The organism is Nonomuraea sp. NPDC049028 (assembly GCF_043197735.1).
GTDB lineage: Bacteria > Actinomycetota > Actinomycetes > Streptosporangiales > Streptosporangiaceae > Nonomuraea.
The window spans coordinates 53,297-108,508 of sequence record NZ_JBICTR010000016.1 but is presented as its reverse complement, the minus strand read 5'-3'; the positions used below and the strand labels follow the sequence as shown (position 1 = coordinate 108,508).

The following is a 55,212-nucleotide window of genomic DNA, read 5'->3' as shown; positions in this document are numbered from 1 at the left end:
GCTTGCCGGACTCGATCTCCTGCAGGGCGGGGGCGAGCACGTCGCTGCTGATCACGGACATGTTCTTGACCCGGTTGCCGAACACGGGCACGCCGTGGTCGCGCGCGAAGTCGACGACCGCGGTCCTGAACTCCGGCGGGTGCTGGTCGTTCTTGATCCAGGAGTCGATGGACGCCTGGTCCTCGTAGTACTTCTTCTCCTGCGGCATCCACAGGCCCTGCTTGTACAGGTCGACGTAGCGCGGGTCGTTGTGGAAGGCGAACAGCTCGACGGCCTCCTCCACGTGCTTGGTCCCGGCGAATACCGCCGACGCGCCCGCCACCTGGGTGGCGGTGAACGGTTCCGCGTATTTGGGCAGCACACCGAGGCCGAAGTCGGTCTTGCTCTCGTTCATGTCGAGCAGCGACCAGTGGCCGTCGACCACCATGGCCACGCGCTTGGTCTTGAGGAGAATGTTCGTGCCGGGCACGTCGTCGCCGGTGGCCGCGAGCTGGCCGGGACCGGGCATGACCCGGTGCTTGTAGATGAGGTCCTGGAGGTTCTGGAACACCTTGATCGCCTCGGGTGAGTCGAGCAGGCATCGCTTGCCGGCCTCGTCGGCGAAGTCGCCGCCGTTGCTGCGCAGGAAGCCGTACCAGGCCGCGCCGTAGGTGATGCTGCTGGAGATGCCGAACTGCTTGATCTGCTTGGGGTCGAAGCCTGACTCGTCGGGATGCTTGCCGTTCTGGTCGATGGTGAGTTTGTAGGCGTTCTGCACCATCTGGTCCCACGTCCAGGCGGAGGCGGCGTCGGCCGGTGGGGGAGCGATGCCGGCATCGGCGATGGCCTGTTTGCTGTACCAGAGCAGCTCGACCTCGTTGGCCGTGGCCACGCCGTGTAGCTTGTCCTGGCCGTACCAGAGGTAGGCATCCGGCAGATAGCCAGCCAGCTGCGGATATTTCTTCAAATAGGGGAACAGGTCGACCAGCTTGCCCTGCTCGGCCAAGCGGAAGGACATGGCCATCGGCACGTAGCCGACGTCCGGCACCCGGCCGCTGGCCACCAGGGTGTTGAGCTTGACGTCGTACTCGTCGGGGGTGAACAGCGCCTTGACCTTGACGCCCGGCTTCTTCTGCTCGAACTGCCTGAGCATCTTCTCCACGGCCTTCTGCTCGAAGGTGGAGCCCCAGTACATGAACTGCAGCTGCTTGGCGCCGCTCGAGCTGCTGCCGCCGCCGTTCCCGCACGCGGCCGCCGCCGCGCCGAGCGCCGCGAGGCCGCCGATCTTGAAGAGATCACGTCTATTCATGGGGTGATTCCTTTACGCGAGGGGGATCCAGACCCGCATCCCGCGGCCGTCGCGGTTGTCCCACTGGTAGTAGGGGATCGCCGTGGCGGTCACGCGGGAGCCGGTCGAGAGCTCCCCGGGGGGTGTGGTGGTGTACGGCAGGCCGCCCACCGGCTGGGAAACGACTTGGGCGTCGGCCTCGATCAGGACGGTGCGCCCGACGCCGTCGAGGTCGTCCTTGTCCAGGACGCGCAGTTCGGCGCCCGCGGGCAGCGCCAGATCAGGAAGGTCCACGCCTTCGGCCTGGTCGGCCTGCTCGAAGCAGTAGACGAGCGGCCCGCGCTCCACGGCGACGCATCCCCTGACGGCGTCGACGCGGCGGTGCGGGTGGACGAGCCGGGGCGCCATGTCCAGCTCCAGCTCGACGGTGTCGCCCGCCCGCCACTCGCGGGTCAGCACGACGTAGCCGCGCTCGTCCGGTACGGCCGCCGCCGACTCGCCGCCGACCGTCACCGTGGTGGAGGCGCTCCACGCGGGCACCCGCAGCGCCAGCGACCACGGGGTTCCGGGGGCGCGCTCCACGGTGAACGTGACGCGGCCGTCCCAGGGGTAGTCGGTGGCGACGGCCAGCGCGAGCGCGCCGTCGGTGACGGTCCCCGGCATGTACTGGTGGACGAGCAGGGTGTTCTCGGCGGAGGTCGCGACGTGGCCGCCGAGGGAGGAGACGAGCCGCATGATGTTCGGCGGGCAGCAGGCGCAGGCGAACCACTCGCGCCGCCGACCGGCGTAGGCTCCTTCGACGTGGTCGTCCCTGCGCTGGAGCGGGTTGACATAGAAGAAGCGGATGCCGTCCGCCGACGTCGAGGCGGCGAAGGCGTTGTAGAGCGTGCGCTCGATCAGGTCGGCGTAGCGGCCGTGGCCGGTGGCCAGGAGCAGCCGCCAGTTCCAGTGGATGCTGGCGATGGCCGCGCAGCTCTCGTTGTAGGCGCGGTCCGGCGGCAGCTCCCAGCGGTCGCCGAACGCCTCGTCGGAGTGGCGGCTGCCCATGCCCCCGGTCAGGTGGGTCTTGGTGGCGACCAGGTCCTCCCAGCGCCGGATCGAGCACTCCAGCAGCGACTCGTCGCCGGTCTCCAGGTAGACGTCGACGATGCCCGCCTCCAGGTACAGCTGGCGCACCGCGTGGCCGACCGCCGTGTCCGCCTCCCTGACCGGCAGGTGGTCCTGGGCGTACAGGATGCCGAGCCCACTGTCGCGGATGAGCCCCTTGCCCCTGTTGTCGATCAGCTTCGCGGCCAGGTCCAGGTAGGAACGCTCGCCGGTGACCCGGTAGAGCTCCACCAGCGCGGTCTCGACCTCGGCGTGCCCGTCGATGCCGTCGTTGCCGCCGCGCAGGAAGACCTCCGCCAGGTGGTCGGCGAACTTCCGGGCGACCTCCAGGAGCTCCGCCCCGGTGCCCGCGCGGGTGGCGGCGACGGCGGCCTGGAACAGGTGGCCCGCGCAGTACATCTCGTGGCTGTACTCGAGCTCGGCGTAGATCTTGTCCGGCTTGACGACCTGATAGTGGGAGTTGAGATAGCCGTCGGGCCGCTGAGCGCGCTTGAGCACCTCGGCCGCCTGCTCCACGAACTCCGGGTACTCCGCCGACGGGCGCCTGGCGTGCTCCCAGGCGACGGCCTCGAGCTGCTTGTACAGGTCGGAGTCCTGGAAGCGGTAGCCCCGGAACTCGCCCTCGCCCGCTCCTCCGGCTCCGGCCAGTCGCAGGTTGGGCAGGCTGCCCGCCTCTTCCATCTGCTCCAGCCCGAGCGGGATGCTCGCCGCGCGGTTGACGCTCTGCCACCGCCCGAACGGACCACCGGTGATCACGACGTCGTGGATGCCCAGCGGCCGCTGCACGGCCTTAGATTCCGCGGTCGGTACGGCAGGGCCGCAGGCCTGGTCCATCGAACTCCTCGCACATGGGGAATAGGCTTTCCTTGGCGAACAGTAAGGTGTTACACATCACTGGTCAACCCTCTGGGTAGTTGGACCGTGACCAGGATGTCGAGGGAGGGAAACCGGTTGTCTGAATTTTCCCAGCGCGCAGTGACCATCCGTGAGGTCGCCGCGGCCGCCGGAGTGTCGATCGGCACGGCGTCCAAGGCGCTCAACGGCCAGGGCCGGCTGCGCGAGGAGACCAGGGCGCGGGTGATCGCCGCCGCCGAGCGTCTGGAGTTCCGGCCGAACACGCTCGCCCGGGGCCTGCTGCACGGCCGTACCTTCACCGTCGGCCTGGTGACGTGCGACAGCTTCGGGCGCTTCAGCATCCCGGTCATGCTCGGCGCCGAGGACGCGCTGGGCGCCGGTCAGATCTCGGTGTTCATGTGCGACACGCGCGACGACCCGATCAGGGAGCAGCACTACGTCGAGCGTCTTCTGGCCAGGCGGGTAGAGGGCATCATCGTCACCGGCCGGCGTACCGAGCCCCGGCCCAGCATCGGCACCGGCCTGCCCGTCCCGGTCGTCTACGCCATGACCCAGTCGACCGAACCCACCGACTTCTCGGTGATCCCCGACGATCTGGGCGGGAGCCTCCTGGCCGTACGGCATCTGCTGGCCACCGGGCGGCGCCGGATCGGCCACATCACCGGGCCGCAGCGCTTCCTGGCGGCGCGGACGCGCGCGGCGGGGTTCGCCGACGCCCTTGCGGAGGCGGGGGCGACGGCGGCGGGCGAGACGCTGTTCGGGGAGTGGTCGGAGGAGTGGGGGCGGCAGGGAGCCGACATCCTGCTCCGCACCCAGCCGGACGTGGACGCGGTGTTCTGCGGCAGCGACCAGATCGCCAGGGGGGTCGCCGAGACGCTCAGGGATCGGGGCCGGCGCATTCCCGACGACGTGGCGCTCGTGGGCTTCGACAACTGGGCGCCGATGGCGCTCGGCTCACGGCCGCCGCTCACCACGGTCGACATGAACCTCGGTGAGATCGGGCGGGCGGCCGCCACGCATCTGCTGGACGTGATCGGCGGTGTGCCGCATCAGGGCGGGGTACGGCGGATGCCGTGCAGCCTGGTGCTGCGGGAGTCGACCCGCGCCTGAGGGGGTTGCCTGAGGGGTCGTCTGGGGGGGTTGTCGACCCGCGCCTGAGGAGCTTTGATCAAGCGGCCTAGCGGTCAGGAGGTCGGACATTCGGAGCGAATCTGGAGTGTCTGGGCAACGTCGGCTGACGGCTGCGCCACCGGTCCCCTCGCCTGGACCGGCGGGCCGTACGGCCTTAAAGGCAGCCGGCCGACTCTGATCGCCATCCTCCCGCCGCGCACCCGCCGTCGCGGCGGCCAAAGGCCGATGGGCGGGCGCATTTCGAATTCAGGAGGTGCCGGTCATTATCGCCGCGGTGATTGCCGGAGCGGCAATCTCAGTGAGCCGCCTCGTACTGCTCCACGATGGTCGCGGCGATACGTCCGCGCTCGCTCACGGGTAGTCCCGCCTGCTTCGCCCACTGGCGAATTTCGGTGGACTTGTCGCGGCTGACCGAGCGTGCCGAGCCGACTCCGCGACGGACCTTACCACCGCGCTCCTTGCGGACCTGACGCGCCTTGACCAGGAACGGGGCAAGGGCTTTGCGCAACTTCTCCTCGTTCTTATCCGACAGGTCGATCTCGTAGGCAAAGCCGTCGAGGCCGAACCTGATTGTGTTCTCGGACGACAAGGCGGATCCGTCGAGGTCGTCAAGGAAGATCTCTTGAATTTGCTTGGCCATGCTGGTGCTCCGAATTCAGAGGCGAGAAGACAATGAGTACTGTAGCGTATGGTGCCGTTGTCCGGCGCACCCCTGGGGCGGTGGATAGCCAGGACAAAGAAAGCTCGCCTAATTGCATAGCGAGCTATTTCATTCCCGCTATCCGGGGCGGTCGCGGCGTCAGTGCGTCGCGGGTCCACGAGCCCAGCACCAACAGCGTTTTGGTGCCCGTGACGTTCCCGGCGCGGCGCAGGTGATCGATGACCTGCTGGAGATGACCGAGGTCGCGGACCCGTACGTGGATCAGCGCGTCGGGGTCGCCGGCGATGGTGAAAACGGCCTGAACCTCCGCCACGTCGGTCGCCGTGCGGACGATCTCGCTCACCGGCGTCGTGCCCGCGTAACGCAGTTCGGTGAACGCCTCGATGCCCCATCCGAGCTTGGCGTAGTCGATCTGCACACTGAAACCGGTGATGACACCGAGCTCTTTGAGCCGGTCCACCCGGCGCTTGACCGCGGCCACGGAAAGGCCGATCGTGCCCGCCATGTCGGAGAAGGTGCGGCGCCCGTCCTCGCGCAGCAGGCGCAACACCCGATGATCAATGTCATCTATTTCTGGCATGTGGGCACTCCTCGGTTTTTGATGGAAAGAACCATAGCGAAAGAGGCCGAGGCCGCAAAGGTTTTGCGTCTTTGTCGTGTCTTCTTGGCCGATACTTGCGCGATGCCCGCCCGCGTTGCTGTGCTGGGGTCTCCACGAACCCCAGGGAGGCCCGCATGAGCGTCACCCTCGACGACAAGTACACGGCCGCGGACGGTCGCGTGCTCATGTCGGGCCTGCAGGCCCTCGTCCGGCTGACGCTCGAACAGCGCCGCCTGGACCAGGAGCGCGGGCTGGACACGCGCGTGTTCGTCTCCGGCTACCCGGGCTCGCCGCTGGCCGGCGTCGACCTGGAGATGGGCCGGGCCGCCCGGCTGCTCGACCCAGCGGGCGTGGTCGTCCGTCCGGCCCTCAACGAGGAGCTGGCCGCCACCGCCGTGGCGGGGACCCAGCTCCTGGAGCGCCTGCCGGGCCGGCGGCACGACGGCGTGACCGGCTTCTGGTACGGCAAGAGCCCCGGCCTCGACCGGGCCGCCGACGCCATCCGCCACGGCAACCTGGCCGGCACCGCCGCGCTCGGCGGCGCGGTGGCCTGGATCGGCGACGACCCCGGCAGCAAGTCCTCGACCGTGCCCAGCACATGCGAGCCGATGTGCCAGAGCCTGTGCGTGCCGCTGCTCGCGCCCGGCTCGGTGGCGGAGATCATCGAGTTCGGGCTGCACGCGGTCGCCCTCTCGCGCGCCAGCGGCCTGTGGACCGGCCTGAAGATCGTCGCCGACCTGGCGGACGCGTCGGCCACCGTCGACCTCGGCTCGCTGCGTGACGGCATCCCGGCCCCGGACCACCCGAGCCGCCCAACGCCGGCCGCCCTGGTCGGCCCGGCCGCGCTGGACGCCGAGCACGACATGCTGACCCGGCGGCTCGACCTGGCCCGCGACTACGCCCGCGCGCACGGCCTGAACCGGGTGGTGGCCGGCTCGTCGCACGCCCGCCTGGGCATCGTCGCCTCCGGCGCGTCCTTCGCGGTGGTACGCCGGGCGCTGGCCGACCTCGGGCTGGACGAGGCCGCGATCGAGGACCTGGGGCTGCGGCTGATCCGGCTCGGCATGCCGTACCCGCTGGCGCCCGCCGACCTGGCCGCCATGACCGCGGACCTCGACCGGGTGCTCGTGGTGGAGGACAAGGTGCCGTTCCTGGAGGGGCAGCTGAAGCAGGCGCTGTACGACGCCGCGCGCACCCCCGCCGCCGGTAGCGACCTGCTCGCCGCCCGTGGGGCCCCCGCTGTGGTCGGGCGCGAGTTGCTCACCCCCCGCGGCACGCTCGGCGCGGAGGACGTGGCCAAGGCGCTGGCCTCCTTCGCCGACACGCTGCCGCGGACCACCGTCCACCTGACTCCCGCCCGGAAGCCGCAGCCGCGCCGCCTGCTGCCGATGGTCGCCGCGCGCACGCCGTACTTCTGCTCGGGCTGCCCGCACAACACCTCCACCCGTACGTCGGACAGCACGCTGGTCGGCGTCGGGATCGGCTGCCACGCCATGATCGCCCTGGACGGCGCCGGCCGCGGCAACCAGGTCGGCCTCACCCAGATGGGCGGCGAGGGCGCCCAGTGGATCGGCCTGGCCCCCTTCACCGACGACCGGCACTTCGTGCAGAACCTCGGCGACGGCACCTTCCACCACTCCGGCTCGCTGGCCGTCCGGGCCGCCGTCGCGGCCGGGGTGCGGATCACGTACAAGCTGCTCTACAACGACGCGGTCGCCATGACCGGCGGGCAGCGCGCGGAAGGCCGGCTCGACGTGCCCGCGCTGACGCGGTCGCTGGCCGCAGAGGGGGTCCGCCGGATCGTGATCACCACGCCCGAACCGGAGACCTACCGGGGTGTCCGGCTCGCGCCGATCGCCACGGTACGGCACCGCGACGGGCTGGCGGCGGCCGAGAAGGAGCTGGCCGAGCTCGACGGGGTGAGCGTGCTCATCCACGACGACCGATGCGCGGCCGACGAACGCCGGCTGCGCAAGCGCGGCAAACTGCCCGTACCCGTGGAGAAGGTCGTGGTCAACGAGCGGGTCTGCGAGGGGTGCGGCGACTGCGGCGAGGTGTCGACCTGCCTGTCCGTGCAGCCCGTGGAGACCGTGTACGGCCGCAAGACCCGGATCCACCAGCCGTCCTGCAACTCCGACCTGAGCTGCCTCAAGGGCGACTGCCCGTCGTTCCTGCTGGTCAAGCCGGGCAAGGCACGGCCAGCCCCGGAGCTTTCGGCGGATCGTGGACCACGGCCGATCCAAGCACTCGGTGCACGGCCGGTTCTGGAGCTTCCGGTGGAGCTGACCGAGCCGATCACCCGATTCCCCGGCCGTGAGGTGCTGCTGCGGATGCCCGGCATCGGCGGCACGGGCGTCGTGACGGTCTCGCAGATCCTGCAGATGGCGGCCCACCTCGACGGCCTGCACGCGGCCGGCCTCGAACAGACCGGCCTGGCGCAGAAGGGCGGCCCGGTCGTCAGCGACGTCCGCATCTCCCCGCACCCGATCGCCGGCTCCCCGAAGGCGTCGCGCGGCACCGCCGACGTACTGATCGGCTTCGACCTGCTCGGCGCGGCGGCCGACACGAACCTGGCGGTCGCCGCGCCGGACCGTACCGTCGCCGTGGTCAGCAGCGCCGTCGTGCCGACCGCCGCCATGGTGACCGGCCGCGTCACCGTACCGGACTCGCCCGCCGACGCGATCACCCGCGTCGAGTCGGCCACCCGGAGCGCCGACAACCTCTACCTCGACGCTCACGGGCTCGCCGAGGCGCTGTTCGGCGACCACATGCCCGCCAACATGCTGCTCGTCGGCGCCGCGTACCAGCACGGCTGCCTGCCGGTGTCCGCCGAGGCCGTCGAACGGGCCATCCGGCTCAACGGGGCCGCGGCCGAGCAGAACCTCGCGGCGTTCCGCTGGGGCCGGGCCGCCGTCGCCGACCGCCAGGCGGTGCTGGCGGCCGTGGAGACTCCCGCTCCGCAGGCCGAGACGTTCGAGCAGGCCCTGGCCACGCGGATCGCCGACCTGACCGGCTACCGCGACGCGGCCTACGCCGCCCGGTACGCCGAGGACGTGCGCCGCGTGGCCGCGCTCGCCGCCGACCGCGCGGGGGAGGAGGCCGCCGCGCCGATCGCCCTCGCCTACGCCAAGGGGCTGCACAAGCTCATGGCCTACAAGGACGAGTACGAGGTCGCCCGGCTGCACCTGGACCCGGCCGAGCGAGCCAGACGGGAGCGGGAGTTCGGCGCTGACGCCGTCGTGTCGGTGCTGCTGCACCCGCCGCTGCTGCGCGCGCTGGGCATGAAGCGCAAGATCAGGTTGCGCCGCTCGGCGAACGTCGTCTTCCGCGTGCTGCGCGCCGCCAGGTTCCTGCGGGGTACGCCGTTCGACGTGTTCGGGTACGCAGGAGTACGCCGCGTCGAGCGGGCGATCATCACCGAGTACCGTGACCTGATGCGTGACGCTCTCGCCCGGCTGAGCCCGGCGACCGCCGACGCCGTGGCCGCGATCGCGGCGCTGCCGGAGGCGGTTCGCGGGTATGAGGACATCAAGCTCGCGCGGGTCGCGGAGTTCCGCGATCGCGCCAGGACCGCCCTCGCGCAGCTGAGCGAGCCCACCGGACCCCGCTCTCTGGAGAGAACGTGACCGTCGACCGCTTGCTGCCCAGCCCTCTGGAGAGAACGTGACCGTCGACCGCCTGCTGCCCACCCAGGACGCCGAGGACCTCATCGCCCTCACCCGGGACATCGCCGACAAAGAGCTGGCGAGCCGGGTCGATGAGCATGAGCGCGCCGAGACCTATCCGGAGGGCCTGTTCGCCACGCTCGGCGCCGCCGGACTGCTCGGCCTGCCGTACCCGGAGGAGTTCGGCGGCGGCGGCCAGCCGTTCGAGGTCTACCTGCAGGTGCTGGAGGAGCTGGCGGCCCGCTGGGCCGCCGTCGCGGTGGCCACCAGCGTGCACACCCTCGCCTGCTTCCCCGTGGCCACCTACGGCACACCCGAGCAGCGCGAACGCTGGCTGCCCGACATGCTGGCGGGCCGGCTCGTCGGCGGCTACAGCCTGTCCGAACCCCAGGCCGGATCCGACGCCGCCGCCCTGACCTGCAAGGCGGAGAAGGTCGAGAACGGCTACCGGATCACCGGCAACAAGGCGTGGATCACCCACGGCGGCAAGGCCGACTTCTACGCCCTGTTCGCCCGCACGGGACAGGGCAGCCGGGGCGTCTCCTGCTTCCTGGCCCCCGGCGCGGCCGACGGCCTGACCTTCGGCCGCCCGGAGGAGAAGATGGGCCTGCACGCCATCCCCACCACCAGCGCGCACTGGGACGGCGCCGTCATCGAGGCCGACCGCCTGCTCGGCGAGGAGGGCCAGGGCCTGCCCATCGCCTTCAGCGCCCTCGACTCCGGCCGCCTCGGCATCGCGGCGTGCGCGACCGGCCTCGCCCAGGCCGCACTGGACGCCTCGGTCGCCTACGCAAAGGAACGCCAGACATTCGGCCGCAAGATCATCGACCACCAGGGTCTGGGCTTCCTGCTCGCGGACATGGCGGCGGCCGTGGACAGCGCCCGCGCCACGTACCTGGACGCGGCCCGCCGCCGCGACGCCGGCCGTCCGTACGGACGACAGGCCAGCGTCGCCAAGCTGGTGGCCACGGACGCCGCGATGAAGGTGACGACGGACGCGGTGCAGGTGTTCGGGGGGTATGGGTACACGCGCGAGTTTCGGGTGGAGCGGTACATGCGCGAGGCCAAAATCATGCAAATCTTCGAGGGCACAAACCAGATCCAAAGGCTGGTGATCAGCCGCGACCTGGCCCGCTGACCCTGACCTGTCTCGCGCCCACCCGTTACCCGATTCGGTGGTTGCCCGTCTGATGCCCGCCCCGCCAAAAAGGGCCTCCGCTTCGCTCCGGGCGCTCTTTCGGGGGCGCCTTCGGCGCACAGCGGGCTTCGCTGGTGGGCGCTTCGCGCCTTCAGGGCTCAGGCGCTGCTTCCAGTCGGGCCAAAGCCCCGACCCCTGAAGGACCTCGCTGCGCTCGGACGCCCCTTCCAGGCAGGCTTCGCCTGCATGGCCCTTGTTGACCGTGGCCGACCCGAGACGGATAGCAGGTGCGAAACTCGCGATTGTATGCAGTCCGCGGTCGTCCTCTCCAAGGAGCGTCGTAGAGCCAGACGCTGCCCAGATCCCAGACCTTGGACGTTCGTAGCTTTGCCACCCGCCGCAGCGGTGTTTTCCAGGCACCCACTCGGTCTGCCAGTTCCCGCAGCTCAGTCGACGCGGGATCCTGCATCGACAACAGATCCGACGCGAGTTGCCGCACGATCTGATCTGTTCCGGAGCGATGGCCTCATCCTCAAGGAGCTGGGCCACCGCCTCATCAACCTGACGACGCTGCGCATGCGCGCGAGCCAGATCAACGGCCAGCCGCGCCCGCCGCTCTGCCGACAGCGTCGAGGCGTTTACTGCGGCTCCGACGCGCAGCGCGTGACCGGCCTCGCCCACTTCCACCGCCACGGCCACCTCATGCAGCGCGACGTTGGCCGGTCCGAACTCGGTGTTGTCATCATTGCGCCCTTCGCCAACCCGCGCCGCCATCTCACGGGCTCGCGACAGGTGCTCTTAGGCGACGTCGGCTTGATTCAGTCGGGAGGCGGAGGCGGGGATGAGGGCTCTGGCCCGCGCTAAGAGGGCTTGTCACGGCCAGGATCCCTCGCGTCGCCGCACAGCTGACGGAAATCCGCGCAACGGAACTCGGCCGGAAGCAACAGAGAAGAGACACAGAAGCCCCGGCTGCGAGGCTCTCTGTGCAATCGAGAAAGGATGAGTGACTTCAGGATGTGGAACAAGGTGAGGAATGTGGCGGTCGCGGTGTCGGCAGCGGCCGCCGTCGGCGCGTTCGTACCGGCTCCGGCCAGCGCCGACGTCTGGGAATACGTCGCGGCCTATCCGCTCACCACTGCGGGCTACAACAAGTGCATGGTCGAGGGCAAGCAGTGGCAGGGGAGTTGGCGGTGCCGCAAAATGACGGGTGAGCACTGGTCGCACAAGAAGTCGGACTACCATCTCGAGATCCTCAAGTAGCGTCTCGCGCTACGGCTTCCTGGCCACGCCGGAGCGGGAGTTCCTCCCCGGGGGCGAGGGGCCAGGGATGCGCTCGTCCGGGTGCCATTCGGGGGAGTGCACCACGCTGGGCTTCCTCAACCAGGTGGCCGTATCGCCGGCGCCGTGGGCGAGACCGAGACTGTGCGGGCCGTGCGCCGTCGTAACGATGCCAACTCGGTTGCTCACCGTAGGCGGGGCGGCTGGACGATCGGCTGCCGAGGCCGCCCACGCGGACGCCTCACCAGTGGAGATCGGTGACACACGTCATCGCATGGCGCAGTGCTCGAGAACCGGCACGTGAGGAAATAGTCCCTGCGCCCCAGGTCTCACCATGGGCGCTGCCAGCCACCTCAACACGAGCAAACTGTACCGGTTGGCCGGTATAGTTTCCTTTGTGCCACGTCTCAGTTCGAAAGAGCGACTGCTCGACGCCGCGGCCGAGGTGCTGCTGTCCAAGGGGGCCGAGGCCTTGACGCTGGAAGCGGTGGCCCGGCAGGCAGGCGTGTCCAAGGGCGGCTTGTTCTACCACTTCCCCACCAAGCAGGCACTGGTCGCCGCCATGGTCGACCGCCTGATCAAGGCCTTCGACCAGGCACTGGCCGAGGTGGGCGCCGAGCCGGGCGACTTCCTGCGCGCTTACCTGAACGCGACGATCCCCGAACACCACACCGCGACCAACGCTTCGGCCGACCGGGTGACCGCAGCACTGCTGGCCGCGGTGCTCGTGGACCCGGCAGGCTTGGCGCCGCTGAGAGAGCGGTTCGCTGCTTGGCAGGCCAGACTGACCGACGACGGCATCGATCCGGCTGCGGCGACGGCGGTACGGCTGGCCATCGACGGCTGGTGGGCGGCCAGGCTTCTCGGCCTCGGCGAACCAGACGCAGCACTGCACGAACACACCAGGCGCTACCTGATGGAGGCGATCGACCGTGCTACGCGCCACTAAAGCGTTGATGCTGCTCACGGATCTGGCATTCGTCGTCTACTTCATCATCACCGGGCTGGGTGCGATCCCGCCCGAATGGGCGTTCGCCGACTACACCAACCCGGTAATGGCCGACTGGAACTGGTCGTTTCTCTGGATCGACCTGCTGGCCAGCGCCACCGGCCTGGCCAGCCTGTACCTCCTGCGCCGAGCGTCGCGGTCGGGTCCAGGCCTGATGCTGGTCTCGCTCGTGCTCACCATGGCGTCCGGCTTGATGGCGATCGCGTTCTGGACCCTGCGCGGCGACTTCTCACTGGCCTGGTGGCTGCCGAACCTCTACCTCATGCTCTTCCCGATCCCCGCGATCGTCTGCCTGACGCAGCCACGACCACACTTCACCGCCTCATAGAGCTACAGGCCTCAGCCGACGCGGCCTTCCGGTGCCCGCGCAGGCGAAGCGCGCACGCCGCCGACCCACCACCGTTACGGCTGGGCGGTCCGGTCTTCTCCGGGATCGTGCAGGTGATACCGCTCCTGCGCAAGTAGGCGCGGCGGGAACGGGAGCCGTACGCCTTATCGGCACGGACCCTGCCGGGACCCGTGCGCGGGCGTCCCGGTCCGAGCCGGGCACACTGAGTGAGCAGAACGCGGCGATCGACGGTCGGCACAACACCCGCGCCCAACCGAATGTCAACGGCCAAGTGCTCCGGTTCTGGCTAATTTCCGGGATTCCTGCCAGACCCAGGATTCACCCGTCGTCGGCACATGAGTTCGGGAATGATGTCGTTTCCGGCGACTCCATGCACTTGGATCAGCTGATGCCTCGGCTACCACAGATCAGAGGCTGCTATCGAATCGTTGAGACATGAGAGGGGCACTTGGTCGTTTTCGCATGCGCGGGGTGTGGTGCCGTTTTGACCGCGAAGGTGTCGCGGGTCGCGCTTCCCGACCACGCCGATCAGAAGTACGGCCACGACTTGCTCCCCGCACTTCTGGAGCCCGGAACGTACGCGGTGCATTCCCAAGCCTCCGACCCGCCATGGCGGGTCTGGGAGGAGGCGGCAGCCGGTGGCGTGTACCTACAGGTGTATTCCCTGCCGTATGGACCCTCGGGGATCATCGGGATCGCGCCCGGCGATGTCCGACGAACCGTCCTCATCCGAGAGCGCTGTGATGGCTGCTGCTGTGGCCTGGACGGCCGGAACGGCGCCAACCTCGCGTGTGTGGAGTGCGGGCGTGCGGTGGCGACCCGCATTGATGACTGCGGGTTCTGGCAGGTGGTGTGGCTGGATCCGAGTGCCGTACGACCCGTCTGCGTCGATGGCCCCGCGTGCACGGTGGTCGGCTGGGAGGCGCTGCGGACGGCCTATCCGGCCACACCGCCCGTTGAGCAGCCCGGATGGTGGAGCCCACGGTGGGAAGCAGCGGTCGCGGTGGCGTTGGCACACCTGTTGGCGTTGTCAGGCGGCCAGCGGATTGCCGTCCCTGACGGACCGGTCGCCGAGGCTTTTCGCAAGGCGCTCGACACGCTGCTCCCTGCAGGCCCGTCGGCACGGAACCTCGTCTTGGCCGGGCCTGGCCTGTCCGGCGTGACCGCGGATATCGCCCTGGTGCCGCGGCATCCGCAAAGCGGCGAGGTGTGGCCGTGCGGCGCGGGAGCGGTGGTGCCGCTGGCGGCTGACGTGTGGACGTACATGGCCTTCAATGACGATCGGCGTCTTACCCTCGCGGCGGCAGGGATGCCCGACATTGTCCGCCGCGACGATCCGCCGCCACGGCTGCCATGGAGGCCCTTCAGACCTGATGTAGGCGTGTTCCTCCACACGCTGGCGCGGCTACCGGCGGCTCGTGAGCCGTGGTTGCGCGCTATCTACGACCATGTGGAAGACCGCCGATACAGCTTGCCATGCTTCTAGGAGCCAGCGGGGCTCCAGGCGCAGGAGTATGTGCCCTTGCGGTATCTCGGCCTCCGCTTCGTCCCGTGCGGCCGTTTCTCGTTGTGGAACTGGATGGAACGCCCTTGCAGTGAGTACGGCGACACACCGGCCCGGGATCGAGGGCCGGTTCCATAGAATCGAGGAAGATCCACGATGTTCATGACTCGACCGTCACGTCGTCGCACAGCCCTCGCTGCGGTGGCCGCCTGCGGGGCGGCTGCGGCGATCACGACATTCGCGCTGAGCCGACCGGCCGCCGCCCTTCCCCTCAGCCAGGCGATGTGCGATCCCCGCGGTTTCCCGCTTACCGCGAGTTCGGCCGTGTACGTGGGCCTCCTCGATAACCCGGTCTTCGTCGACGTTCCGGCTACGACGACAGTAAAGGTGGAGGTCACCGCGGACGTCTCCGTTGAGGCGGGTGCCGAGATGCGACTCACTTACAGTTTGAACGACTCCCTTAAGTCGGAAGGGGCGTTCGGACCCGCCAACTTCGCCAATCATCAGGAGTTCGCCGAGACTCGATCGACCTTCGCCTTGATCACCGTGGGCCCTGGAAGGACCAACATCAGGCCGGTGATCAGGATCAACGGTCCCGCCGGCAAGACGGGCTTCGTGCTGCACCGATGCGTCTCGGTGGAGGCCTCGACCAGCTGAGTGCCGATCCGCGGCGCCGACCAGCCGGTGAGACATGGCCTCGCCGCGCTTCTCCGGCTGGAGCCGGCCCAACGCGGCCAGCCGGAGGAGATCCGCGACAACCTGACCGCCCGCATCGCTGAGGCCGAGCAAGAAGTGTGCGTCAAATGCCCTTCAGAACACGATCAAGTGCCGCCCGGCCCGCAGGTCCCCAGTGCGGCTTGCCGCCGGGAAGGCCCCGATCTCCGTTCTGCCCCATGAGCATCAGGAAGAGGCTCTTCATAGCGGCCAGCCCGCGGGCGCGCCGGATCGCCGCCTCGTCCGCATGCCCGTACATGTCGAAGAACCGTGCGGCCGTGCCCGCAGGTAGCAGCACCCAGGCGGCGGCGAGGTCCCACGCCGGATCGCCGGCGAACAGGTCACCGAAGTCGATGATGCCCGAGAGCGTTCCGTCCGAGACGACGACGTTCGCGGGATGGAGATCGCCGTGCACCCACACCGGCGGGCCCTCCCACGCCGGGGCCGCAGCGGCGTCGTCCCAGACATCCCGGACGTCGGCAACGATGTCGTCCAGGGCAACGGCCTGGAGGGACTTCTCGAAGCCGACCGTGCAGTTCCTGGGATGGGCACCGCGGTCCGTAGCGATCGGCGCCTCGGCGGGCGCCTCCACATGGAGGGCCTGGAGGAAACCCGCCAGCGTGTCGGCCGCGTGGGCGCCGCGGCTGATCGAGCCGTGGTCCAGCGGCTCGCCGGGAACCCACGTCATCACGGTCCAGTGCTTGGGGAAGCGCTCGGACGGTTCGCCGAACCGCACCGGGGTCGGCACCGGGAGCGGCAGGCGCGGGGCCAGCACGGGTAGCCACCGCCGCTCCTTGAGCTGGTGCTCCGGGGTGGGGTTCATGCGCTGCATGCGCACGGCCAACTCGTCCCCGAGGCGCCACATCTGGTTGCCCCAACCGCCCACCACCTCACGGATGGCCAGCCCCGCAAGGTCTGGATGTTGCTCCTGCAGCAGGTCGCGGACCAGGTCTGCGGTGATCTCGATCTCGGTCATGCGAAGTCACAGTACTGAGGCGGCAGGCGGAGCGGGAGGTGAAACCTGCCCAGCTCGACAACCTCATTGCCCGGCGCTCGGCGGCGGTCCACCTGGGTATACCGACTCTTGCCGACAGCGCGATCCGCACCACCACGTCGACGGGCCGCAGCACCCAGTCCTGAATATCCGTGGTCGTCGCAAACCCGCACAGCCTACGCTCCTCCCCATGCGCACTGTGTTCGTCTTCCCTGCCGGTGAGCGAGCTGAGACCGTCGCCTCACTTGATCAGCTCCTGCCTCAACAGAGCGGACCGTGGACGCTGAACGGCAAGGTCTACATCGACATCGACGATGAGCAGACCGGTTACCGAAGGTCCGCAGAAAGCCTTGGCCTTCAGGCTGGGGATGAATGCGGTCCCCCCTTTGGGGGATGGCCCGCCGTAGGCGGGGCATCCCGGAGCGGTGAGTGCGGATTTGGAGCCTCAGGTGGGGTGGCGTTGCTGTTCGATGTACGTCTTGATGATCGATAGGGGCGCTCCGCCGCAGGAGGCGGCGAGGTAGCTGGGTGACCAGAAAGGGCCGTGCATGATGGCGGGGTTGATGCGGCCGGTGAACTCCTTGCGCAGGTAGTGCGAGGAGACTCCCTTCAACGAGTTGACGAGTTTGCTGATCGCGACCTTGGGCGGGTAGTGGACGAGCAGGTGGACGTGGTCGTGTTCGCCGTTGAACTCGCGGAGTTCGGCCTCGAAACTGTCGCACACCTCGATCATGATGTCTTCGCAGCGGCGCAGTATCGCGTCGTCGAAGGCGTTTCTGCGATATTTGGTGACAAAGACCAGATGGGCGTGCATCGCGGAAACCACGTGTCTGCCTCGTCGATATTCCACTTCCTGACTCATAGACCAGACGATATTGTTTTCGAGTCGGTGAGACGTGAGCGTCCTGTGGGAGAGGGGGTGTTGCGCATGTTGGCGGGCCGGAAGTATCGCCTGGAGTTCGACTTCGGGCAGCGGGCGTTCGCCGAAAGGCTGGGTGGGATCTGCCGGGCCGTGTGGAACACCGGCCTCGAACAACGGCGGGATTACCGGCGGCGCGGGCAGTGGATCACCTATGCCGAGCAGTGCGGGCAGCTCGCCGAGGCGAAGAAGGACCCGTACTGCGACTGGCTCGCCGATGCCCCCGCCCAGGTGATCCAGCAGACCCTCAAAGACCTGGACCAGGCGTGCCGCAAGCATGGCACGTGGACAGTGCACTGGAAGTCGAAGGCGAAGTGGCGGCCCTCGTTTCGCTTCCCCACCGCCAAGCACCTGCCGGTGGAGCGGATCGCCCGCAAGTGGGGACGGGTCTTCCTGCCCAAGTTCGGGTGGGCGCGGTTTCGGATGTCGCGCCCACTCGGGGGAAGCGTCAAGTCCGCGACCGTGTCCCGGGACGGCAAGCACTGGTTCATCAGCTTCCTGCTCGAGGATGGGATCGCCGAGCGTGAGGAACACGCCCGCCCTGGATGGGTGGGCGTGGACCGGGGGGTGGTCACCGCCGCCGTGACCTCGGACGGGGAGTTCTTCGACCGCCGCCACGCCCGAACCGGCGGTGTCTCCTCCCTGCAGCTGCCACGGGAGACGAAACAAGACCGGCAGGGCGACCTCGGGTATCTCACGCCCGGCCAGGCGGAACGGTATCTACGGCTGCAACGCCGACTCGCCCGCACGCAGAAGGGATCGAAGCGGCGCAAGAGGGTCAGGGCCGCGATGAGTGAGATCATGCGGCGAGTGCGGTGGCGGCGCGCTGACTTCAACGCCCAAGCCGCGCACCGGCTCACCCGCGCCTACGGGCACGTGGTCATCGAAGACCTGAACACCAAGGGCATGAGCACGGCCGTCAAGCCCAAGCCCGACCCCGACCGGCCGGGCAGGTTCCTGCGCAACGGCGCGGCAGCGAAATCCGGACTCAACAAGGCGATTCTCGACAAGGGCTGGTACGGGCTGGAAGTCGCTCTCCGCTCCAAGGCCCGCTACACCGGCAGCGTCATCCATAAGATCAACCCCGCGTACACGTCCCAGACGTGCCCGGAACCTGCGTGCGGGAAGGTGGACGAGAAGAGCCGCAAGAGCCAAGCGATCTTCTCCTGCACTTCTTGCGGGCACACCGAGCACGCCGACATCGTCGGGGCGAGGAACATCAAGAGCAAAGGACAGGCGGCCTGGCTGGTCGTCTCAGGGCGTGGAGACCCACCCGGGTCCGCGAAACGTCAAGCACCCCGTTCCACAGCACGGGCCGCGCAAGCGGCACGAGCTGCCGCATAGCGGCACGGGAATCCCCGCCCCTTCAGAACGGGGAGCAGGTCAACTCTTCCCGAGGACGTGGCGGTCCTCGAAGCGGCGGTCGGACACCACCCCACCTGGGCAGTGCAGATCGACATCTCCGGACGGATCGACGGCACCGCAGAGGTTCACCAAATGGTCGCGCTGCTGCTTGAGCACGGAGGCGTGGCAACAGATGACTACTCCGTCCACCCCTGGACCCTGCAGGAAATCAAGTCTGAAACAGTGATCGCCTACCACGAACTCAATCGCGAGCATTGATACTCCGGAATCGATCAGCATTCAAAGCGTAAGTTCAAAGAAGCGTGTGTCCGCTGTCCGATGCTGCGGATCGACCTGGCCCAGGGTCCCCGTCTGCCGCAGAGCGAAGACGACACCCGCGAACGCCTGGGCGAAGCCAAACGCATGCGGTGGCTCGGCGAGCTGGTCTTCACCAACGAGGTTTTACAGCGCTTCGAGGCCGAGCCGGCGGCCATGAACAAGGCGGATAGCAGCGTGCTGAGGCCGAACCCCTTGCCAGACGGCATCCGGTCGACCGGCCTCCGAGGAGGCCGGCGCGGCCCGGAGCCGACAGGCTCGATCAGCCGATCGGTGGTGCGAGGTATTCCAGCGCATAACCGTCGCCGGAGGGGGTTACGCGGGCGATGCCGGGTGAGTCGAGGTGGGCGCCGGCTACGAAGTGGTGTGGTCGGGTCAGTTGTTCGAGGAGGGCCGCTCGCGCGGCGCGGGCCTGCGACTGGTTGCCGTCGAGCTCCCAGGACACGTTCGGCTGATCGAATTGGAGCGTGGGAACGTGAACGGTGTCGCCCCAGGCGAGAAGGTGGCCGGTGCCGCTCCTGACGTCGTAGACGGTGTGACCGGGTGTGTGGCCTGGGGTCGGGATCGCGGTGATCCAGTCGTTGATCGCGACCCTCTCCGACACGGGTACGACCCGGTCGCGGATCGGCTCGAGCCGCCCCGTGAACACCGAGGTGTCGCCCGCGCCGATCCACACGCGCTCGAGTTTGGTGAACGCCTCTGAACCGTCCGGCGCGATCAGGCCGCTCACGTGGTCTTCGTGTTTGTGGGTGATGGCCACATCGGTGACATGCGCGCGGTCGATTCCCGCTTCGTCGAGCGCGTCGTAGATCAATCCCATGGTGGGGTCGTGCCAGGCGTTGGACGCGCCGGTGTCGATGAGAACCGACCGTGTGCCGTCGGTGACGAAGAAGGCGTTGACCGACAGCCGCAAGTTGTCGCCGGCCAGCGGAACGGCGGCTGGCAGCTCATCGAGCGTGCGCCCATCCTCGTCGCGAAGCCGTGTCGGCGGCATGTCGATGTACCCGTCTCGCAACGAGATCACCTGCAGATCGCCGAATGCGAACGTGGCATGGAGCTGGCCACTCGAGATCAAACGCATGGAGCCTCCGTCGTGTTGGGCGCACATCGCGCCTCTCCGATAGAAGATCTTATCTTCTTTAGGAGAAACCCTACACTGTGGGCAGCGAGGTACCCAACGATCAAGGAGCACGGTGGTCGAGCAAGACGGAAACGCGCCCGAATCACAGCACGGTGACGACCTGGCCGGCGCGTTCGGCGGTAACGTGCGGCGACGCCGCGAGGAAGCGGGCCTGACGCTGGAACAGCTGTCCACACAGTCGTCGGTCAGCCGGGCGATGCTGTCCAAGGTCGAACGCGGTGAGAAGAGCCCGACGATCGGCGTCGCGTCCAGGATCGCCCACGCGCTCGACGCGTCGCTCTCGGACCTGATCGGTGCGCCGGCTGCTGCCGCGTCTGGTGTGGCCATTGTCATGCGTAAGAACGATCGCCCCGTTTTCCGTGACCCGGAAACCGGCTTCGAGCGGCACATGGTGTCAGCGGCCCCGGGCGCGGGAGGAGCCGAGATGGTCGTCCACTACCTCCCCGCGCAGGTCTCTACCGGGCTGCTGCCCGCATATCCGCCGGGTACGGAGAAACAACTCGTGGTGCTCGAAGGCATCCTCACCGTCGCGATCGGCGGGATCAGCGAGACTCTGAACACAGGCGACTCCCTGTTCTTCCAGGCCGACGCGGACCACGGCTTCGCCAACCGAACGAACGCTCCCTGCGAATACATCATGGTCATCTCGCGCAGAACCTGATCGGCCGCAGCTTGCGGGCCTGGACAAAGCCGGCTAGGGCATCGCCGCACTCACGGCATTCTCCGGAAAAGCCGACTCGCGAGCAGCTCCGCGACGTGTCGGTACCCATGCGGCTGACCGTCGGCGGCCAGGCACCGACTGGCCCGGCGCTGCTCGCCAACTGGCTGCCTTCTAGCCGACGCGTTCAGGCTCTCTACTGCGTCAAAGCCGCGGACCAGGACCGTACCTGCTGGGCGAGAGCGGCCACATGCTCGGGAGGTGTGGTCTTGACGATTCCGTGTCCGAGATTGAACACGAACGGGCCACCACTGAGCGCGTTCAGGATGCGGTCTGTTTCCGCGTGGAGTGCGGGCCCGCCCGCGACCAGGAGTTGAGGGTCGAGGTTGCCCTGCACGCACCGGCCGAGTTCTTGCTGCACCTTCCGCGCGGCCCACTCCACAGGCACTGCCGAGTCGAGCCCGACGCAGTCCACGCCGGTCGCCTCGGCGAAGCCGTTGTAGGCAAGCCCCGCGCCGCGCGGAAAGGCGATGATGGGAACACTCGGATGCTTCGCCTTCAGCGCCGCGACGATGGCGGCGACCGGCGTGACGCACCAACGCTGGAATAGCGGGTCGGGGAGTATTCCGGCCCAGCTCTCGAAGAGTTGGATCGCTTCGGCACCCGCCTGAATCTGACGGTCCAAGAACTCGATGGTGGCCGCCGTGAGCAGGTCGATCAGGGGTTGGAACCCCTCCGGATCGCTCAGCGCCCACTGCTTGACGATGGAGTGCTCTGAGCTGCCACCGCCGCGCCCTTCGACCATGTAAGTCGCGACCGTCCACGGCGCACCGGCATAGCCGATCAACGTGATCTCGTCAGGCAACGCGCGAGTGAGTCGTCTGACGGTCTCGTAGATCGGGGCCAGTTCTTCGTGCAAGCGGGAGGCGCTCAAGAACTCGGTGATGTCCGAAGTCGAACGGATCGGGGGCGTGAGGACGGGGCCGTCACCGACCCGGTACTCCAAGGTCTGCCCCAACGCCGCCGCGATCTGGGGAAGATCCGCGAACAGGATCGCGGCGTCGAGCGTGAAGCGGCGGAGCGGTTGCAAGGTGACCTCGACCGCATGCTCGGGCGAATTGCACAGCCCCACCATTCCGCCCGCAGCCTCGCGGACGTCGTGGTACTCCGGCAGATAGCGTCCGGCCTGCCGCATGAGCCAGATCGGTGGTCGCTCGGTGCGCTCGCCCGCGAGCGCGCGCAACAGCAGCTTCTTCGGTCTCGCCTCGCCCGCCACGTGATCGACGTCCGACTCTTCCCGCATATCGACGCTCACGCGCCTCCGTCCTGCCCAGATACGCGAGCCCCGACCGGCCCGATCAGCACACGCGCCCCTACAAGTGAAGGTGTGCGCTACCACCCTATCTACGCCCACTACCTAGATCGACAGACTGGTGACGGCCGGGCTGCTGTAGGAGACGTTCTTGCCTCCCACGAACGGCAGCAGGCGCTTCGTCTCCTGTTCCAAGGCCGCCTGATCGATCGCGGACAGCGGGCGGAACGGCGTGAGGAGCAGGGTGTCACCTTGGAGGGACCAGGTTCCGTGCACGTGGCCGTCCACCAGGAAGGTGGGCTGTACTCGTGCCTGACCAGGCATCACGCGCTTTCGGTTCTCGTGGCTGATGATGCGGGTCCGGTCGGCGTGGCCGAGCAGGGCGTTGTCGAAGGCGGGCAGCAGTCGTACGGGGGCGGGCGTGTCGGGGTCGGGCAGTTCCGCGTCGGCGACGTCGATCAGTTCCCTGCCGTCGGGGTCGCGGTAGTGGCGCAGTTCGGCGCGCATGCCGGAGACGATCTCGCCGAGGCGGGTCAGCCCGGACCAGGCCTGTACGTCCATGATCCCGGCTGGGCCGAATGCTGCCAGATAGCGGCGGATGAGGTCCTTGGCGGTCGCCGGGGCCATGGGCCGGCCGAGCCAGGTCTCGGCGGGCGTGACGGAGACGGCCGATCGGGTGCCCCAGGACCCCCATGTGCCGGCGGCCGGGTTGTGGATGAGGGGGGTTCTGAGCTCGATTTCCCCGGCGAGGACGCGCCCGTCGCGGCCTGGGTGGCGTTCGGCCAGCCGCCGGGCCAGTTCCTTTCGCGGTGTCGTCTCGCCCGCCAGCAGCTCAAGCCCGGTGGCGACCAGTGAGGCGGTGTCCAGGCCCGCGTTGTCGCGGGCGAAGTACGCCGAGCGGGCGGTGCGGTCGAGGACGGGCTGCAGCAGCGGCCGCAGCCGGCGGAAGTCGTCGGCCGCGGCGAGGTGCTGGGTGCTGCGGAGCAGACCGGAGCGGACCACCTTGCGGTCCTGCAGCAGTGTGGTGAGCTGGGCGTGGGTGAAGCCGCAGATCCTGCTCCACAGCCCGACGTAGGGCCAGTTCGGCTCTTGCGCCTGCAGCGCGACCAGGCGTCCGATCACCTCCAGCGGGGTGTGATCGGTGCGGGCCAGCAGGAACTGGCGGCCCAGCAGGGCCCGGTTCAGGGCCCTGCTCGAGAGAGTTCTCATGACAGCCGCACCGAGACATTGCCCCGGTAGGAGCCCTGGAGCAGGGACAAGAACGCCTGCGGCACGTCTTCGACCCCGCCCTTGATGACCGTCTGCGGATAGACGAAGCGGCCCTCGCCCAGCCAGGCGCTGAAGTGCTCCCGCCAGGCGGCGATCTGGTCGGGGGTGTGGTGGCAGGAGAACGGCAGCAGCTGAATGCCGCTGGCCTGGGCCGCGGCATGGTCGGGCGCGGGGAAGCGTTCGGCCGCGTCGCCGAGCTGGCTGGACAGCGAGCCGCACAGCGCGAAACGGGCGCCGGGCCTGGCCGCCTGCAGCGCGGCCTGGTACTGCTCGCCCCCCACGACGTCGAAGAACACCGAAATGCCCTCAGGCGCGAGCTCCCGTAGCCGCTCGACCGGCGAGCCGTCGTGATAGTCGAACGCGGCGTCGTAGCCGAGCTCGTTCACCAGATAGTCGACCTTGGCCGGGCTGCCGGCGCTGCCGATCACCCGCGCCGCGCCGAGGCACTTGGCGATCTGCCCGGCCAGTGAGCCGACCCCGCCCGCCGCGCCGGAGACGAACACCACGTCGCCCTCGCCGACGCCCGCCACGTCGGCCATCCCGTAGTAGGCCGTCGGCCCCTGACCGAGGTAGTAGCCGGGGTCCGCGACGGGATCAAGCTTCATGTACTGGGCGGCCGGGCCCGCCGAGTACTCGCTCCAGCCGGTCATCGACTGGACCAGGTCGCCAACCGCGAGCTCGGAACTGTCGGAGTGGACCACGGTGCCGATGGTCGCCACGCCCACCCGCTGCCCCGGCTGCCAGGCCGGGACCGGGATGGTGCAGTCGGCCCGCATCAGCTCCAGATAGGTCGCGGCGAGCCCGATCTGGTCGGTGCGCACCAGGACCTCGCCGTCCACCTCCGTCTTGGCGACGGTGAAATGGCCGAGCGTGGGGGCGCCGGTGATCTGGGCGGTCAGCTGGATCTCACGGGTGATCATTCGTCTGTCCTTACCTCGGGCGTTGCCGTTGAGATCGACTCTAGAAAGACTTCCGGCCACTTTTTGACCGGAAGTCGGGCAAGGATGGGGGTATGGCGAACACCAGCTCACGGACCCTCCGACTGCTCTCGCTGCTGCAGAGCCACCGGCACTGGCCCGGTCTGGAACTGGCCGACCGGCTCGGTGTCTCCGAGCGGACCCTTCGCCGCGACGTGGACCGGCTGCGCGAGCTCGGCTACCCGGTCGGCGCGGCCCGGGGCACCGACGGCGGCTACCAGCTGGCGCCCGGCGCCGTGCTGCCGCCGCTGCTGCTCGACGATGAGGAGGCGGTGGCGCTGGCGGTGGGCATCGGCGACGCGGCGCAGAGCGGAATCGCCGGTATGCAGGAGGCGTCGCTGCGCGCACTCACCAAGGTGGTACGGGTCCTGCCGCCCCGGCTGCGGGCCAGGGTGGACGCCCTGCGGGCGATGACCCTGGCCGTCGCCGCCTCCGGGCCGATCGTCGCGGCGGAGGTGCTCACCGCGGTCGCCCAGGCCTGCCGGGACGAGGAGCGGCTGCGCTTCGGCTACACGGCCAGGGGCTCGGCACCCACTGAGCGCGAGGTCGAGCCGCACCGCGTGGTCGCACTCGGCGGACGCTGGTACCTGGTGGCCTACGACCTGGGCCGGCACGACTGGCGCAGTTTCCGCCTCGACCGGCTGACCGAGCCGGCCGCGACCGGCACCCGCTTCCGTCCACGCCCGCTCCCGGCCGAGGACGCCGCGGCCTTCGTCCAGGCGGCCGGCGGAGCCCCGGCGCCGTACACGGTCCAGGCGCTCGTCCACGCCCCCGCGGCCCGGGTACGGCAGGCGGTCGGTCAATGGGGCACCATCGAACCGCTCGATCAGGACCGCTGCCGGATCACCATGACCTCGACCTCCCTCGACTGGCCGACCCAGGCCCTGGGCAACGTGGGCGCCGAGTTCGAGGTGCTGGGACCGCCGGAATTCGCCGCGCACGTCCAGGAATGGGGCGCCCGCTTCATCCGGGCCACCCGCTCGGGCCAAAGCCCCGACCTCTGAAGGGCCTCACTCCGCTCGGACGCCCCACCCAGGCAGGCTCCGCCTGCACGGCGCTTGTTGAGCTTGGCCGGCCCGGCATGGATGGCAGGTGCGACCTCACGATTGTGGGGCGTCGCCATTTCCAGACAGGGGGCGCGGATCAGGGGCGGTGGTTGTCGCTGAGGTCGCGGGTGAGGCGGCGCAGGAGCGGCCCGTACTCGGGGTGTGCCAGGGCGGAGGCGAACTGGGCGGTGAGGTAGTCCGCTGGGTTGCCGGTGTCGTACCACCGGCCGGAGATGACCTGCCCGTATACGACGTGGCTGCCGGCGCAGGCGTTGATGGCATCGGTCAGGTAGACCTCGCCGATGCGGTGCTCGTACCAGCGCTTGGTCTGCTCGCGCAGTTCGTCGATGATGGCGGGCGTGACGATGTAGCCGCCGATGGCGGCGTAGGCGGAGGGGGCGTCGGCGGGTTTGGGCTTCTCGACCAGGCCGGTGATCCGCAGCAGGCCGCGCTCGAGGTTCTCCTGGACGACGGGCACGCCGTACCGTGCGGAGTCCTGCCGGTCGATCGGCATCAGGGCCAGCACCGGGCACCTGGTCGCCTCATAGGCGCGAATCAGCTGCTGGGCGCGGGGCACCTCGGCCACGAATACATCGTCGGGCCACAGGACGAGCATCGGCTCGTCGCCGATGCCGTGCGCGGCGTTCAGGACCGGGGTTCCGTTGCCGTACGGGCCGTGCTGGTCGAGGTAGGTGATGTGGCCTTGCCGGGAAAGCTCGGCGACCTCCTCCACAGCGTCGGCGTAGGCGCCCTTGCCGTCGGCGCGCAGCTGCTGCACCAGGGCGGGGTTGGGCCGGAAGTGGTCCTGGATCAGAGACTTCCCGCCGGAGACGACGATGGTGATGTCCGTGATGCCGGACGCGATCAGCTCACGGACGGTGTGCTCGATCACCGGCTTGTCGCCGACCGGCAGCATCTCCTTGGGGATGGCCTTGGTCAGCGGCAGGAGACGGGAGCCGAGTCCGGCAGCGGGGATCACCGCCCTGCGGATCGTCGGTCGCATCAAGTCTCTTTCCGTTGAGCGGGTACACCGCGCTGGCCAGCACGACACGGTCCGACACTAGCAACGCTCTCCAGCTCGTAGTCGTCCACGTCGTCCAGCGTGGTCCGGTCAAGTCCGAACATGTCCCGGGCGGCGATCTGGACGGCCAGGGATCTGGGTGAGGCGTAGTTCTGCTCTCGCTCCCATCTTTTTTCTGTGGATTCCTACGGCAATGGCCCAGGACGACAATGCCCGGCGGATGTCCGGCGGATGTCCTGGCTGTGTTCACCCTGGCGAGGCAGCATCGAACGCATAGGTACCAAGAACCTGCCGCAACGCAAGATCGAGGGGAGAGAAATGATCCGCAAGGCGCTTGTCACGATGTTCCTCATGACGTTACTGGCATTTTTTGCTGGCACGTTCCCCGCCAGTGCCGGCGTCGGCGAGTCGGCCTTCGCCAGTTCTTCTCAGGTAACGAGCGCTCCGCAGAACGCTCTGCTCGCCAGTTGTTCTCCGACGCCGCCGCCATGGTGGTACAACTACAGCACGGCATTCACTGGCACCAACAACTGCAACAAGTGCATCGAGATGGGAAAGGTCTGGAACGCTAGCGGCTACCAGGCATATTGCTGGGAAGTCTCGGATTACCGGGTCGAGCTCTGGCTCTACCATCCATAGAAACCCACCCGGGAGAGCCGCAACCCCTGTCCGGACTGCGGCAGCGCCCGGCCGTTGTGAAACTCCAGCGGTCGGCACGCTTGCACGGAGCGCGATGCCGTGCCGATCGTCGCCGTGGCGTTCCGGCGGGACTGGCCCACGGTCACGGCATAGTAGACGCCTTCGATGTACCCCTCGACGACGCGGTCCACGGCTCATGCTTCTTTCTGGCCGGCGGCCGTGTCGTCGTTGGGGATGCGTCAACGTAGGTGGCGATCGTGCTGTGCGCACCACCGCGCGCCAGGTCGGCCGACGCCGGATCCCGCATCTACCGCAGATCCGACGCGAGTTGCCGCACGGCCCGATGGATACGGATCCGCTCAGGCGTGATGCTCTCCGCCTCCAGCAACTAAACCACCGCCTGATCCACCTGACGACGCTGCGCATGCGCTCGCGCGAGATCCACCGCCAGCCGCGCCCGCCACTGGCCGAGGAGTGATGGCTGGTCGCCGAAGTTCGCCCCGGTCGACTACCGCGAGCGGCACGCTGTGAAATGCGGCATCAACTGCCTCAAGAGGCATCGCGCGTGGCCAGCTACGAGGCGACCGTCCTCGTAACGGACCGCCAACGAGCGGCTAGGACCCACCGCTCTCAATCAGCAGGTCCACGTTCCACTTCTCGGGCAGTTCACTGCCGCAGAAGACACAGACGAAGTCGCTCTCACGCACGATGTTGTGCTCCTGGCACCCAGGACAGCGTCGGAACACCACTTCGTGCGTGAAACCGGACGGACGTGCGAGCCCTACACAATCGAGAGCCTGGGCGACCGACGGCCAAGAGTTAACGTCCGGGCAGTACCCGGTTGAATGGTTGCTGACATCGCCCACGACCCATCTGCCTGCCTCGCGGGTGAAGCTGATCTCGCCGGCGCTCAGGACCGATCGTCCGCCTGCACAGGCCACATGCTCGCTTCGTCGCGGCGCCAGCCGAAGCACGCCGTCCGCGCCGACCACGAAGGTGAACGGCTCAACCAGCTCCGCCGCGGAACGCTCGGCGACCCAGCTGTCGAAATCAGCCGCAGAGCCGATCCGGCAGCCGCCGCTGCCAGGCCGGATCGCGGCCTTAAGATCGGCCGGTCCCACGTACCGATAGTTCCACCCCCGCATGCTCACCTGAGCCAACCTAGAACACTTCCGATACCACGCCCTAGGCGTAGCGGCGTTACCGCGGGTGGATTCTCTCGCGCACCAACCCTGTCCTCATCCACCGTCGGCTCTGCCGCATATCGGTCGTGACGAGATTGGGGAACGGAGATTGACGAAGACGAGAAGACGATAAATGCCACCGACCTCGCCGGGGCAGGGCGGCAGTCCACCCGGCCGCCTTGCTGCGCCCGTACGGATGGGTTTTACGCAATTGTCGTCCTGCAGGTGATCAGCGTTGTTGCGGGTCCGGCCACGCCGCATTGCGACCGGCTGGCATGGAACGATCCACGCGAGAGCGACCGTTGGCTCATCGGTAGCTCCGCGCGTGGCGGCGAGGGCGTGCTCCACGCTGGGGTACCAGTGCAGGTGCCGCCAGGCGTGGCGAGTTCCAGCAGGCGAGCGTGTGGCGAGAGGTGGTGCTGGCATGGCGGTGCAACGTCACCGACCTGACGGCCGCGGTGATCCCAGGAGTGCTGGCGTCCGCCGCCGCGTGGCGCGCGCACGCGCTGCCCCTGGCGGAACTGCCGTGGGTGCTGGCCAAGGCCTTGGTCTACTTCTGGCTGTTTTTGTGCGTTCACACGCTGTCCAACCAGGCCAGCGGGGTTGCCGAAGACCAGGTCAACAAGCCCTGGAGGCCGATTCCCGCCGGGTTGATGACCGCGCGGGGTGCCTGGGTGCGCTGGGGGTTGGCGGTCGCGGCGTTCCTGCTCGCCGGGGCGCTGATGGGAATCCTGGCCTGGACGGTGTTGTGGCTCGCGATGGTGGGTCTGCGAACCTACCGAGGGCTGATGCGCCATTGGTATGTGAAGAATCCGGCGATCGTGGTCGGTGCGTGGGCGTTGCTGGCAGCCGGCTGGCAGATCGCCGGGCCCCTTACCCCGCGCGCCTGGCCGTGGGTCGCCGCGGGGACGGCGTACTGGCTGGTGGGGTTCGTGGAGGACCTGCGAGACGTGCCCGGCGACCGGCGTTGCGGGCGGCGGACGCTGCCGATGGCGGTGGGGCAGTGGCCGGTGCGGCTAGTGGCCGCCTGCGCGTTGGCGGCCCTGCCGGTGGCGGCCGCGTGGCTGACCCGCGATGTCGCCGCGGCCGGATGGTGGGCGTGGGCAGCAGTCCTGGCCGGGGGCTGCTGGTGGGTCGCCCTGCGGCTGACGGTCCTGCGCACGGCACGGCAGGACGCCGCCACCTATCAGCTGTACGCCTGACCTGGTGCTGGTTGGTCAGCGGACCGCTGGTTCTGGGATGACCCGTCCCCCGTGGGAGCGGCTGCGAGGAAGGCCCACATATGGAAGGTGCGTCTCGTCATGGTCCGGTACTGGTGACCGGGGCGTCCGGCGGCATCGGCCGGGCGACCGCCCTGCTGCTGGCCCGGCGGCTGTCGTAGCTGCCGCGCTCGGCCGGGTTGGAGAGGGTGGTGCCGGGCAGTTCGTGCACCATCTGCATCATCGCGCCGATCAGCCGCTCGATGATGCCGCCGAAGTGCGGCATGCCCTTCGGCCGGTACGTCAGCGGGATGCCGTGCTGCGCGCAGCCCCGGCGCAGCGCCTCGCTGCGGAACTCGGCGGCGTTGTCCACGTAGATCTCGTCCGGCTTGCCGCTCATGGGCCAGGCCACCCCCTCCAGGCCGGGCCGCTCCAGCCACGGCCGCTTGTCGCACACCATGCGTGCCAGGCACAGCCCGGCCGACAGCGCCGAGGGCGCCTCCAGCGTGACCATCAGGCCGATCACGCAGCGGCTGCCCACATCGATCGCGCCGCCGCCGTGTCCGCGGCCGCTAACCCCGGCCGCGGCTGATCGGCCGGCGGGCCGATCACCTCCGCCTGGCGGACCGCCACGTCCCATGCCTCATCCGGGGCGGTCAGCACACCCCGTTCGATTTAGGAGCGACTGTCGGTGGCCGGGGTGAAACATGAAGGCCGGTCAGCCCTCGCAAGGTGGCGGGCCTGATCGGATGCCGGTCAGGTGGGGTTCATGGGTGGGGCGCCACGCATGGCCTCCTGCGTGGTCGTGATCAGAGCGTCCAGGGTCTGCCGGGTGCGGGCGAGCTCGTCCGACTGGGCGTCGATGCGGTCGCGCTCCGCGGTGAGCTGGCGTAGTACCGCCGGAGGGCAGCGCTCCCCGGAGTCCTTGACGTGCGGCAGCAGCGCGGCGATGACCTTGCCGGTCATTCCGACGGCGAAGAACTGTTTGATCAAGAGCACGCGGCACACAGCGTCCTCGTCGTAGTGGCGCTGCCCGCTCGCACTGCGCCGGCTGGCGAGCATGCCCTGCTCCTCGTAGTAGCGCAGGGAGCGCACGCTGGCCCCGGTCCGCTGTGCGAGATCACCGATCCGCACGGCCACCTCCATCCCGGATTGCCTCTCACATCGATGTCAGGTTTAGCGTAGCGGCGTGCCCCACGAGCCCCTGGAGGTGGTTTCACGTTGCCCGCATGACCCGGCGGCTTCGCCACGGCGCGCCAGACAGGAGGCCTTGGTGTGAGCTTTAGAAGGTGCGTTCGGCGACCCTCACCCGCTGGCTCGCCTGCAACGCGGCGCGAAGCTTGTCGGCCGGCAGCGGCGCGGCGGGGGCCTGGAGTATGCGCTCGACCGGTACGTCGGGGTCGGCGAGGTAGATCTGGGTGTAGGCGCCGGACTCGGGCTCGAAACGCCAGCTCTCGCTCAGAGTTCCGGCGTCGACGGTGTCGAAGCCGAGCCGCTCGATCAGCTGCGCTGCCCGAGCCTTCGCGCCGGGGTCGTCGCCGGCGATGGGCAGGGCGCTGCGGTCCGGGGCTCCGGTGGGCCGGGCGAGCTGCGGGATGTGGTGGGCCAGGATGTTGTTGAACGCCTTGACCAGCAGGGCACCGGGCAAGAGCTGCTGGGCCAGCTCGGTCGTGGTCACCTTCTCGGCGTCGAGTTCGGCGATCCGGCCGTCGCGGAAGGGGTAGTAGTTGCCGGTGTCCAGCACGGTCCGCCCCTGCAGCAGCTCGGCGGGCACGGAACCGTAGGCGGTCAGCGGGATGCTGAGCAAGGTCGCCTCGCCAGCGCGGGCAGCTTGCTCCACGGTGCCTGCTGTGGCTCGCGGCCCCAGTTCCTCGACCAGCGCAGCCAGGCTCTGCGGGCCACGCGAGTTGGCGATCACCACGTCGATGTCCGCCGCCACCGCCAGCCGCGCGACCGCCGAGCCGATCTTTCCGCTTCCGATGATTCCCAGAGTCGACATCGCCGATTCCTCCCTCTACGTCGTGGCCTCCTCCGAGCCCATACACCCGTGAACGTATCGGCCACCCTGGGCCACGTTAAGACCTCACATCAATGTCAGAGGCAAATCAGCGGTGCGCGATGGAGCGGCGCGGTCGATGATCCTTTCCGGGCCGATGGCGGAAAGGCGGATGCGCTGTGCGCGGCGCTTCTGGGGGTCCTTGGCTTCGCTCCGGCGGCGACCGGCCGGCATGAACGTCGCACCACACGCCGCCATCCCCGCGGCGATAAGCACAAAATATCCGTACTGAACGTCCTCGACGCCCAGACCGGCCGTCTGCCGCAGCGGTCTGCTGCCGCGGCGCATATTCTCGATCGTGCCGCCCGGAGTGGTGACCACCCAACTCTTGTCAGTCCGGTACGCGCGCACGCGGCCCGGCTGATCCAGCCCGCAGGAAGGCATCAGCCGTGTTGCTCACCCAGCTAACTGCCCGCAGCCTTCCACCAGGTTGGGCCGCGACGCTGCCGCCTGTTCGCCACCTGGCGGAACGAGGTCTCGAGCTCGCCGCCCCTGTGGCCTTCATCGTCGGGGAGAACGGCTCCGGAAAGTCCACCATCATGGAAGCGGTCGCCGATGTTTGCGGCCTCAACTCGGAAGGCGGCAAGGCCGGTACCAAGTACGCCAGCACCGGACCCGCCACCCCCTTGGGAGAGGTCCTTGACGCAGACCTCACCGCAAGGGGGCTGCGACTGCTTCACGGTCCCCGCCTCAAGCGGCGGGCGTTCTTCTTCCGCGCCGAAACACTCTTCAACCTGGGGCAGAACGTGTCTGGCCGGTATGGATTCTGGGAGAACGACCTGACGGAGCAATCCCATGGGGAAGGGTTCTTCACCGTTCTTGAGCGGATGGTGTCGGGGCCGGGGCTCTACCTCATGGACGAACCCGAAGCCGCCCTGTCGTTCCAGTCATGCGTGCGCCTGGTAGCCCTCATGAACCGCGTCGCCGGCGAAGGCGGACAGATCATCTGCGCCACCCACTCGCCGATTCTCACCAGCCTTCCGGGGGCGCAGGTCATCGAACTCGGTGACCACGGTATCCGCACCACCGACTGGGAAAAGCTCCAGTTGGTGGACCACTGGCGACGATTCCTCGCCAAACCCGATTTCTATCTGAGGTACGCCCTGGATCAGGACTGAGACGCTTAACCTCGCTGTTGGCTGACTCCGCCCCAGCCGAAACGGCGAGGTCAGCGGACGGCCGCTTTCAGCGCCGCCTCGATCGCGTTGGTCAGCGTTTCCAGATACTCATCGTCGCTGCGGCCCTGTATGACCAGTACGCGGAATGCGAGCGGTGCGATCAGCAGGTCGGTGCCGAGGTCCAGATCCAGCCCTTGGGGGAGTTCGCCGCGATCAATCGCGCCCTGCAGTATCGCGCGCGCCGCCGCCCGCCGCGGTGCGGTCACTCCGGTGTAGAGCCCTTCCGCCAGGGCGTCGTCGTACCTGGCCTCGGCGAGCAGTCCGGCCGCGATCCGGGCGAGTAGCGGATTGGCCAGTTGGCCGCGGAAGGTGGCGAGCAGCTCGCGCAGGTCCGTACGCAGGGCACCCGTGGCCGGTGTGGGCGGGATCGCGTCGGTGACCTTGCTACGGATTAACTCGGTGACCATCGCCTGCTTCGAGGGCCAGCGCCGGTAGAGCGCGGCTTTGCCCACGCCGGCGCGCCGGGCCACCGACTCCATCGACATTCGCGCGTACCCGGTCTCGGCGAGTTCGGCGAGGGCTGCCTCGGTGATCGCCTCGGTCACCCGCTGCCGCAGGACCGCCCCGCCGGTCGCCGGCTGGCCCTTCTTCTGCTGCTGCACTGTCATGCTCTCGAGCATAGCGAACGGAACGGTGTCGTTCCATATGTTACCTTATCGGCATAATGGAACGCTGCCGTTCCGTTCCGTTTTCGGAAAGAGCCGACGATGAAATTCCTCTACGACAACGAGTCCTTCTCCTTCGAGGCGCTGCGCGCCGCGGGCTACGCCGCCTATAGCGGCGCCGACCTCGGCGAGGTCCTGGTCACCTGCCGGCAGATCCCGGAAGGTGACGAGGAGGCCTGGTCGGCCCAGTGGGCCGCGACGGCGGCGCGCATCGAGCGCATCGGTCGGGACGCGCTGGCCGCCGGTCACCGAGTCAGCGCCCGGGAGGCGCTGCTGCGCGCGTCCAACTACTACCGGACCGCCGACTTCTACCGCCGCGAGAATCCCGCCGCCGACGCCGAGTCGGCGCGGCTCGCCAAGGCCTCCCAGCAGACGTTCGCCGACGCGGCCGCCCTGCTCGACACTCCGGCCCGCGCCCTGCGCATCCCGTACGAGGACACCACGCTTCCCGGCTACCTGTTCCTCACCGACGATTCGGGCACCCCGCGCCCGACCCTGCTCTACCACGGCGGGTACGACTCCACTCTCGAGGAGGACTACCTGGCACTGGCCGCGGGCGCGCTGCGGCGCGGCTACAACGTCATCGCCTTTGACGGCCCCGGCCAGGGCAGCACCGTCCGCGAACAGGGCCTGCACTTCCGGCCGGACTGGGAGGCCGTGGTCACCCCCGCCGTCGACTTCGCGCTCACCGTGCCCGAGGTGGACGCCGAGCGACTCGTGCTTGTCGGTACGAGCCTGGGCGGCTACCTCGCCGCGAGGGCCGCCGCCTTCGAGCACCGCGTCGCCGCGTGCGTGCTGCACGACGGCGTCTACGACTTCCACGCGGTCATCGCGGCGACCGCCGGCCGTGCCGCTTCGATGCCCGGCGGCATGGAGGCGTTGATGGCGCAGAACACCATGGTGCGATGGGTGGTCCGCAACGGCCGGTGGACCTTCGGTGTCTCCGACATCGACGAACTGGTCAAGGCAAGCGAGGCGTACACCATGGCGGGTATCGCCGACCAGATCACCTGCCCGACACTCGTCCTCGACGCCGAGAACGACCAGTTCTTCAAGGGGCAGCCGCAGCGCCTGCTCGACGAGCTGACCTGCCAGAAGGAGCTGATCTCCTTCCGCGAGGACGAAGGCGCGGGCGAGCACTGCCACGAGGGCGCGCTCTCCCTGTTCCACCAGCGCACCTTCGACTGGCTCGACACCCTGCTCGCCGACTGACCTCGCAGGCCGGCCCGCAGTCGCTTTCATGAGGCCGGGACCGTCAGGGCCGGTGGCATGACCGTAGGTCACCCTTAGTGTCCGGCGTCATTCGCACGATCGCCATCGTGATCGCTTACGCTTCGTACCGGGCGTCAGTACGATCCGCGGACGCGTCAGAGGCATCGGCTGTCGCTTCGAAGGACTCCGCCAAGGAGGCCACTAACGAGAGCCATGCCCGTGGGTCTGGGGCATGGCTCTCGTGACGCTGTGTGAGGGGTGGGCCGGAATATGCCAGAAACCTGCCGCGAGGGTCAGTCTCCAGCACCGTGGCCAGGGCAGATGATCCGATAACGCTGCCGCGAGAACGGGGTTTGTGACGGACCTTGTGAGCCATCGCCGCATTTCAGAGGCACACCCGCGCTGTTCTGCCAGCGGTGAACTCTGCCAGCGGTGAACACCGGCCCGACCGGTGTTCGACGATCACTACAGTCCAGTCTCATGACGACAGTGACAACCCGCACGGTCGAGTACCCGGCCGACGGCCTGACGATGATCGGGCACCTTGCGCTGCCCTCCGGCACCGGGCGCCGCCCCGCGGTGCTGCTCGGACCAGAGGGCCCAGGGCTCAGCGACGTCGAGCGCCGCCGAGCCGATGCGCTCGCCGAGCTGGGATACGTGGCGCTGGCCTTCGACCTCCACGGCGGGCGCTTGCTCACCGACCCCGAGGAGATGCTGGCCCGTTGCATGCCGCTGCTCGCCGACCCCGACCGGATGCGGGGCATCGGCCACGCGGCGCTCGACGTGCTGCGCGCCGAACCGCGGACCGACCCCGACCGGATCGCCGCCGTCGGCTACGGCACCGGGGGCGCCATCGGGCTGGAACTCGGGCGCGACGGCGTCGACCTCCGCGCCATCGGGACAGTCAACGCACTGACCACGGGCCGACCGGGCGAGGCGGCGCGCATTCGCTGCCCGGTGTGGGCCGGGGTCGGGTCGGAAGACCCGATCATGCCGCCCGCGCAACGGGACGCGTTCACCGCCGAGATGCAGGCCGCGGGCGTCGACTGGCGCCTCGTGGTCTACGGCGGCGCCTTGCACGCCTTCCACCATCCGACGGTCGACCACACCGTGGTCCCCGGCGTCGGCTACCACCCACGGCACGCGCAGCGAGCCTGGCGCGACGTCGTCGACCTGCTCGCCGAGTGCCTGCCCGTGACGGAGTGATCTGGTCAGTCCAAGCTCGGCCACCCGCTGACCAGCGCTTACCGGTCACCACGGCAGGTTTCTGGCGTATTGGGGTCCCACCCCTGTGAGTGTGGTCAGCCGGCTTGTTCGGCTCTGGCTCGGGTTTGGGCAAGGCGGTAGGAGTCAGTGCCGGTCTCGATGATGTTGCCAGCGAAGGTGAGCCGGTCGACGATCGCGGCGCAGAGGCGCGGGTCGGTGAAGGTGCGGGTCCAGCCGGAGAAGGGCTCGTTGCTGGCGATGGCGACGCTGTTCTTCTCTTCGCGTTCGGTGAGGACCTGGAAGAGGAGTTCGGCGCCGTGCCGGTCGAGTTCCATGTAGCCGAGTTCGTCAATGCAGAGCAGGTCGACGCGTCCGTAGCGGGCGACGGTCTTGGCGAGAACCTTGTCGTCGGCGGCCTCGACGAGTTCGTTCACGAGCTTGGTGGCGAGGGTGTAGCGGACCCGGTAGCCCTTCATTGCGGCCTCGGTCCCGAGGGCGATGAGCAGGCGGGACTTGCCGGTGCCGGAGTCGCCGATCAGGCAGAGGGGCTAACCCCTTTTCACCCATTCGCAAGTGGCGAGCGTATGGATGGTGGCGGGATCGATGTTGGGGTTGGCGTGGAAGTCTAAGGCGCGCAGGGACTTGTCGCGGGGAAACTGGGCGGCCTTGATGCGGCGTTCAGAGCGGCGGCGAGCGCGGTCGTCGCCTTCGGTTAGTGGGAGTTCGGTGAGGAATCCCAGGTAGGACATCTGCTCGCGGGTCGCCTGCTCTGCCAATTCGGGAAAGGCGGTGCGGAGCTGGGCAGGCGGAGCATCCGGCAGGCCTGATCGATGGAGGCCGGGCGGCCTGTTCGGTCATGCCGCGGTGGGGGACGCTTATGGTGTTCCTCCTTGGGCTGGGCGCTCGTCGGGCGGCCGGGCGCGTTGAGGAGCTGGTCATAGGCCGTCACCGAGGGCAGCGGCCGGGTGTCGCGGGGAAGCCGGGCCAGGCGCCGTTCGGTCAGGAACGTCACCGTTGCCTCGTGGTTGTCGTGCTGGGCGGGCTCGGGAGCGGCTTGTTCATCTTCCTCAGCGGCTTTGCGGGCCTCCAGTGCGACCGCGTCCGCGGTGAGGGCGCCGGCCCGCAGCGCGGCGGCCAGGCCGGTGACCAGATGCTCGGTAGGGATGTGACGGGTCAGGAGCAGCACTTCGATCAGCGCGCGGGTGCCGTCGCGGTCGCCATGGGCCTTGCAAGCCGCCGCATTCTGGCCACCGATGGGCGTTGACGAGAACAATCCGTGGTCAGGTGCTTGCGGTCGGCCCACAGGAGAGGACACAGAGCGGCCGGGTCATTGGGGGATTCGCATCCCGGTTGAACGACCGAAGCGCCCGCGGGTCCGCATCCCTTCCCCCATAACCAGCAAGCGCTAGATGTAGAAAGAGTGTCATGCTGCGTCGCGCTCAGATCGTGCTCTCGGTCCTCTTCATCGCGATGCTCGGCGTGGCGACCAATGTCGCCACCGGGATTCTGCCAGCAGCATGGGAGAGCAGACTATGGGTGGCGTGGCCGCTGATGCTCGTGATCGTGATCGCCACGGCAGTGCTGGAAGTCGTGCAGAAGGACGAGCGGCCTGCAGACGTTCCTTCGGCGCAAGCGCGGACCGAGTTGATCCGCCGTGTACGGCGATTCTGGGTCACCGGCGTATTGGAGAAGTCGCTCTATAACGAGGCGCGGATCCAGCTGGACCTGGTGGTCCGCGAGACGACCGACCGGCCATGGGGTATAGCCGTCACCTGGACTAACGGGACCCGGGAGTCGCTGCCGCCGGGTACGGACATGGCGGATGTGAAGTGCTGAAAGTCTCATGCCCATCGGAAGGACACAAGGATGTCGCTGGCATCCGATTGGATGAGCTCATGACTGCTCACGATGTGGCCCGGCTGCTGCCTGATATCCCGGTGCTTCGCGATCTGTGCCGGTCCATGGCGGTGTTGGAGGCCATCTTGAGTCCGGAATGGTCCAGTCGCTACCACTCCTTCGACGCGGGTTGGAGCCCTGGGGAGGAGATGGCCTCGATGCGCAACGGTTCGGGAGATGAGTACTCCATCGTCTTCTCCGCGGCGGGTGCGTACATCCGCGGCTCCGCCCACGAGTCGGCGATGAGCCCGTACGGCAACGATGGGCCGTGGCCGGGGGTGCTCGACTACGTTCCCGAGGTCTTCCGCCCTTGTGCGGAGGAGCCGGCGTTCTGCGATGAGGACGGAATGCCGGTCGTGACCGCTTGCCTATGGCGTGAGGTCGGTGATGGTCATTGGCGGGTGGGTGAGATTGACTACCCGGACGGTGTGAGCGATCCCGATGGGGCGGTGTACTTGTTCGCACGGCTCGTCGATCCGTCTCCGGAGGCGTTCCGGCGGTTCGCGGAGGACTACTACGAGGTGCCCGTGGATCTCGATGCGGTGCGGCACGTCTATGCCCTCCGTCCGCTGACGCGGGGGGTGGTCACCGCGCTGAACGCTGATCTTGCCGTGAAGGATCTCGCCGACGACCTTGCGGCAGCCCGGTATCCGGTCGCTGCCGGCTGACGAGCTGAAAGACGGACGGAGCCCTTGTCCAGCGGCAAACCGGGCGCACTGACGCGGGCGAGCGCCGACGCCGAACGCTGATGTCAACGTTCCCGGGCGGCGCTGCGGCCAGCAGCCACTGTCACGGAGTCCCGGTCGAGATCAGGGGTTTGTCGAGCAACGGTGACATCACGCGCGCGGGCCGGTGATATTCGCGACGAAATATCGCAGCCATGACCAACAGCGCCCAGGACCATCGCGTCCTCAACGAGCACTCGCCTCCTGCCTCGCGCGGGGAAAGCGATGAGATGGACTCGGATTCCGTACGTACGGGGTGTCGAGCGGCGGCGGCTGCTCGAATGGGGCGGTCTGGCCGCCGGTGTGATGGCGGCCGGCGCGTGCCTAGGCGCCGCCCCCGCCGCCGCGTCCGAGCCGTCCGAGCAGGACCGGATCCCGCCGGATACCCGGCCCGGCGGGGCCTATGACCGGTACGTGGCGAAGCTGGCCGCCGAGGACAAGTTCTCCGGAGTGGTGCTGCTGTCGCACCGGGGCCGGACGGTGCTGTCGCGCAGCTACGGCATGGCCGACAAGGAGAAGGGGATCCGTAACCACGAAGGTGTCGCGTTCAATCTCTACGGCGGGCCGTTCGTCAGCCTGTCCATTGTGCAGCTGGCGCAGCGGGGCAAGGTGAAGCTGTGGGACACGGTGGGCACCTACCTGACCGGTTTCGCCAAGGAGATCGCTGAGCAGGTGCGCATCCACCACCTGCTCATGGGCACCTCCGGGTTGTCCTTTCCGGCGCACGACTACAAACGCATCTTCCACAGCCAGGAGGAGCAGCACGAGTACTACCAGCAGTACACACGGCAGGCGAAGCTGGTGGCCACCCCCGGCGCGGGTTCGGAGAAACCCGGCTGGGGGGCGGACGTCACCGTGCAGATCGTCGAGGCGGTGACCGGCATGACGTTCTGGGACTACGTGCGTGAGCACATCTTCGGGCGCTGCGGCATGGCCGGCTCGGCGTACTACACCAGGCCGCAGTGGCTGGCCGACGAGCACATCGCGCACTCGTACATGAAACAGGCCGACGGCAGCTGGGTGGACGCCGTCCGCAACCTGGACAAGGACAGCCCGAGCCCGGGCCTGGCGGGCCAGAACAATGCCCGCAACTTCGTCCCGGACGGCGGGTTCGTCACCGCACCGGACCTGATCCGGTTCGCGGAAGCGTTGTACGACGGCACCGTGCTCGACCCGGCCTGGGCCGACGTGTTCACCTCGGTCAAGGCCCCCAACTTCCGAGGCTCCCCGGGGTTCAGCACCTACGGGCCGACAGCCCACATCGTCGAAGGCCAGTGGGAGCTCTCGCGCAGCGGCGTCCACCCCGGCAGCTCCACCCACTGGAGCATCTACCCGGAGGCCGGGTGGGTCGGCGTCGTCCTCAGCAACTACGACGACATACCGCTGCAGGAGATCACCGGACAGCAGACGCGGGCCATCACCGGGGCGTCGCCCGGCGACGGCGGCGGTGGCGGCTGACGCGCGGCCACGGCGTAGCCGCCCCGAAGAAAGAGGCCCGGGCCGGGAAATCCACCGGCTCGGGCCGGGAAAGGCGGATGCGCTGTGTGCGGCGCTTCTGGGAGGTTCATGGCTTCGCTCCGGCGGCGACTGGCCAGCATGAAGGAGCTTCTTCGCGTACCCGTTCAGATCAGTTATCGGCGCACCCGATAGCGCAGGTGAAGCACCCGGTAGCCCTGAATCACCACGTCAGGGTCCTCCAACAGGTGCTGTGCGTCGACCGACCCGAAGTAGCGCTTGCCGGACCCGAACACGACGGGTACGACGTCCATGCGCACCTCGTCGATCAGGCCCGCGGCAAGCACCTGGCCACCGACGTCGCCGGCGGCGACCTCGACCATGCGGTCACCCGCGAGCTCCTGCGCCTTGGCCATGGCTGCCTCGACGCCGTCGACGAAGTGAAACGGCGCCTCGGGGTCCCAGCCCTCGGGCATCGGCCGGTGCGACACGACGACCACGTGGTCGATGCCGCCCGGAGGCTTCCCGTCCCAGCCGTCCGTCATGTCGAAGACGTGGCGGCCGACGATCGTCACCCCGATCTGGTCCCAGTACGGCCGGGTGTAGTCGTAGGACGTCTGCGACACCTTCAGCTCGCCGCTCTCGTCCAACGGGACGTCACCGCTGGACAACCAGTCGAACAGCGGTCCGGGCTGGTCGTTCTCGTCCGCGACGAAGCCGTCCACCGACACCGAGCTGTACATGACCACCTTGCCCACGGGGCTCTCCTCTGCTTGGGGTGCCCCAAATTAGCGTGTCGTGAGCTGTCGCTCTTGTAAGAAATCAATCGGCCGGCAGCGGCCAGCCGTCGAGCACGTGGCCGGGATGTTCGCGCAGGAACCGCCGCCGGACTTCGACGTACCGGGTCGGCGTGAGCCCGGTGAACGCCCGGAACTCGTGGCCGAAGTGGGCCTGGTCGAAGTAGCCGGCGCCACCGGCGAGGTCGCCCCAGTCGATCGGTCCGGCGGGGTCGATCGCGAACACGGTGGCGGCGAAGCGGTAGGTGCGGGCCAGCCGCTTCGGCGTGACGCCGATGAGCTCCTTGAACCGCCGCGCCAGATGAGTGCTGCTGACACCGGCCGCCACGCTCAGGTCGCCGATCGCCACCGCCCCGCTGGTCGCCGCGATGACGCTGCTCGTATGGCGGACCAGCCCCAGGCCGGCGGTCTCGCACAGCCGTCGCATCAGCTCCTCCTCGAGCAGCGTCAGCATCTCGTAGGGCCCGGCCGCCGTGGCCAGCCGGTCCCGCAGCTCAGCAATGGCGGGCCGGCCCCAAACCTGCTCCACAGTAACCGGCCGGTCACACAGCTCGGCCGCGGGCATCGGCAGGAACGGCGCCAGCCCCCACGGCTTGATGTGCACGCCGACTGACCGGGTCCCCGGCGGATAGCCGAACTCGAAGGCGCGGGTGGGCATGGTGACCACGCAGCCGTCGGCGTACCCGGCCGACTCGATGTCGGTGCCGGCGCGGATGCGGAACGGCGCCCCGAGGTTGACGACGAGCAACGCCGCAGGCATCGGCGGCAGCGTCAGCCGGGCGTACGGCGGCTCACCCTCCAGGTAGTAAAGGTCGTCGATCAGCCCGTCCAGCGGCGGTCGCGGCACTCTGGACACGTACTTCACGCGTCACAGCATCGCCGATGCACGGGCGGACCGCCAGATCGTCGCACGCCGTCCGCCGTAGAACCGCGGCGGGCGCTTCTCCTTCAGCGCCTGATGATCAACCGCCCCCTTTGACCTAGCAGGTGGTGCCGGCCACCTCGTAGTAGTTCGGTCCCGTCTGCCGCAAGGTCGTCGTCACGAACGTGTTCCACAGGCCCATCGCCTGGCCGGAGCCGTTGGCGTACGCGTAACCGCCGGACTGGTGGGCCCGGCCCGCCTGGGTGTGCGCGTAGTTGGTGGCGGTGAAGCAGGGCTGCGGCGACGGGGTGGGGGTGGGCGTCGGTGTGGGGGGCGGCGGCGATCCCGTGTCGAGGCCGAAGAAGTGGGTGTCGTAGTACGCCGAGCAGATGGTGTCGAGGAAATAGGCGCCCGCCGTGCCGCACTGCTCCGCGGCGCCGCCCGGATCGACCGGCGTGCCGTGCCCCATCCCGGCGATCCGGTAGAAGCGGACCTCACCGCCGCCGTACGTCTCCATCGTGGTGCCGCCCGGCAGGCTCGTCGTCGAGGCGGGGGTCTGCGACAGGCCGAGTACGTCGGTGAACTGGTCCCTGAGTTCGACGCCGTTGGCCTTGTTGACCACGTAGTCGGCCTGGCCGTGCCAGATCGAGACTCTCGGTCGCGGCCCGGTGTATCCGGGGTACGCGCCGCGCACCAAGGCTCCCCAGTCCTTGGGGGTCTTGGTGACCGGGCCGTTCATGCAGGTGCTGGTCGAGGCGGGTGGGGAGCAGCGGTACGGCAGGCCCGCGACGATGGACGCCGCGTCGAACAGCTCCGGGTACGCCGCGACCATGACCGCGGTCATCGCGCCGCCCGCGGACAGGTCGGTGATGGAGATGCGACCTGGGTCGAGCTGGTAGGTGCTCGTCGCGTACGACACCATCTGGGCGATGGACAGCGCCTCGCCCTGGCCGCGCCCGATGTCGCCCTCCTGGAACCACTGGAAACAGTTCGACGGCGGGGTGGTGGCCTCGGGGAAGATCAGCGCGAAACCGTACAGGTCGGCGAACTTCCGCCAGCCGGAGTTGGTGTAGTAGGCGTCGGCGCTCTGAGTACAGCCGTGCAAAGCGACGACGGCGGGGGAGCCCGCGGGCAGGCCGTCGGGGCGGTAGACCCACATGTTCAGGGCACCCGGGTTCGAGCCGAACCCGGTGACCTTCGTCAGGGAGGCCGCCCGGGACGGGCGCGCGACGGCGAGTACGGCGAGGATGAGGACGAGCGCCGTCACGGCTCTGACGACGGCTCGGCTGGGGAGTGGAAACATCGGCGACTCCGTGGTTCACACGCCTGGCGATTGCCCGTGACGGTACGTTCCGGGCGAACGGCCTGATATGTGGCACGCACCAGAATTCCCGGAGGCGCACATGTGAGTCCGGCCCATACCTCTGTCGCGGACAGCCTTGTCAAGCTTGGCGACCGACCCCCCCATGATCTATACGTGAACATCCGACAGGACGGGAACGCGCGGCGGATGCCCGCCGGGTTGGTCGCGCTCGCGCTCGGCGGCTTCGGGATCGGCCTGACCGAGTTCGTGATCGCGGGCCTGCTGCCCCAGGTGAGCCGCGGCCTGGACGTCTCCGAGGCCACGGCCGGGTGGCTCATCTCGGGATACGCCCTGAGCGTCGCGATCGGCGCGATCCTGCTGACCGCCGCCACCACCCGCATCCACCGCAAGGCCGTCCTCGTCGGTTTGGTGGCGTTGTTCGTCCTCGGCAACCTGCTGTCCGCCGTCGCGCCCAGCTACGCCGTGGCGCTGCTCGGCCGCGTCGTCGCCGCCCTGTGCCACGGCTCCTTCTTCGGCATCGGCTCGCTCGTCGCCCGCCGCATGGTCCCACCGGAGCGGGCCTCGCAGGCGGTCGCCGTGATGTTCGCCGGGCTGACGGTCGCCAACGTGCTGGGCGTACCGTTCGGCGCTCTGGTCGGCGAACGCTGGGGCTGGCGCGCCACGTTCTGGGCCATCACCGGGATCGGCGTGCTGGCCCTGGCCGCCATCGCCGTGTGGGTTCCGGCCTGGGCGGGCGCCGTGCACGAGGCCCACCGGCCGGCCGGTCTGCGCCCCCAGCTACGCGCCTTCCGCTCCCGGCAGGTCTGGCTGACCCTGGCCGCCACCGCCCTCGGCTACGGCGGCATGTTCGGGGCGTTCAGCTACATCGCCTACACCTTTACCGAGGTCACCGGCTTCACCAGCGCCGATGTCGCCTGGCTGCTCGTCGTCTACGGCAGCGGCCTGGTGATCGGCAATGTCGCCGGGGGCCGGGCGGCCGACCGCGACCGCACGCTGATCGTGTCCCTGGCGGGACTCGCCGCCACGCTCGCGGCGTTCGGGCTTCGCGGGCCTGGGTTACACCGCGCCGCTGTACGTGGGCGCCGCGGTCGTGGCGCTCGGCCTCGCCGTGATGGTGGTCACCGCGCGCACCGGGCGTGCCGCCTCAGCTCCGCCTTCCGACCCTGATCAGGCGTCTGTCAGCCTCCGCCGTCTGCCGTGACGCAGCTGCTCGCCCAGCGCCCTCAGCCTGCTCAGCTTGCGGTCCATCGGATCGCCCGCGGCCACCTCGAGCAGATAAGACTTCAACAGCGCTTCCGTGTCGCGGGTCATGTGCAGCCGATCAAGCATTTCCTTGAGGGAGAGTGCCAGGGAACGTGTACCGGCATCGTCCGCGGAAGCGGCTGTCTCCTTCTCCGCCTCGTTCAGCAGCTTTCCGACCGCCTGATGTGACATGCCTAGCAGGTAGCCGATGTCGCGGTGAACGTAACCTCTTCGCGCCAGATCAGCCACTGTCGCTTGCGTCGCTTCGGCGGCCTTCTGTTTGACGAGGGTCGCCGCGAGGCGTGTCACCAGCGTGGCTTCCAGTTCTGTAGCCACTTCATCGTCGGCCACGGTCAGGTCGAAGTCGGCGTTGATCTCGAAGATGTCCACATCCAGCATGGTGGCCACCAGGTCACGCGCCATTTCCTCCGCCTGCTCCAAGCGCTTCACCTGTGTGTGGTAGCTCCGCTTGAGGCCGGGTCCGGAGACGGTCAAAGCCCACCAGTCATCGCTCCGACTGGCGGTGATGGTGAAAGTGTCGTTCCTGCTCACTGCTCCTCCTGCTCCTTCGCGACCTCAGCAAGGATGTTCTCCCAGTTCTCCAAGATTCCTTTCGCCGTCCGCTCGTTGACCTCCGAGTGACGAGGCACGGGCATCGCCTCCGAACCGGCATGCCACTTGGTGTGACTGCCACCCTCGGTGGACTCAACGGGCACGCCGTACTCCTTGGCGAGCTTGCGCATGCGTCGCTCCAGATCCCGCTTCCTCATCATCAGTTTAGGCTACCGAGGTTGCACGATTAAAGGCAACCTAGGTTGCAGATTGTGGCGACATGTCTGCCCGCAGCGCTGTTGCCCGACCAGTTCCTGAGCTGCCCCGGTAGACAGCGACGGCCGTGGTCCGCAGCAGGGCGGTCAGCGGTCGGCCGGTGGGTTCCAGTGGGCGATGCGGACCTCGCGCAGCCATGCTTCGACCGTGGCGGCGTCGGGCTGGGCGGGCAGCGGTGTGCGCGCGGTGTCGAACGCCTTCTCGGTGGCCGCCAGGAGGTCCTGGGCCTCCTGGGTGCTGCCTTCCGCGACCCTTTCGCCGAAGGCGCGGATCGCCTCGGGGTCGGGGAGCCGGATCGGCAGGTGGCCGGTCTCGTACAGTTCGCGCCCCTGGTGCAAGAGACGGGCGAGGTGGCGGGCGTGCTTGCTGGTCCGCTTGCGGGTGTCGGCCGAGAACGAGCCGTCGCCGCGCCGGTCGAGGCGCTGGAACTGCTGAGTGGCGTACCCGAGGTAGGCATTGCGGACCCGCGGACCGGACAGGAACGCGGTCCGGATGGCGATCAGCTGGTCACCGACCGGTGTACGGGTCTCGTACAGGTCGTCGGGCAACCACACCAGCTCCATCACGGTCGGATTGCCACCCAGCGCGAGAGAGCACCACTTGCCCACCTCGTGGAGCGTCCGGTCGGGGTTCGTGTGGACGATGCTCTCCTTGGGCCGGGACAGGCCGACCATGGCCAGCGTGGGGGTGGCGAAGATGCCGAGCCGGTCTACGTCGGAGTCGGGCCCGGCCAAACCGTAGGCGGTGGAGCCGACGACGCCGGCCAGCAGCACGGTGCCGGGGATGTTGGTCACGGGAGATCCTTCGGGGGGTGGTGATCGGGCAGCGCCCGCAGGTGGTGGGTGTCGTAGGAGCCCGCAGGCTACCGCCGCAGGGCCAGGCACGCAGCCGATGCGGCGCGCGTGCGGTCAGCGGGGGACAGGCCCGTCGAAGTGGATGCCTTCGAGGAGATCGGCGGTCGGCCGGTCCAGGACGTGCGCGCCGGTGGCCGGACTGGTGCGGCCGGCCCGGACCCGCGTCAGCAGCGCCTCCCAGCGGCGATTGTGCTGCGCGAACGTCCGCGTCGCCACGACCCGGCCCCTGGCCTGCTGGCCGGCCAGCGCATCTGCGGGAGGGGCGTCGAGCAGCAGCAGATGGAACGGGACCGCCGACCGGCGCGCCAGCCAGGCGAACCCGTGCAACACGGCGGACCCGCAGCCGCGATTGTGCGCGATCACCGCGCTCCCGCCCCGCAACGCCCGGCCGATGCGCCACACATGCGTCGTGAACACCACCGCGGTACGCACCGGCTTCGGCGCCCAGCCCAGACGCGTGCTCCACCTCAGGCGTGACTGCGCCGAATCGATCACCACCACCGACCCCGCCACGACCGGGCGGCTCTCCGTGCCGTCCAGGGCGTACAGGCGGCGCAGCAGCGTGGTCTTGCCCGCGCCGGGCAGACCGGTGAGGATCACCAGGGAGCCGGCCGGGTAGCGCAGCGTCCCAGCGGCCTCCGGAGCCGCCGGCACCGAGATACTCAAGACCCTCACCCTCACCCTCACCCCGATAGGACGGACACGTGCTTTGGTCACATTTTGCTGCACGTCAGGTGACAAGAGTGCCGCATCAGCGTCTTTATCCGCAGATCCAGGGGGATGGCGTCACAGACTGTTCCCTGGGCAGCGGGCCGAGAATCAAGGGGCATCGGTCCAGCGGCGCTTTCGCCACGGGAACGGCGTGATCTCGATGCGCGAGTTGACGGAGCCGTTCCACTTGGCCTCGACCCCGTGAGCGGTGAGGGTGTCGCACACCTCTCGTGCGATGGCGGCGCTCGCCGCTTCGCTCTTCGCCTCGTCGTCTTCGAAGGCGCCGAACGCCAGCATCAGCCCGTGGCCCTGAACCCCGGACTCGAGGTCCTGGCCGTGATAGAAGACCGCGCCGCGGGGCTTGTCCGGTAGCTCAGAGGCGGCTTCGAGCGCGTCGGTCCAACCGTCGGACATCGTGAAACCCGCGTTCTGCAATGCGACGAGGCCGCGCTCGTTCAGCTCCTCGAACGCCTGGTCGATGGCGTCGTTCACGGTGGGGGTGAGCCAAGTGTCCTCATGCGCCCGCTCCTGCCGGAACAGCTCTTCCGCGTACGCCTTCAGCTCCTCCAGCAGATCTTCGTCGGTCGTTTCATCCTCCAGCCAGTCCTCTATGTCATATTCATCGGCGAAACCGCCGAGAACCGCGAGTTCGATCTGCTCCCATAAGAATGCGCGTTCTGTTGCCAGCTCATCCGTAGCGTCGTCGGGTTCATCGTCGTCATCAGGCATGCCAGGAACCTACATGATCACTCCGACACATCTTGCGCGCCCGCGTGGACGGCCGGTGAATGTCAATGGTGCGTGCGGGCCGCGACGCGTACGCCGACGGTGTCCAGGAGACCTCATCGGCCGGGTTCGGGCCGGCAGCGCCTACGATGGCTGGAAAGCGCTTTCAAGGAGGGCGTCCCATGATCCGCCAGGGCTCACGCTGATGGCCCCCATCGCGCTGTGCCACACCGATCGTGGCGAGGGCGAGACCCTGCTCCTCGTGCACGGCTGGGGCGGTCACGCCCGTACGTGGGCGCCCATCGCCGACGCCCTCCAGCCGGGTCACCGGGTGATCGCCGCCGACCTGCGCGGGCACGGCGGGTCGCCGGCGCCCATGGACGGCTACCGGCCCATCGACCTGGCGGGGGACCTCGTGGCCCTGCTCGACCGCCTCGACGCCGGACCGGTCGTCGCCGTGGGGCACTCGATGGGCGCTCAGGTCGTCACCGCCATGGCCGTGGAGCACCCCGAACACGTCTCCGCGCTGGTGGTCGTCGATCCCGCCTATGGTGCGGACGCCGCCGAGGAGCGGCTGTTCGGCAAACGGCTGGCCGCCCTGCGGGCCAAGGGCGCGGCGGCGGCCGTCCGCCAGCTCGGCACCCTGCCCGCCGAGGTACGCGCTCAGCTGCTCGCCACCCCTGGTCACGTACTGGCCGCCTGCTATGAGGGCATGTACCTGGGCCCGGACGCGTTCGGCGCCCGGTCCGCGACGCGCCGCTACCTGGCCAGGCGCACCCGCCCGGTCCTCTGCGTCCGCTCGCTGAGCGAGCCGGCCGCGTGGGAGTCCTCGATCCCCGCACCTTCCGGGTCACAGATGGTCACGTGGGACGGGACCGGGCATTTCCTGCATCTGGAACGCCCCCAGGCCTTCGCCGGCCTCCTTCGCCGCTGGCTGGCCACCCTCCGCCCGCACGCCCGCGCCCGCGCGTAGCGCCAGGCCCTAGACGCATCCTCAACATGACCTCAACATCCCCGCTCCTACGGTCGGCGTGACATTTCGGACGGAGAAAACGGAGAAAGGGGACGCGCAAGATGAGCATGAGAGGAAAGATCCGACTCGCGGCGATGGCGGCACTCGTCTCTGCCGCTCTGGTCGCACTTCCGGCCTACGGCGCCTCGGCTTCGACCGAGTCGGCCGCCCGGGACGGCGCCCCAGACTGCGCCACGACCTGGACCGGGCACGACTACAACAAGTGGGTCAAGGTCCGCAACGACTGCGGGCACACCATCCGCGTCAAGATCGTCATCCAGTACAACTTCGACAGTGAGTGCAAGGTGCTCAAGCCGCACAAGACCTTCCTCTTCCGGCACGGCTGGGGCTCCTACCTCGACGAAGTCAGGGCCTGCTGACCTGGCGATCGTACGAATGCCGGACCCCGAATTCCGGTACGAAAAGGTGCCTTCCACTCTGCCTCCGCTGCGACCCCAGCAAGTCGCCGCCAGACAGGTTAGAAGGCACCTTTTCGCGCTATCTCATATTTCGCCGAGAAATCAGGACCGCTGCCAACCCTCGGGAAGTGGCGCCTGCTTCGCGGAAGGGGCCGCGTCGTAGAGGATGAAGAGCGCCCAGTCCCGACCGTTGGTCGCACAGGCCGAATGGTCCCAGGTCCACCAGCCCTGACTGGCGCCCCATCTGCGCTGAGCCTCGCAGGTCCCCTCGTCCGGATAGAAATTGAAGATGTACCAGACTCCCGCCGCGGCGTTCGCCTGCGTGCTGGACGATGCGCTTTCCGCCCAAGTCGGCGCGGCCAGCGTCATGCCGCCGGCGGCGAGCGTGGCCGTGATCGCGAGCGTCGTCGCGGCCTTCTTGATTTTCCGCACTGTTCTCTCCTGAGTTTGATTCATCGGATCGAAGGTCAGGGGGAGGGGTCGTAGACGACCCAGAGGGCCCACTGGCCGTTGAGAGGCCGGCAGGTGAATCCAATAGCTCCGTTTTGGTGGACGTATGCCCGGCCGACTTCGGCGCAGCTGTCCACGCTGGAATACCACCCGCCCCATTCCGTGTGGCTCTCCACCTGCGCGGGACCCGCCACTTGCCGGCTCGCCGAGCTGCTCTGCGCCGCGAATGCGGGGACCACGGGAGTCAGCGCCAGACCCAGGCCGACTACGCCGACGGCTATTCGCCTCGCCATGCGATTGTGCATACTTCATCCCTTCTTCTGGATCGAAAACCCTTAGGCGGGGACGGAGACGCTGAGACGGTCTCCGACCGGCACGGGACTCGTACCCGGAGCGATGATTAGGGACAGTCCCTGGCAGTGCGTTCCTTGGTAAACGGTGACAGCGACATTCGTGCGATTTGTGACATTGTTGAAGGCTGATGTGGTGCTGTAACAACCGGCCGTGGGATTGTTATACACGATTCTTTGCCCGGCGGGGCTGGTGGAAAGAGTCAGTGTTCCCGTGGCGGCGTTCGCGGGTGCCGCGATGAGCGCCATACCTGCGGCCAGTGTCGTCATCGCGAGTAATCGTGCTGTCGTTCTCAATGCGACTCTCCTTTTGTCGCGAATCTCCAAGGGATTTCGAGGCTGCGGACTTCATGCTCGCCGCTTCGGCTTTCGTATCGCTGGCGTGGCGCTGACATGTCCTTGTGGAATGAGTCAGCGCGGCGAAAGGAGTCAGCGTGCGGGGCCATGAACCGATCGGACGGGGCCCGGCTGCGGCTGGGGGTCGGGGCTTACCGGCAGGGCGTTACGGAGAGCCGCCGAGTGTAGAGGTCGCCGAGGCACGGTACGCGGCGGGCCATGGTGGGCGGCGGGTTGCGGTACGCGGCGGGTCACGGTGTGCGGCGGGTTGCGGTGTGCGGCGGGTCACCATGTGCGGCGGGTCGCGGTGCGTGGCGGGTCCGGCGAAAAACGATTTTTCAAGATCCGCCTTTTTTGACCTCTCTTCCGTACACGTTTCGACAGTTGAACGCGGAAGGAGAAGCCAATGACCCCACTGCGATCCGTCCCGCGAACACACGCCGAGCATGCCTGGCCCCTGCGCGAAGATGTGCAGGCCGTCCGGTATGCCCGAACGGTCGTCCGTGACGCGCTGACCGGACTGGAACTGAGTCCCGATCTCGTCGATGACGCCGTGCTAATGGCCAGCGAATTGGTGACAAATGCCTTCCTGTATGGAGAGGCACCCTATGAGCTGGTGCTTCACGCCGATCCCGAGGAGATCGTGTGCATGGTGGTGGACTGCGGTCCGCCGCTGCCGGTGGCCCGTCTGGTCGACGCCGACGCCGAGCGCGGGCGGGGGCTGTGCATCGTCGCCGCGCTCTCCGAAGGCTTCTGGGGATGCCATCCCCAGAAGTACGTCACCAGTCCGGGGCGTATCGGGAAGGCGACATGGTTCGCGTTGCCGTACCGGCGTCCGAGGATGCCGGCCGTACGGCGGGGCGGGCTGTTCGCCGGGAGAGGGCCCGGAAGCGCCGCCTAGCACCTGACGCCGGAGCGGGAGAGGAACGGGCGCTGTGGGGGCGCCTGTTCGATCCGCGAGCTGTTCACAGCGACACACCGCTGGCCTGAGGCGATACGCCGCCGACCAGGCAAGGCACGCTGCTGGCTTATCTGGCGACACGCCGCCGGTTTTAATGCGATGCCGTGTGCCGACGAAGCGTGGTTGGGTGGGTGCCATGGATGCCCCTCGCTTGCTGGCCTGTCTGGCTGACGAATACGGCCTGCTCAGAGCCGCGGCCTCCGCCGCGCCGGACGCGGCGCCCGTGCCGAGCTGTCCGGGGTGGACCGCCGCCGATCTGGTCACGCACATCACTGAGGTCTACCTGCACAAGGCCGAGACGATGCTGCGCGGGGAGTGGCCGACGCCGTGGCCGCCCGACCTGTCCGGTGAGGAGCCGTTCGCGGTGCTCGACCGGGCCTACGCCGAGCTGATGGCGGAGTTCGCCGCGAGGGCCCCGGACGACTACGCGCTCACCTGGTACGAGCCCGACCAGAGCGTCGGGTTCTGGATCAGGCGCATGGCCCAGGAGACGGTGATCCACCGCGTCGACGCCGAGCTCGCGGCCGGCCTGCCCGTGACGCCCGCGGCCGACGACCTGGCCCTCGACGGGGTGGACGAGGGGCTCAAGGTGATGCTCGCGCACGAGTTCGCCCATTACCCCGAGAGCTTCGCCGAGGCCCTGCGCCCCGACCTCAAGGGGGCGATCGCGGTCGTCGGCGGAGAGCGCGCCTGGCTCGTACGGGCCACGCCCACCGAGGTCACCGTCACCGACGAGGTCGCCGACAGGGCGGTCGAGCAGGCGCGGACCGTCGTGTCGGGGGCGCCCGACGAGTTGCTGCGCTGGGTGTGGGGCAGGGGTGGCGAGGTGTCGGTCACCGGCGACCCCGAGCAGGTCACCTACCTGCGCCGACTCCTCTCCCTCGCGACCCAGTAACCCCAGTGACCTGAGTGACCCGGTGACCCAGCGGCGCTCTCCGACCGCACCGGGTGGGTGCGGCCGAAGAGCAACGCGGCTTGGCAGGGCGGCGGGGCTTACAGCCCGCAGAGCTCAGACAGGCTCTGGGCGGTCTTCTGGCTGTTCTGGGTGGGCGTCTGGGTCGGCTTGGCGGCGGCGTACGAACGAGTCGGCTTGGTCGTGGGCGTCCCGGGCGAGGACGTGACGTCAGCCGCCTGCGCGCTCCGAGCCGGCCGGACCGAGTCCTTGATCGCCTTCTCTGCGGCCCGCCGGATCTTCAGCCAGTCGGGACGCCCCGACAGGAACTCCGGCGGCACGAACTGCAAGCTGGTGATCCTGGCGCTCTTCACCTTGACGGCCAGCGCCACTAGCGGCTCGACCAGCTCCTGCGGGATGTTCGTCTGCGCGAGCCGCTTCGTCGCATCGGCGATCTTGCCGAAGTTCAACAGGATCTTGTCCGGCGTCGCCTGCTGCGCGAACGCGCCGATGACGCAGCGCTGGCGGGCCATGCGCGAGAAGTCGTCGCTGTCCACCCGAGACCGGCCGTACCACAGAGCCTGCTCGCCGGTCAGCTTCTTGTAGCCCGCCTTGATCGTGCCCGCGGTGCCGAAGTGGCCGCCCCACTTGATGTCACGCTCGACGCGGATCTTGAGGCCGCCGATGGCGTCGACCAGGTCCGCGAAGCCGTACATGTTCATCATGGCGTAGTAGTCGATCTTCAAGTTGAGCGTGTAGCCGATGGCGTCCATCAGCGCCCGCGGGCCCTTGTTCTTGCCGCCCATGATCTGCGGGTTGTCGGTGGCGTACTGCCAGACCTCGTTGAGCAGGCCGCCGTTGGGCAGTTCCGCCATGAAGCCGTTGGGGAACTGCTTGCGCAGCGGCGAGGACGTCGGGAAGTGCACGTGCTGCAGGTTGCGCGGCAGGCTGAACAGGACCGTCTTGCCCGTCGCGACGTCCACGCTGGCGATCGTCATGCTGTCCGTGCGCACGCCGGTACGGTCGCCGGCCGCGTCGCCGCCGATCAGCAGGAAGTTCACCCGGTCCTTGCCGTTCCAGGGATCGTTCTCCTTGATCGGCGCGACACTCGGGTCCGTGCTCAGGGCGATGGGGACGAAGATCTTCTGGGAGGCGTTGCGGAAGGTCAGGACGAGGTTCGCGGTGAAAGCGAAGGGGGCCATGACCGAGACGCAGAGCACGCCGACCACGATGCCGGAGACGATCTGGCCCTGCTGGTTCAGCCGGTTGGGGCCGAGTGCCACGTACGACAGCACGATGATGGCGAACCAGGCCAGTGCGAGGACAGCGGCGATGACGATGACCGTCATCTGCATGTCGGCGCCGACCAATTGGGCGATGTTGCCATCGTTGCGCGTCAGCCCGAACGCCAGCCCGGCGAGCAGCAGCACCACGTACGCGCCGAGCATGATCAGGCCGGTACGACGGCGCCCGGCGCGCAGGTGAGCGGTGCCGGGGACGATGGCGGACAGCAGGGTCCAGCCGAGCAGGCCGCCCGTGGAGAGCGGCTTGGCGAACTGCGGCGCCGCCGAGCCCGCCCGCGGCCGGGGCTTGGGCCGCCCGGCGCCGGAGGACACGGGACCGCGAGCGCCCTTGCCGCCCCGGCCCTTCCCACCCGGACCGGTGCCGCCCGGCCCGGTCCCACCGGGACCCGCCGGATGCGTGCCGGCCGGACGCGTGCCGTGGCCACCCGCGGCTGGGGGGCCGTCCGCGAGGGCGTCGCTCTGCGGTGTGTCGTCCGCGGGGGCGCGGTTCTGCGGGGTGTCGTCCGCGTCCGACGGTTCGCCCGAACGGCCGGGGTCCGAACCCTCCCCTGGTCCGGTTTCGGACCCTGTGCCCGAGCGGCGGGGAGCGCGCCGTTTCCTGCCCTCGGGCGCGGTGTCCACCCCATCGCGCTTGCTCACACCGGCTCCTTCACACGCCTACCTGGCGAAACCCATGGTTTTTGCACCCCGTAGGGCACAAGATTGCCAGGAGTCTAGCTCCCATATAGGGACATCCAAGACATGTACCCAACCTGAGATGAACAGGCCATGACATCAGGAGGTCGTCGACGAAGCCGCCATCCAGGTGTTGCACTGGAACGCCTGGTTCCTCTCCCAGCCCTGACGGAACCACCGGCTGTTGTTCACTCTGTTGCCGTGGTCGCGGGGATATCCGGGATAGTCACCCACCTGCCCGTAGAAGGCGAAGAGGCGGGCGCGGTTCGCGGTGCTGACCGGGTAGGACGCGGCCACCGACCGCATCCACATACCGCCGAAGCAGGTCGCCTGGAGCTCCAGCTTCCTGCTCAGTGCCAGCTTGCCGCTCCGGCTGCTGGAGTCGACCGTCTGCTTCCACCAGGAGTCCATCACGCCCGAGATGTTCTGGACGTGGTGCCCGTACTCGTGGGCCAGCATGCTGATGATCCCGCCGTGCCAGGAGATGATCTCCCCGTAGCCGCGGGCGTTCCCGTTGCCCCTGGCCATGGCCGAGGTGGAGGCGTAGATGGTGTTGTTGCGCGGGCAGTAGTACGGCACCATGCTCCCCGGCGACGGGTAGTCGCCGCAGGCTCCCCTGCCACGCGTGGCCACGATCGAGTACCTCGGCGGCGTGAACCGGATGCCCTGCCGCTGCATGATCGGCCCCCAGGCCCGGTCCATGCACCTGCCGGTCTTCAGGATCAGCGCCTTGAGCTGGCTGTGGCTGAAGATGCTCGCGCCGCCCGCCGGGCAGGCCACCCTGGGCAGGGTGCCGACCCGGTACAGGGTGTTGTTCCTCGTGCTCGTGTTCAGCATGGGCCGGGTCGGCGTCTCGGGCTCGGTGGACCGCGTCGCCGTCGGCTCGCTCGACCGGGTCTCGCTCCGCGACTCCGACGGGGACGGCGTCCCGGTGTTGTAGGTGTATGAGGGGATGGCGACCGGCGTGGTCGTGTCGGGCCTGGACGAGCCCTTGAGCATCGCCGCGGCGATCACGAGCAGCACGAACAGCGCCGCCATCGATCCGAAGACCGCCCCGAGGATGCCGATCACCCCCATGCCCGACTTCTTCCGCGGCGGCGGCCCCCACGGCCCCGGCGGCATGGGCGGGCGCGGGGGAGGAGGCGGCTGCTGCGGATGCCAGGAGCCGCCCTGTGGCGGCCCATACGGCCCGCCTGGCGGGTGCGGCCGGCCTTGCCCGCTTGGCGGGTACGGCTGCCCCTGGGGCGGGTACGGCTGCCCCTGGGGCGGCGCCCCGTACGGCTGGCCCTGCGGGGGATGCACCGGCCCCTGCGGATAGACGGGCCCCGGCGGAGGCGGCGGATAGACCGGTCCAGGCGGGGGAGGCGGCTGCTGCCCCGGATGACCGTAACTCTGGGACTGCGGCTCGCGGTGACCCGGCGGCGGCCACGGACGTGACGGTGGCCGCAGGGGCTGACCTGGCCCCTGAGGCGGGGGTGGATGCTGCCCGTTGCCTGTCACCGTGTATCCCCCTTGACTCGGTTGTCCGTAAAGGGTGACTTGGTACGTCACTGGTTGGACATTTGCCGAATTTGGGGCAGAAGCATACCGATTTATCACCCGTCACAGAAGTCGCGGTGTCTGGCTACGGTCCGAAATCATTCGAGGTGATCTCTGCTATGTCCCGGACCGCGCGGCAGCTGGTGTCCTAGCTTCTTTGACATGAACCTCCAGCAGCTCCGCTACGTGGTCGCGACTGCGGAGCACCGCACCATGACC

The 55,212-nt window shown here is 68.6% G+C and carries 58 protein-coding genes and 2 pseudogenes (2 of these 60 only partly in view); 30 read left to right on the top strand and 30 right to left on the bottom strand.

Annotation, left to right across the window (positions count from 1 at the left end; translation table 11 throughout):
* Positions 1-1,288: the 5' portion of an extracellular solute-binding protein gene (locus tag ACGFJ2_RS49950; RefSeq protein ID WP_357952783.1), read on the bottom strand. 83 nt of this gene lie to the left of the window's left edge; the window shows 1,288 of its 1,371 coding nt (coding positions 1-1,288); its start codon is at positions 1,286-1,288; its stop codon lies beyond the left edge, outside the window.
* A 12-nt stretch (positions 1,289-1,300) separates the two neighbouring features.
* Complete coding sequence (locus tag ACGFJ2_RS49945) at positions 1,301-3,160, bottom strand: glycoside hydrolase family 127 protein (protein ID WP_393480733.1); 1,860 nt, start codon at positions 3,158-3,160, stop codon at positions 1,301-1,303.
* A gap of 165 nt (positions 3,161-3,325) precedes the next feature.
* On the opposite strand from ACGFJ2_RS49945, the gene ACGFJ2_RS49940 reads away from it, so the two are divergent.
* On the top strand, positions 3,326-4,339 hold the full coding sequence (locus ACGFJ2_RS49940; RefSeq protein WP_393480731.1) for a LacI family DNA-binding transcriptional regulator: 1,014 nt from the start codon (positions 3,326-3,328) through the stop codon (positions 4,337-4,339).
* Positions 4,340-4,655: 316 nt separating this feature from the next.
* On the opposite strand, the gene ACGFJ2_RS49935 is transcribed toward ACGFJ2_RS49940, so the two are convergent.
* On the bottom strand, positions 4,656-5,000 hold the full coding sequence (locus ACGFJ2_RS49935; protein ID WP_214643165.1) for an Lsr2 family protein: 345 nt from the start codon (positions 4,998-5,000) through the stop codon (positions 4,656-4,658).
* Between the two features lie 124 nt (positions 5,001-5,124).
* Positions 5,125-5,601, bottom strand: coding sequence for an Lrp/AsnC family transcriptional regulator (locus tag ACGFJ2_RS49930; RefSeq protein WP_357952786.1), 477 nt, complete (start codon positions 5,599-5,601; stop codon positions 5,125-5,127).
* Between the two features lie 71 nt (positions 5,602-5,672).
* Here ACGFJ2_RS49930 and ACGFJ2_RS49925 point away from each other — a divergent pair, with 71 nt between their 5' ends.
* From ACGFJ2_RS49925 to ACGFJ2_RS49895, 7 genes are all read left to right on the top strand, one after another.
* Entirely contained in the window at positions 5,673-9,248 is a 3,576-nt protein-coding gene (locus ACGFJ2_RS49925; RefSeq protein ID WP_393480728.1) for an indolepyruvate ferredoxin oxidoreductase family protein, read from the top strand.
* A 37-nt stretch (positions 9,249-9,285) separates the two neighbouring features.
* Positions 9,286-10,425: an acyl-CoA dehydrogenase family protein gene (locus ACGFJ2_RS49920; protein WP_393480726.1), complete on the top strand. Its 1,140-nt coding sequence runs from the start codon at positions 9,286-9,288 to the stop codon at positions 10,423-10,425.
* 999 nt (positions 10,426-11,424) lie between these two features.
* Positions 11,425-11,685, top strand: a complete 261-nt coding sequence (locus ACGFJ2_RS49915) for a hypothetical protein (protein ID WP_357952789.1) — start codon at positions 11,425-11,427, stop codon at positions 11,683-11,685.
* A 415-nt stretch (positions 11,686-12,100) separates the two neighbouring features.
* On the top strand, positions 12,101-12,652 hold the full coding sequence (locus ACGFJ2_RS49910; RefSeq protein WP_393480723.1) for a TetR/AcrR family transcriptional regulator: 552 nt from the start codon (positions 12,101-12,103) through the stop codon (positions 12,650-12,652).
* A gap of 7 nt (positions 12,653-12,659) precedes the next feature.
* Positions 12,660-13,040, top strand: a complete 381-nt coding sequence (locus tag ACGFJ2_RS49905) for a DUF5360 family protein (RefSeq protein ID WP_393480721.1) — start codon at positions 12,660-12,662, stop codon at positions 13,038-13,040.
* Positions 13,041-13,545: 505 nt separating this feature from the next.
* Positions 13,546-14,547, top strand: a complete 1,002-nt coding sequence (locus ACGFJ2_RS49900) for a hypothetical protein (protein WP_357952792.1) — start codon at positions 13,546-13,548, stop codon at positions 14,545-14,547.
* A 219-nt stretch (positions 14,548-14,766) separates the two neighbouring features.
* On the top strand, positions 14,767-15,222 hold the full coding sequence (locus ACGFJ2_RS49895) for a hypothetical protein (RefSeq protein ID WP_393480718.1): 456 nt from the start codon (positions 14,767-14,769) through the stop codon (positions 15,220-15,222).
* Between the two features lie 142 nt (positions 15,223-15,364).
* On the opposite strand, the gene ACGFJ2_RS49890 is transcribed toward ACGFJ2_RS49895, so the two are convergent.
* Positions 15,365-16,255, bottom strand: a complete 891-nt coding sequence (locus ACGFJ2_RS49890) for an aminoglycoside phosphotransferase family protein (RefSeq protein ID WP_393480715.1) — start codon at positions 16,253-16,255, stop codon at positions 15,365-15,367.
* Between the two features lie 38 nt (positions 16,256-16,293).
* Here ACGFJ2_RS49890 and ACGFJ2_RS49885 point away from each other — a divergent pair, with 38 nt between their 5' ends.
* Positions 16,294-16,419, top strand: a complete 126-nt coding sequence (locus ACGFJ2_RS49885) for a hypothetical protein (protein ID WP_393480712.1) — start codon at positions 16,294-16,296, stop codon at positions 16,417-16,419.
* Between the two features lie 299 nt (positions 16,420-16,718).
* Here the strand turns inward: ACGFJ2_RS49885 and tnpA are convergent, their stop codons facing one another.
* Positions 16,719-17,135, bottom strand: a complete 417-nt coding sequence (gene tnpA / locus ACGFJ2_RS49880) for an IS200/IS605 family transposase (protein WP_393480710.1) — start codon at positions 17,133-17,135, stop codon at positions 16,719-16,721.
* A gap of 66 nt (positions 17,136-17,201) precedes the next feature.
* Between tnpA and ACGFJ2_RS49875 the strand changes: the two genes are divergently transcribed.
* Both ACGFJ2_RS49875 and ACGFJ2_RS49870 read left to right on the top strand, forming a co-directional pair.
* Positions 17,202-18,536, top strand: a complete 1,335-nt coding sequence (locus ACGFJ2_RS49875; protein WP_393481051.1) for an RNA-guided endonuclease InsQ/TnpB family protein — start codon at positions 17,202-17,204, stop codon at positions 18,534-18,536.
* 57 nt (positions 18,537-18,593) lie between these two features.
* Positions 18,594-18,815, top strand: a complete 222-nt coding sequence (locus ACGFJ2_RS49870; RefSeq protein ID WP_357952798.1) for a hypothetical protein — start codon at positions 18,594-18,596, stop codon at positions 18,813-18,815.
* Between the two features lie 319 nt (positions 18,816-19,134).
* On the opposite strand, the gene ACGFJ2_RS49865 is transcribed toward ACGFJ2_RS49870, so the two are convergent.
* Positions 19,135-19,953, bottom strand: coding sequence for an MBL fold metallo-hydrolase (locus ACGFJ2_RS49865; protein ID WP_357952799.1), 819 nt, complete (start codon positions 19,951-19,953; stop codon positions 19,135-19,137).
* A gap of 112 nt (positions 19,954-20,065) precedes the next feature.
* On the opposite strand from ACGFJ2_RS49865, the gene ACGFJ2_RS49860 reads away from it, so the two are divergent.
* Complete coding sequence (locus ACGFJ2_RS49860; protein ID WP_357952800.1) at positions 20,066-20,674, top strand: XRE family transcriptional regulator; 609 nt, start codon at positions 20,066-20,068, stop codon at positions 20,672-20,674.
* A 193-nt stretch (positions 20,675-20,867) separates the two neighbouring features.
* Here the strand turns inward: ACGFJ2_RS49860 and hemE are convergent, their stop codons facing one another.
* The 3 genes from hemE to ACGFJ2_RS49845 all read right to left on the bottom strand — a co-directional run bounded on the left by hemE (position 20,868) and on the right by ACGFJ2_RS49845 (position 24,172).
* Positions 20,868-21,986 (bottom strand): uroporphyrinogen decarboxylase, encoded by a 1,119-nt coding sequence (gene hemE, locus ACGFJ2_RS49855; RefSeq protein ID WP_393480707.1) that lies wholly within the window; start codon positions 21,984-21,986, stop codon positions 20,868-20,870.
* Between the two features lie 102 nt (positions 21,987-22,088).
* The gene (locus tag ACGFJ2_RS49850) at positions 22,089-23,192 is read right to left on the bottom strand and encodes a winged helix DNA-binding domain-containing protein (protein WP_393480704.1); all 1,104 of its coding nucleotides are present in this window, start codon (positions 23,190-23,192) and stop codon (positions 22,089-22,091) included.
* Positions 23,189-24,172, bottom strand: coding sequence for a zinc-binding dehydrogenase (locus ACGFJ2_RS49845; RefSeq protein WP_393480702.1), 984 nt, complete (start codon positions 24,170-24,172; stop codon positions 23,189-23,191). The genes ACGFJ2_RS49850 and ACGFJ2_RS49845 overlap by 4 nt, the downstream gene beginning before the upstream one ends.
* A 92-nt stretch (positions 24,173-24,264) precedes the next feature.
* Here ACGFJ2_RS49845 and ACGFJ2_RS49840 point away from each other — a divergent pair, with 92 nt between their 5' ends.
* Positions 24,265-25,233, top strand: a complete 969-nt coding sequence (locus ACGFJ2_RS49840) for a helix-turn-helix transcriptional regulator (RefSeq protein WP_393480699.1) — start codon at positions 24,265-24,267, stop codon at positions 25,231-25,233.
* A 139-nt stretch (positions 25,234-25,372) separates the two neighbouring features.
* On the opposite strand, the gene ACGFJ2_RS49835 is transcribed toward ACGFJ2_RS49840, so the two are convergent.
* Complete coding sequence (locus ACGFJ2_RS49835; protein WP_393480697.1) at positions 25,373-26,278, bottom strand: UTP--glucose-1-phosphate uridylyltransferase; 906 nt, start codon at positions 26,276-26,278, stop codon at positions 25,373-25,375.
* A gap of 195 nt (positions 26,279-26,473) precedes the next feature.
* Here ACGFJ2_RS49835 and ACGFJ2_RS49830 point away from each other — a divergent pair, with 195 nt between their 5' ends.
* Entirely contained in the window at positions 26,474-26,935 is a 462-nt protein-coding gene (locus ACGFJ2_RS49830; RefSeq protein ID WP_393480694.1) for a hypothetical protein, read from the top strand.
* On the opposite strand, the gene ACGFJ2_RS49825 is transcribed toward ACGFJ2_RS49830, so the two are convergent.
* Complete coding sequence (locus ACGFJ2_RS49825; RefSeq protein ID WP_393480692.1) at positions 26,923-27,126, bottom strand: hypothetical protein; 204 nt, start codon at positions 27,124-27,126, stop codon at positions 26,923-26,925. The genes ACGFJ2_RS49830 and ACGFJ2_RS49825 overlap by 13 nt on opposite strands.
* A gap of 71 nt (positions 27,127-27,197) precedes the next feature.
* On the opposite strand from ACGFJ2_RS49825, the gene ACGFJ2_RS49820 reads away from it, so the two are divergent.
* A complete protein-coding gene (locus ACGFJ2_RS49820; RefSeq protein ID WP_393480690.1) occupies positions 27,198-27,413 on the top strand; it encodes a hypothetical protein in 216 nt (71 codons plus the stop codon).
* A 136-nt stretch (positions 27,414-27,549) separates the two neighbouring features.
* On the opposite strand, the gene ACGFJ2_RS49815 is transcribed toward ACGFJ2_RS49820, so the two are convergent.
* Positions 27,550-28,080 carry a hypothetical protein gene (locus tag ACGFJ2_RS49815; RefSeq protein ID WP_393481049.1) on the bottom strand — a complete coding sequence of 177 codons (531 nt, stop codon included), beginning with the start codon at positions 28,078-28,080 and terminating at the stop codon, positions 27,550-27,552.
* 440 nt (positions 28,081-28,520) lie between these two features.
* On the opposite strand from ACGFJ2_RS49815, the gene ACGFJ2_RS49810 reads away from it, so the two are divergent.
* On the top strand, positions 28,521-29,321 hold the full coding sequence (locus ACGFJ2_RS49810) for a UbiA family prenyltransferase (protein ID WP_393480687.1): 801 nt from the start codon (positions 28,521-28,523) through the stop codon (positions 29,319-29,321).
* Positions 29,322-29,475: 154 nt separating this feature from the next.
* Here the strand turns inward: ACGFJ2_RS49810 and ACGFJ2_RS49805 are convergent.
* From ACGFJ2_RS49805 to ACGFJ2_RS49790, 4 genes and pseudogenes are all read right to left on the bottom strand, one after another.
* A pseudogene (locus ACGFJ2_RS49805) lies at positions 29,476-29,871 on the bottom strand (transposase family protein); the annotation flags it as partial.
* 203 nt (positions 29,872-30,074) lie between these two features.
* Positions 30,075-30,452 (bottom strand): MerR family transcriptional regulator, encoded by a 378-nt coding sequence (locus ACGFJ2_RS49800; RefSeq protein WP_357952812.1) that lies wholly within the window; start codon positions 30,450-30,452, stop codon positions 30,075-30,077.
* A gap of 148 nt (positions 30,453-30,600) precedes the next feature.
* Positions 30,601-31,317, bottom strand: coding sequence for an NADPH-dependent F420 reductase (locus ACGFJ2_RS49795; protein WP_357952813.1), 717 nt, complete (start codon positions 31,315-31,317; stop codon positions 30,601-30,603).
* An 84-nt stretch (positions 31,318-31,401) separates the two neighbouring features.
* A complete protein-coding gene (locus tag ACGFJ2_RS49790) occupies positions 31,402-31,725 on the bottom strand; it encodes a hypothetical protein (RefSeq protein ID WP_393480685.1) in 324 nt (107 codons plus the stop codon).
* Positions 31,726-31,763: 38 nt separating this feature from the next.
* Between ACGFJ2_RS49790 and ACGFJ2_RS49785 the strand changes: the two genes are divergently transcribed.
* The gene (locus tag ACGFJ2_RS49785; protein ID WP_393480682.1) at positions 31,764-32,492 is read left to right on the top strand and encodes an AAA family ATPase; all 729 of its coding nucleotides are present in this window, start codon (positions 31,764-31,766) and stop codon (positions 32,490-32,492) included.
* Between the two features lie 50 nt (positions 32,493-32,542).
* On the opposite strand, the gene ACGFJ2_RS49780 is transcribed toward ACGFJ2_RS49785, so the two are convergent.
* Positions 32,543-33,160, bottom strand: coding sequence for a TetR/AcrR family transcriptional regulator (locus ACGFJ2_RS49780; protein ID WP_393480680.1), 618 nt, complete (start codon positions 33,158-33,160; stop codon positions 32,543-32,545).
* Positions 33,161-33,259: 99 nt separating this feature from the next.
* Between ACGFJ2_RS49780 and ACGFJ2_RS49775 the strand changes: the two genes are divergently transcribed.
* On the top strand, positions 33,260-34,429 hold the full coding sequence (locus ACGFJ2_RS49775) for an alpha/beta hydrolase family protein (RefSeq protein ID WP_393480677.1): 1,170 nt from the start codon (positions 33,260-33,262) through the stop codon (positions 34,427-34,429).
* A gap of 480 nt (positions 34,430-34,909) precedes the next feature.
* Positions 34,910-35,635, top strand: coding sequence for a dienelactone hydrolase family protein (locus tag ACGFJ2_RS49770; protein WP_393480675.1), 726 nt, complete (start codon positions 34,910-34,912; stop codon positions 35,633-35,635).
* A gap of 95 nt (positions 35,636-35,730) precedes the next feature.
* Here ACGFJ2_RS49770 and istB read toward each other — a convergent pair.
* A pseudogene (istB, locus tag ACGFJ2_RS49765) lies at positions 35,731-36,384 on the bottom strand (IS21-like element helper ATPase IstB).
* Between the two features lie 272 nt (positions 36,385-36,656).
* Between istB and ACGFJ2_RS49760 the strand changes: the two are divergent.
* The 4 genes from ACGFJ2_RS49760 (at position 36,657) to ACGFJ2_RS49745 (ending at position 39,714) form a co-directional block, all read left to right on the top strand.
* Positions 36,657-36,899: a hypothetical protein gene (locus ACGFJ2_RS49760; protein ID WP_393480672.1), complete on the top strand. Its 243-nt coding sequence runs from the start codon at positions 36,657-36,659 to the stop codon at positions 36,897-36,899.
* Between the two features lie 161 nt (positions 36,900-37,060).
* On the top strand, positions 37,061-37,471 hold the full coding sequence (locus tag ACGFJ2_RS49755; RefSeq protein ID WP_393480670.1) for a hypothetical protein: 411 nt from the start codon (positions 37,061-37,063) through the stop codon (positions 37,469-37,471).
* The gene (locus tag ACGFJ2_RS49750; RefSeq protein WP_393480668.1) at positions 37,465-38,199 is read left to right on the top strand and encodes a hypothetical protein; all 735 of its coding nucleotides are present in this window, start codon (positions 37,465-37,467) and stop codon (positions 38,197-38,199) included. Before ACGFJ2_RS49755 ends, ACGFJ2_RS49750 begins: the two co-directional genes overlap by 7 nt.
* A gap of 282 nt (positions 38,200-38,481) precedes the next feature.
* Positions 38,482-39,714 (top strand): serine hydrolase domain-containing protein, encoded by a 1,233-nt coding sequence (locus tag ACGFJ2_RS49745; RefSeq protein WP_393480665.1) that lies wholly within the window; start codon positions 38,482-38,484, stop codon positions 39,712-39,714.
* Positions 39,715-39,887: 173 nt separating this feature from the next.
* On the opposite strand, the gene ACGFJ2_RS49740 is transcribed toward ACGFJ2_RS49745, so the two are convergent.
* From ACGFJ2_RS49740 to ACGFJ2_RS49730, 3 genes are all read right to left on the bottom strand, one after another.
* Positions 39,888-40,469 carry a dihydrofolate reductase family protein gene (locus tag ACGFJ2_RS49740; protein ID WP_393480662.1) on the bottom strand — a complete coding sequence of 194 codons (582 nt, stop codon included), beginning with the start codon at positions 40,467-40,469 and terminating at the stop codon, positions 39,888-39,890.
* Positions 40,470-40,533: 64 nt separating this feature from the next.
* Positions 40,534-41,373 (bottom strand): helix-turn-helix domain-containing protein, encoded by an 840-nt coding sequence (locus tag ACGFJ2_RS49735; RefSeq protein ID WP_357952824.1) that lies wholly within the window; start codon positions 41,371-41,373, stop codon positions 40,534-40,536.
* A 115-nt stretch (positions 41,374-41,488) separates the two neighbouring features.
* Positions 41,489-42,673, bottom strand: coding sequence for an alpha/beta hydrolase family esterase (locus ACGFJ2_RS49730; RefSeq protein ID WP_393480659.1), 1,185 nt, complete (start codon positions 42,671-42,673; stop codon positions 41,489-41,491).
* A 174-nt stretch (positions 42,674-42,847) separates the two neighbouring features.
* Here ACGFJ2_RS49730 and ACGFJ2_RS49725 point away from each other — a divergent pair, with 174 nt between their 5' ends.
* Entirely contained in the window at positions 42,848-43,861 is a 1,014-nt protein-coding gene (locus tag ACGFJ2_RS49725) for an MFS transporter (RefSeq protein WP_393480656.1), read from the top strand.
* On the opposite strand, the gene ACGFJ2_RS49720 is transcribed toward ACGFJ2_RS49725, so the two are convergent.
* From ACGFJ2_RS49720 to ACGFJ2_RS49700, 5 genes are all read right to left on the bottom strand, one after another.
* On the bottom strand, positions 43,862-44,488 hold the full coding sequence (locus ACGFJ2_RS49720) for a hypothetical protein (protein ID WP_358202742.1): 627 nt from the start codon (positions 44,486-44,488) through the stop codon (positions 43,862-43,864).
* Positions 44,485-44,709: a hypothetical protein gene (locus tag ACGFJ2_RS49715; protein WP_357952828.1), complete on the bottom strand. Its 225-nt coding sequence runs from the start codon at positions 44,707-44,709 to the stop codon at positions 44,485-44,487. Before ACGFJ2_RS49715 ends, ACGFJ2_RS49720 begins: the two co-directional genes overlap by 4 nt.
* Positions 44,710-44,850: 141 nt before the next feature.
* A complete protein-coding gene (locus tag ACGFJ2_RS49710) occupies positions 44,851-45,558 on the bottom strand; it encodes a DNA polymerase beta superfamily protein (RefSeq protein ID WP_393480653.1) in 708 nt (235 codons plus the stop codon).
* A 114-nt stretch (positions 45,559-45,672) separates the two neighbouring features.
* Positions 45,673-46,284, bottom strand: a complete 612-nt coding sequence (locus ACGFJ2_RS49705) for an AAA family ATPase (RefSeq protein WP_357952830.1) — start codon at positions 46,282-46,284, stop codon at positions 45,673-45,675.
* A gap of 153 nt (positions 46,285-46,437) precedes the next feature.
* Entirely contained in the window at positions 46,438-47,058 is a 621-nt protein-coding gene (locus tag ACGFJ2_RS49700) for a DUF6891 domain-containing protein (RefSeq protein ID WP_393480650.1), read from the bottom strand.
* Between the two features lie 202 nt (positions 47,059-47,260).
* Here ACGFJ2_RS49700 and ACGFJ2_RS49695 point away from each other — a divergent pair, with 202 nt between their 5' ends.
* A complete protein-coding gene (locus ACGFJ2_RS49695; protein ID WP_393480648.1) occupies positions 47,261-48,028 on the top strand; it encodes an alpha/beta fold hydrolase in 768 nt (255 codons plus the stop codon).
* 101 nt (positions 48,029-48,129) lie between these two features.
* A complete protein-coding gene (locus tag ACGFJ2_RS49690; RefSeq protein WP_393480645.1) occupies positions 48,130-48,447 on the top strand; it encodes a hypothetical protein in 318 nt (105 codons plus the stop codon).
* A 141-nt stretch (positions 48,448-48,588) separates the two neighbouring features.
* Here ACGFJ2_RS49690 and ACGFJ2_RS49685 read toward each other — a convergent pair whose 3' ends face one another.
* On the bottom strand, positions 48,589-48,918 hold the full coding sequence (locus ACGFJ2_RS49685; RefSeq protein WP_393480643.1) for a hypothetical protein: 330 nt from the start codon (positions 48,916-48,918) through the stop codon (positions 48,589-48,591).
* Between the two features lie 1,110 nt (positions 48,919-50,028).
* On the opposite strand from ACGFJ2_RS49685, the gene ACGFJ2_RS49680 reads away from it, so the two are divergent.
* On the top strand, positions 50,029-50,523 hold the full coding sequence (locus ACGFJ2_RS49680) for an ATP-binding protein (RefSeq protein WP_357952835.1): 495 nt from the start codon (positions 50,029-50,031) through the stop codon (positions 50,521-50,523).
* Positions 50,524-50,719: 196 nt separating this feature from the next.
* Positions 50,720-51,478, top strand: a complete 759-nt coding sequence (locus ACGFJ2_RS49675) for a maleylpyruvate isomerase family mycothiol-dependent enzyme (protein ID WP_393480640.1) — start codon at positions 50,720-50,722, stop codon at positions 51,476-51,478.
* 98 nt (positions 51,479-51,576) lie between these two features.
* Here ACGFJ2_RS49675 and ACGFJ2_RS49670 read toward each other — a convergent pair whose 3' ends face one another.
* Both ACGFJ2_RS49670 and ACGFJ2_RS49665 read right to left on the bottom strand, forming a co-directional pair.
* Positions 51,577-53,418 (bottom strand): LCP family protein, encoded by a 1,842-nt coding sequence (locus tag ACGFJ2_RS49670; RefSeq protein WP_393480638.1) that lies wholly within the window; start codon positions 53,416-53,418, stop codon positions 51,577-51,579.
* Positions 53,419-53,553: 135 nt separating this feature from the next.
* The gene (locus tag ACGFJ2_RS49665) at positions 53,554-54,531 is read right to left on the bottom strand and encodes a neutral zinc metallopeptidase (RefSeq protein ID WP_393480635.1); all 978 of its coding nucleotides are present in this window, start codon (positions 54,529-54,531) and stop codon (positions 53,554-53,556) included.
* A gap of 78 nt (positions 54,532-54,609) precedes the next feature.
* Between ACGFJ2_RS49665 and ACGFJ2_RS49660 the strand changes: the two genes are divergently transcribed.
* Together ACGFJ2_RS49660 and ACGFJ2_RS49655 are read left to right on the top strand one after the other, a co-directional pair.
* Entirely contained in the window at positions 54,610-54,891 is a 282-nt protein-coding gene (locus ACGFJ2_RS49660; protein WP_393480633.1) for a hypothetical protein, read from the top strand.
* A 264-nt stretch (positions 54,892-55,155) separates the two neighbouring features.
* Positions 55,156-55,212 carry the beginning of a LysR family transcriptional regulator gene (locus ACGFJ2_RS49655; RefSeq protein ID WP_357952839.1) on the top strand. Its footprint extends 813 nt past the window's final position, so the window shows 57 of its 870 coding nt (coding positions 1-57); it begins with the start codon at positions 55,156-55,158; its stop codon lies off the right edge, out of view.

What these genes read in the sequence shown, in the direction of transcription:
- ACGFJ2_RS49695 (WP_393480648.1), top strand. Translation starts at nt 47,261, where the DNA reads ATGGCCCCCATCGCGCTGTGCCACACCGATCGTGGCGAGGGCGAGACC.
- ACGFJ2_RS49875 (WP_393481051.1), top strand. Translation starts at nt 17,202, where the DNA reads ATGTTGGCGGGCCGGAAGTATCGCCTGGAGTTCGACTTCGGGCAGCGG.
- ACGFJ2_RS49890 (WP_393480715.1), bottom strand. Translation starts at nt 16,255, where the DNA reads ATGACCGAGATCGAGATCACCGCAGACCTGGTCCGCGACCTGCTGCAG.
- ACGFJ2_RS49780 (WP_393480680.1), bottom strand. Translation starts at nt 33,160, where the DNA reads ATGACAGTGCAGCAGCAGAAGAAGGGCCAGCCGGCGACCGGCGGGGCG.
- ACGFJ2_RS49915 (WP_357952789.1), top strand. Translation starts at nt 11,425, where the DNA reads ATGAGTGACTTCAGGATGTGGAACAAGGTGAGGAATGTGGCGGTCGCG.
- ACGFJ2_RS49850 (WP_393480704.1), bottom strand. Translation starts at nt 23,192, where the DNA reads ATGAGAACTCTCTCGAGCAGGGCCCTGAACCGGGCCCTGCTGGGCCGC.
- ACGFJ2_RS49905 (WP_393480721.1), top strand. Translation starts at nt 12,660, where the DNA reads ATGCTGCTCACGGATCTGGCATTCGTCGTCTACTTCATCATCACCGGG.
- ACGFJ2_RS49660 (WP_393480633.1), top strand. Translation starts at nt 54,610, where the DNA reads ATGCCAGGAGCCGCCCTGTGGCGGCCCATACGGCCCGCCTGGCGGGTG.
- ACGFJ2_RS49665 (WP_393480635.1), bottom strand. Translation starts at nt 54,531, where the DNA reads ATGGGGGTGATCGGCATCCTCGGGGCGGTCTTCGGATCGATGGCGGCG.
- ACGFJ2_RS49680 (WP_357952835.1), top strand. Translation starts at nt 50,029, where the DNA reads ATGACCCCACTGCGATCCGTCCCGCGAACACACGCCGAGCATGCCTGG.
- ACGFJ2_RS49770 (WP_393480675.1), top strand. Translation starts at nt 34,910, where the DNA reads ATGACGACAGTGACAACCCGCACGGTCGAGTACCCGGCCGACGGCCTG.
- ACGFJ2_RS49930 (WP_357952786.1), bottom strand. Translation starts at nt 5,601, where the DNA reads ATGCCAGAAATAGATGACATTGATCATCGGGTGTTGCGCCTGCTGCGC.
- ACGFJ2_RS49745 (WP_393480665.1), top strand. Translation starts at nt 38,482, where the DNA reads ATGAGATGGACTCGGATTCCGTACGTACGGGGTGTCGAGCGGCGGCGG.
- ACGFJ2_RS49935 (WP_214643165.1), bottom strand. Translation starts at nt 5,000, where the DNA reads ATGGCCAAGCAAATTCAAGAGATCTTCCTTGACGACCTCGACGGATCC.
- ACGFJ2_RS49675 (WP_393480640.1), top strand. Translation starts at nt 50,720, where the DNA reads ATGGATGCCCCTCGCTTGCTGGCCTGTCTGGCTGACGAATACGGCCTG.
- ACGFJ2_RS49715 (WP_357952828.1), bottom strand. Translation starts at nt 44,709, where the DNA reads ATGATGAGGAAGCGGGATCTGGAGCGACGCATGCGCAAGCTCGCCAAG.
- ACGFJ2_RS49730 (WP_393480659.1), bottom strand. Translation starts at nt 42,673, where the DNA reads ATGTTTCCACTCCCCAGCCGAGCCGTCGTCAGAGCCGTGACGGCGCTC.
- tnpA (WP_393480710.1), bottom strand. Translation starts at nt 17,135, where the DNA reads ATGAGTCAGGAAGTGGAATATCGACGAGGCAGACACGTGGTTTCCGCG.
- ACGFJ2_RS49755 (WP_393480670.1), top strand. Translation starts at nt 37,061, where the DNA reads ATGCTGCGTCGCGCTCAGATCGTGCTCTCGGTCCTCTTCATCGCGATG.
- ACGFJ2_RS49690 (WP_393480645.1), top strand. Translation starts at nt 48,130, where the DNA reads ATGAGCATGAGAGGAAAGATCCGACTCGCGGCGATGGCGGCACTCGTC.
- ACGFJ2_RS49815 (WP_393481049.1), bottom strand. Translation starts at nt 28,080, where the DNA reads ATGCGGGGGTGGAACTATCGGTACGTGGGACCGGCCGATCTTAAGGCC.
- ACGFJ2_RS49795 (WP_357952813.1), bottom strand. Translation starts at nt 31,317, where the DNA reads ATGTCGACTCTGGGAATCATCGGAAGCGGAAAGATCGGCTCGGCGGTC.
- ACGFJ2_RS49775 (WP_393480677.1), top strand. Translation starts at nt 33,260, where the DNA reads ATGAAATTCCTCTACGACAACGAGTCCTTCTCCTTCGAGGCGCTGCGC.
- ACGFJ2_RS49865 (WP_357952799.1), bottom strand. Translation starts at nt 19,953, where the DNA reads ATGCGTTTGATCTCGAGTGGCCAGCTCCATGCCACGTTCGCATTCGGC.
- ACGFJ2_RS49700 (WP_393480650.1), bottom strand. Translation starts at nt 47,058, where the DNA reads ATGCCTGATGACGACGATGAACCCGACGACGCTACGGATGAGCTGGCA.
- ACGFJ2_RS49845 (WP_393480702.1), bottom strand. Translation starts at nt 24,172, where the DNA reads ATGATCACCCGTGAGATCCAGCTGACCGCCCAGATCACCGGCGCCCCC.
- ACGFJ2_RS49840 (WP_393480699.1), top strand. Translation starts at nt 24,265, where the DNA reads ATGGCGAACACCAGCTCACGGACCCTCCGACTGCTCTCGCTGCTGCAG.
- ACGFJ2_RS49835 (WP_393480697.1), bottom strand. Translation starts at nt 26,278, where the DNA reads ATGCGACCGACGATCCGCAGGGCGGTGATCCCCGCTGCCGGACTCGGC.